Origin of the sequence: Bacteroides xylanisolvens (assembly GCF_018289135.1) — a bacterium.
In the GTDB taxonomy this organism is placed as follows: domain Bacteria; phylum Bacteroidota; class Bacteroidia; order Bacteroidales; family Bacteroidaceae; genus Bacteroides; species Bacteroides xylanisolvens.
The window spans coordinates 865,070-922,740 of the sequence record NZ_CP072216.1 but is presented as its reverse complement, the minus strand read 5'-3'; the positions used below and the strand labels follow the sequence as shown (position 1 = coordinate 922,740).

The window sequence follows — 57,671 nt, the reverse complement described above, 5'->3', positions numbered from 1 at the left end:
CCAAACCCTACTTACAGCAAACGGTAACAATTGAGGATGCTTCGCTATATTGAAGCAGTATCCCGATAGCATGAAAAAAAGAGGCATGTGAAATGCATATATCCATGGACGGATATATAGTTGATTCCCAATCATGTGACCAACTACCACAAGGATAATACCTATCCCTTTTAAAATATCAAGTGAATCTATACGCATAATAAAAATACAAATTATTTCAAAGTTCCTCTAGTTTTGCCGCCTCTCAAATGTAATCTGAAAAGTATGTTTTTGATTATTTCTTTCATATACTGCACAGCATACGCCATTGATGAGGAAGGCATCCAACGCCAACTACCGGCACAGCAATGTATTGCAACGGCTTTCTCTGTTATAAGCTCCATATTACTTGCAAACAAACTTGACGAATAAATTTTTAATCCACTCTTCAAATCCTGTTCTTCATCCTTAAATTTGAAACCATAATCAATCGCAATATTTGCAAAAATAAAAGGAGAAATAATTTTATTATTCAATGAACCATCCGGCAATATAAAATGCTTATCATGATAATAGTTCATACAATCCCTCATAAAAGGATGTCCTTTTTCCGCACCAAGAATAGCCGCCTGAATCTGAATTCCGTCTATATATTGAATATCTTTTCTTTTGTTACCTTCCGCATCAACCGACCCTTCAGCATAAATTTTCTCCACTAAGTCCGGATAACACTCTACCGCACTAAATGCCCTGTTAGCAAGACAAAAGTCTAAACTATTCCTGACAAAAACATCTGAATCCATATATATTCCCCCTTCCGTATAAAGTACATATACACGAATATAATCACAAGCAAATGCCCATTTTCGCATCTTACATGCTTCTGCTACAAAAGGGATGGAATAAATATCAAAATTGTGTGTATCCCATTTCTTTATTTTATAATCAGGAAGCTTTCTCTTCCAACTTTTAATGCAACGTTTGAGCTCTGCAGGCATCGGGTCGTTACTCAACCAACAATAATGTATTATTTTAGGTATCATATTAGAATGTTAAAAAATGGCTAGTCCTCTCAAACAGTCAATGTGTTCAATTCTCGAGTTCATCATTTTCTTTTTAATAACTTTATCTTAATATTGTTTTGTATTCTCTTACGTATGCCATCATCCAAACCCAAAAACCAAACAGCCAAAGCTACGCAAACTACGCCGCTTATTGAGAGGATAAAAAAATCCAAATATGGCGTGTGAAACAATGTATTTCTAAATATATATAACAGTAATGGTATAGGCACAGAAACAACAGTTACTATGATACAAGATTTAAATAAAACAAAAATATCTGTCCACGTATATCCCATAATTTTCACCAGTAGGAAAGGCTTTATAAAAATAGCGAGTATCAGAGATGAAAATAACATGACCCAGGACAATGAAACTGGAGAATAACCTAACTTGAACAAAACATAGATGACAGGAAAGGATAAATAGCCGACACAAATGGAACATATAGTAGTTTCCTTTATCTGACCTTTTGCTGTAAACGCACTGTAAAACGATTGGTCAAACACTCCAAAAAGCGTAGTAACAATTGCGAATTGCAGAAATACAACAGAATAATCAGGTATTTGTCCCAGCCAAAGATATAATAATTGCTTTGCAACTAAAAAGACTGGAAATGCTAATATCAACATTAAAAAATATGAATATTTTGTTGATATTAGCAATAAATGCTTACTGCCATCAAAATCATTTGCCGAAAACCTCTTAACGATCTGCGGATTTGCTGCTGTTCGGAAATTGTTAACAAATGAATTAGCTGTCATAGAAACAATATTGGCCACTGAACGTCCTGTCACTATGCCCGAATTAAAAAACATATTAAGAAGAATAGTAGTACCTTGAGCATTTAATGAAATAGAAGTGTTTTCTACCAAATTCCACGATGAAAAGCCGAGTACTTTCTTTATAATAGACTTGTCAAAAGAGAAATGGTAATGAGATTCCTCATAATGACGAATACAGTAATAACGATAAAAAAAAGTAATACCACATTGAACCATAAAAAGCAATGAAGCGCAAAGCATTAATTTATCCCAATCGGAAACCATGAGTATATATACAAGCAGTAATTTCAATATAGCTTCAATAATGCTCGTATAAGCATATATATTCATTTTCTCATGTCCAATAATCACAGCGGTATATGGCACCTGCGTAATACCGACAATAGACATTAATATAGATAAATGATATGTAAATACAGCAGCGGAAAATCGTTCCGGGGGAATGACTAATTTATTATATAAAAACCATAATCCGATAGTTTCTGCCAATAAAGCAACGACCACGCCGAATAATAGATGTACAGTCAATAAAGAGGAAAAAGTATCACTTAGCTTTCCCTTATCTCTCCTCCCCATTTCAAATGTAATAAATCGCGATGAACCGGATGCCAATGAACCATTAATAATATAACTTAATAAACCTGCTACTCCACCCACAGTTTGATAAATACCATAATCATTGACACCCAATGTTTGGAGAATAATTCGTGATGTATATAATGATACGACTATTGTACACAACATTCTAAAATATAAGAATATTGTATTCTTTGCGATTCTATCGTTTCCTGACATTAAGGTAAAATTTTGTTTTTATCTATAAACGGACAGACAGACAACAATTTTTGAGCATCAAAAGTAATAGGAGAATAACTATCTTTATATTGAAGCAAATCCGATAAATCCAAACGTGATCGTATGATTAGTGGTCTATCGATCGGCCTTTTCACAGAAGCGAAATAATCCAAATATTTAAAACTTCCATCAAAGGTTTCATCAGAGAATTTAATCCAAATATTGGGAATATGATACGCATCAGACAGAATCAGACCATGCAATGAGCTAGATATAATCATTTCACATTCTACGATCTCTTTTATCACTTGCCTCCAATCCTTATAATGTTTAATATCAATCTGTCTCGCCTTGTTTCTTTCTCTTTCAATAAATTCCTTTATAATAGAATTACCTAGATCATTTTTATGTAAAATCACCCCTATTAGATATTTTTTATTTACAAATGGAAGAGGGTAAATCTTAGGTAACAATAAAGCGGGATCTCCATATATCTCCGGGCACTCCACCCCTTGTGAGATCAAGTATTTGCGTGTAAGCGGCCCCCTAACAGCCAATACCTTACGAGGAATAGCTGGCAAAGGATTATCCGGTTCCCGCACTCCGCTCCCCCAAATGATACTATCTTTATTTGTCATCCAACCTATTATCGAACCTATAACCATAAAATTAGGCTGCTCCCGTAGATTGAAAAAATCCCAATAATTCAATATACGTTTATGACTCAATTCTTTTATAAGATAATAGTTTATGTCATCACCTATATTACTATGAAACACTTTATTACACAACAAATTCATAGACACATTAAGTACAATCTCATCTGCTCTGGTTCTTCGTCAAATTTGGTGGTACTTCTTCTATTGTGAATAAAGAATCTTGGCTCTCAGTAGTTTGCTTCCTGCCCTATTGTACATCTGCCTTTTTACCGCTTTAATTTTATTCACTGTCCCCTCCAGTAATCCGTTACTGAAGGGGATATCAATAGCTGCCTGTACTGCCTCCCAGTCTTTTTCAATACCATATGCAAAGTTCGTCAGTGCCATATTCCGTGTTGCCTTCGCTTTTTCAATCCACTTTCTAATATCCTTATCATAAGTGTTCCCATTAATCATATCTCTGAAATTCTGACACACGCTTAAGAGTTCTTTAATCTGTGGTGAGGACTTATATAGTTCCGCTAGTTTAGGATTATCCGATTCTCCCTTTAGAATGTATTTGCGTATCTGATTCTGTGAAACTCTCTGTGTTTTACTTCCGTTTTCAATGCTCTCATTATGCTCCTTGACTTCCTTCCTCTTTTGTTGATACATTTTTCGCAAGCTGGATGTTATCCTTCCAATAAGTGCGCCACTGATTTTACTCCCCATTTTTTGTGCCAATATTTTTCGGGTAATACAGCCCGCACTAATGATTGTAGCCAGTTCGGATACATATTTAAGAGCTGTCTTCTGTTGCTCATTCAAGTATGCCCCTATTCTCCTGTTGTGAATGAGCTTATAAATGTAGCGACTTTTCTTGCCCAAATGCGCGGCTGTCTGCTCAATGGTCATCCCCTGCATTTTTAAGTTCAGGCTTTCCCTGTATATCTTCAATTTTTCTCTGTGTCGGACATCTCCCATGTTAAATATGTCCTGAAGAATTAACGAAGAAGCCGTGTCTCTGTCAGGATATTCGTATTTGAGCTTTTGCTTGGTCTGACGAATCATTTTCTCTATTTCCGGTATCATCGTGTCCGTCATATTCTTGGTTAGATGGAACCGGTCGCAGATTTGTGTAACACCAGGGGTTATTCTGTTTATAGCCTCTGTGAAACATCTTCCACGGTCTCTCGTTATATATTGTATTTGAGGATTCCGGGTGAGCCAGTTATCAAGCGCTTCTCCGTTTCTATCCTCTAACAAAGCAATAGGCATGTGTGTCATCTGGTCTACGACCACACTCATATAATCCTTACCTTTTTTATAGGCAAAATCATCAATACCTACATAAATACTTTTATTATGCATAGGATTATGTTGCCCGCACTGTTGTAGGATGCGTAAGCAGGAAGAGCTACTGGCCGTTATATGGAACAGCTGCAAAAGAGAAGAGGCCTTTCGGGAAGTAAGTTCCAAGCTTATCGATCTGATGCGTTCCTCAACAAGATAGCTCCGTCTACCATACCGACGAGCCAGAAAAGACAACGGTTCGCAGAATATTTTTCGCGGACAAGAAACATTTTCGCAATAATATTTGCCAACCTTTATGACTAACTCCAAAGTATGACCGTAAACTTCAAGATCCTGAATATGACGGGAGTAATAACTGTGTAATCGGTGACTGAAATGTCCGCAATAAGGACAGGAAGCCCCCTTGCCAGCCGTATGTAAAAAGACCGTCAATGAACCAACAGCTTCAGAGATACCATCTTGTTGCAGATTATCGTAGCCAGGACTGAATCTGAAATCATGGAATAATCCCCTATTTGTAGGAGGATTTTCTTTTTTTGATGTATATTTGTACGTTGTAGATATGGCTTGTTGCATTGTAACTCTTAATGATGTGGTGTCTTTAAAGTTACTAAAAAGCAAACATATCTACAACTTTTTATAGGATTAAGAAAGAAGAAGAGGAAAACCATCGAAATAAAAAAGAGATTACCACCAAATTTGACGAAGAACCTCTGCTCTTTTATGCAAAAGCATATAACCTGTATTTACAATAAGCCTAAATAATCTTATGATTCTACCTTTTATGCGTAATTGTTTAATTCTCATATTATATAATTCATTTGTCTTCTCCAAAATCACATTCGTCTATTCTTCTGTCCTTTCTCCCTTACCACCATGGTGTGTCTCCCCATAGCCATAACCATAGCCATAACGCTTACCATAGCCATAATATTTGCCATACTTACCGTAACCGTAATAATAGCCGTACTTTTTCTTCTGAAGATCCAAACCATTGATTACAGTACAAAGATTAGGCAACTTATTACTATCAGCCAATTCATTAATCAAGGTAAACTCTGCTTTCCGAGTATAGTCTGCCCGACATACGTAAACTGACAAATCAGCCACACGACCTACGAGCAAAGTATCAGTTACCATACCAACCGGGGCAGTATCCAAAATTATATAATCAAAGTTCTTTTTCAATACCTCAATCGCTTTATCCAAACTATCACGAGCTAATAACTCTGTTGGATTAGGTGGTACAGTTCCTCCTGGAAGAATAAACAAATTCTTACTAACATCCGAAGGCTGAACGAAATCCATCAGATTCTTGTCCGGATTCGACAGATATTGAGTAATTCCCTGCTCTTTCCTCGGAATATTAAAAATTTTATTCAAACCGGGCTTGCGAATGTCAAGCCCCACAATCACTACTTTCTTTCCTAATAAAGAAAGACTTATTGCTAGATTGGAAGAAATAAAAGATTTACCTTCACCACTAACTGTCGAAGTCACTAAAATCACTTTCTGATCATTCTCAAGCATAAACTGAAGATTAGTACGGAGATTACGGAAAGTTTCACTCATTAAAGTATTCTGATTCTCAAACACAGCAATAGAACCATTTGCTTCTTCTGTCAACGGTACATCACCTACAATAGGCAGACTTGTTAACTTCTCTACATCACCACGCCCTTCTATTTTAAATTTAGTCAAACCAATTAAAAAAATAATACTAACAGGCAATCCCACTCCTACCACTAAAGCAATTAAGTAGATTATCCTAGGCTTAGGAGAAACTGGAGCACCTTCAGCTGCTGGCTCATCAATAATCTTCGCATTATTCGCAGTAGCGGCTAAAGTAATAGCATTCTCTTCACGTTTCTGCAAAAGCATCAGATAAAGCCCAGCCTTGATTTCCTGCTGACGTGCAATACTTACATACTGGCGCTCCTGTCCCGGAGCATCACTGATACGACGGGAAAAACGACTGGACTCACGATCCAGATCAGCCTTCACGATAAGCAAGCCTTGTAAAGTCCCATCAATAGCAGCTTTTACATTTGCTTTCATGGCACGAATACTTGTATCCAGATTTACAATCATCGGGTTGCTTTCCGTAGAAGTACGAAGTAAACGCTTACGTTCAATAATCAATTCATTATAACGATCTATTTGAGTAGTTAAACCATTATCGGATAAACCAATATTACTAGGTAATACTTCATACTCATTCGACGGATTATTGATATATTTATTAAGATCACGAACTAAATTAATTTGAGTTCCATTTTCTACACGTTTTCTTTCATATTCAGCATTTCCCGATACTGCTAATTGGGCATCACTACTGATATCCGTCAATCCTGCATTTCTTTTAAAAGCTTCCAGCTTATCCTCTGTAGTGCCAAGTTCCTCATCAATAATCTTAATACGTTCATTGATAAACTCTCTCGTCTTTTCGGCAACCTCATTTTTATCATTATTCGTATTCCGATTATACATTTCCATTAACTTATTAATAAAGTCCTGTCCCCGCTGTATATTCGTATTCATCAATGAAACAACTGCTACAGAAGTCGTTTTTGAGGTAGGTGCTATTTCCAATGCCCACTGATATCCTTTTGCCACCCCAAAAGGCTGACTAACTACAGCGCTGATATTTCGTACTACACTTTGCCCTACTATCTTCCCATTTGATAAAGAATCTTTCAATGTAAACCCAAATGTACCTGCATCCGTAGGTAACACTGCTGGAAGTTTATCAAAATGCTTATTATATTCATTCAAGCCTATCTTTAGATTCACATCCAGACCACCCTCTGGAGATAACTTCATATCAACCAAAGCTACATTTGGCAATTTATCCGCCTCTTGTGCCGTCAAATTCACAATTACGGGAGAGGTTTTATACAGTTCCTTTTTAGGAAACTCATCCTCATCATAGTAAGTAATATAAAGTTCCAGATTATTAACGACCTCTTTCAGTATTGTTTTTGAGCGTAGCACTTCTATCTCATTATCAATACTCTGCGTAGAAGTAATCACCCCACCTAATCCCAAGCTTTCCAAATCTGCAGTATTTCCACCACCATTCTTTTTATCATTCTTTATCATGATAGATGCAGAGACCTGATACACAGGAGTTTGAAAATGCAAATACACCCAAGCGCCAATCAAACAAGCTAAAACCGAAGCAATAAACCAAGGCCAGTGAATGATATACTTAAAGAGAATTTCCTGATAATTTACTTTCTCTTCGTCTAATTCACTCATATTATTGTTATACGAATTCTCATTCTCTTTCATTACTAATTACTTATTTAATAAAATTACCAATATATTTGCAAGTGAAACCAAGATAGAAGTAGCAGAAAACCATAATCCCGTATTGGTTCCTATATCCGAATTCTTAGCCTTAGTCTTATTAGGTGTCACATAAATTATATCATTCTGCTGTAACTGATAATAAGGAGACAGTACCATTTCAGCCTTATTCAAGTCCATAGTAATAATTTCCTGCTTGTTATCTTGCCCTGTCCTGATCAATTTCACATTATCACGCATACCATAAATAGTCAAATCACCTGCCATAGCGAGTGCTTCCAGCAAATTAATCTTCTCATTAGAGATCACAAAACTACCAGGCTTGGCAACCTCCCCCAATACCGAAATTCGGTAATTAACAATACGCACAGTTACAAGCGGTGCTTCTTTCAAATAAACCTTCAACTTATCTATAATCAGATTTTCTATCTCCAGTTTAGTCAATCCACCTACATGAATCTCACCCAATACTGGAAAGTTGATATTCCCCTGATTATCTACCAAATACTGCTGTAGAGCAGGTGATGCGTTTCCTTGTCCTACCATCTTTCCCTCCGTTCCACTAGCAGTACCCGAATTTACCAGATTGAAAGGTGCAGCCAGTTCCGGAGTAGAACAAGATACGGCAATCGTCAACAAATCCTTGGGCATAACCTTCACACCTGTCTGACGAACACTCTGTTCTGTATCATTCACAAAAGCCGTATCCTGCAAATAAGGCACTTTCTTATATGATTGGCAGGATACCAGCAAAAAAGCAAGTAACACACCCAAAGTCAATCGTTTCAGTTTTCTCATAACCACCTACTCATGTAATTTTACAACTATTGATTTAATTTTTACTCAATTTCCAATTCCTCACCTAATAAGCCTCTTTATCCCCACGGATTACATTATATACAGTCTTATACATGATATATAAGTCCAGAATGAACGTCCAATGCTCGATATACCAGATGTCACGTTGCACACGTCCTTCCATCTGCCAAAGTTCCTTCGTTTCTCCACGAAAACCTGTCACCTGTGCCCAACCTGTAATACCCGGTTTAACAAAATGACGAACCATATATTTATTTATCAAATGGGAATATTCTTCTGTGTGCTTCAACATGTGCGGACGGGGACCCACTAAAGACATATCCCCTTTCAGTACATTAATAAATTGGGGAAGTTCATCCACATTCGTCTTGCGAATCAGATTACCGATACGGGTTTTACGAGGATCACATTCCGTAGCCTGAAGCGTATCACATTGAGCATTCACCCGCATCGAACGGAACTTATAGCACCAAAATTCACGACCATCTTCACCACTTCGTTTCTGTTTGAAAAAGACAGGTCCAGGAGAACTTATCTTTATAGCCAGTCCCACAATGATGTATATAATCGGGAAAAGAGTACAAAGGAATAGTAGCGAGCAAACAATATCAAAGCTACGTTTCACAATACGATTTTCCAATAACTCAAGTGGCTCACGACGGATAGAAAGTACCGGGACATTACCTAACATTTCAAAATACATTCTCCGTTTCAGATAGTTCCGGACATTGGGAACGCTGAAAAAACGAATTAGATGATTCTCGCAATAGTTGATAATCGGCACAATTTCAGCACTACGGGCGGAAGGAAGACTGCAATAAAGTTGGTCTACCTTTCCCGCATTACGGGTCAAATAATCAACAGCTTCGCACGGCTGCCCCAAATATGCAATATTCATAGGATAGCGGTCTGATGGGAAATCTTCAAAATACCCCTGTACACGATATCCTGATGTCGGATCATCCGTCATGGAATGATAAAGTTCCTGCATATTTTCATGGCTACCCACCAGTACTACCTTTCGGACATTTTCCCCACTTTTGCGATAAAGCTCCAGAATATAGCGAAACGTCAGGCGATAAGAAATAATAACGATAATGAGAACTACATAAAATGCCCCCAGCTGACGCAGGTTAACACATTCAAAATGGAATATGTACGAAAGTCCCAGTACTATCAATACAAAAGGAATCATGTTCCGTGCCACCCGAAGCATTATTTGCTCCGGACGAACCACCGGACGATGAAGAATCACTCCAGAACGAATGTTGCAAACCAGATAACATAAAGTCATCAAAGCCATGTTCTGGAAAAGAGGCATGGAAAACTCAAAAGGAGAACGGTTTCCCCAAAGAGAACCAAACACCCACAACAGTAAGTTCAGTAAGATGATGTCCCCTGAAAGGACAAAAGATTTTAAGACTTTATTAAAACGTTGGACTTCCTGCATTACTTTATTCTTGATTTAGATTTTCATCCATATCCTCATTTTTCTCCCTATACTCAATATAAAGTTCTCCCCATTCTACCATTTTGGCTCGAAACTCTTCTTTTGTGAGATTGTCATAGTAATAGGAAAAAAGACGGGTAAAATCACTTAGACGTAAATCTCCCCAGATATCATCTTGTAATAAGTGGGTTTTCCCATGTGGATTTCTTTACGCATAGCCTCTATTGACAAGTGAGCACGTTCAAACTGCTCTGCGATGAAATGGCCCAGTACGGGATGATTAAATTTTTTCATGTTTATAATTTTATTAGTTGTTAAATACATTGTATTATATGTTAATTTTATGCATATCCGTTCAGACATGTCTGAACGATATATTTAAAAGCTATTTCTACCTTCGCCTCGCGTTTTGAAAATTCAAGACGATAATCAAAAAATATAAATGTTATGACAAACGATTTCAGAATGTCTTATTTCATGCCTCCCATTGCTCCCATCAAAAATGAACTGGGGCGGATTGTTACTCCTGCAACACTTATTCCCTCCTGCGAAGTCTCCGTAGAACAAGTTTTTCAAATGATAACCTGCAACGAGAATCTCAAAATTCTGACCGAGCAAGTACGCAATTCCGGAGATATACGGACAGCAAAAGCATCACTATTGCCTTATGTGACTCCCTGTGGTACGTTCTCGCGTCGCAACAGCAAATGTTTCGTAGCTTCTTCACATCTGGTGGTGGTAGATATCGACCATCTCGATTCCTATCAGGAGGCAGTGGAAATGCGCAGTACATTGTTTAATGACCACCTTCTGCATCCTGTACTCACGTTTATCAGTCCCAGCGGACGGGGTGTGAAAGCATTCGTACCCTACGATCATTTACCCATTGCTAACGACACAAACAGTATCATCGAAAATATGAAACTGGCAATGATGTTCACTGTGTTGCTCTATGGTACTGAAACACCTCCTCCATTCGGAGAAAAACGCAAAGGGGTAGACTTTTCCGGTAAGGACATTGTTAGGTCTTGTTTTCTTAGTCATGATCCGGGAGCGTTGTTTAGAAACAACAAATAATTAGATATTAAAAACTATAAATTAAAATTATGGACGAAATTGAATCGTTATGCCGCCTCTGTGAGGCGGTTGAAACTGCAGGAGCGGATATTGCCCCTACGTATGCTGAATATGTACAACTGGCGTTCGCCATCGCAACGGATTGCGGAGAAGCGGGACGCGAGTTTTTCCATCGGTTGTGCCGGGTGTCTGCCAAGTACGAATGGGAACATGCCGAACGGATATTCTCTAACGCACTTACTACCCGGCATGGAGATGTCCATCTGGGCACTGCATTCCATCTTGCTGAAAGGGCGGGTGTGACTCTCTGCAAAGAGGAAATGATGAACCACCGGAAAAATGCAAAAAATGCAGGAAATGCACCGTCCAAAAATCTCACACACACGCACGTGTATAATAAGGTGGACAATGAAGAACCGGACGAATCCGAAGAGCTGCAGGACGGGAGTGACCCGAACCAACCATTGCCCTCTTTCACCGAAGCGGACTGGCCGAAAATCCTGTTGCTCATCATGAGTTATGCCACCAGCCCCACACAACGCGATGTCATGCTGCTCGGAGCATTGACCGCCATAGGTGCCAGCATGGAGCGATATGTGAGATGTCCATACGCCGGCAAACTCCAGTCTCCTTGCCTGCAAAGTTTTATTGTGGCTCCTTCCGCCTCGGGTAAGGGAATTCTTTCGTTCATCCGGCTGCTTGTAGAGCCTATTCATGACGAGATCCGCCAAAAAGTAGCGGAAGAGGTCAAGGCCTACAAAAAAGAGAAAGCCGCCTATGATACCATGGGAAAGGAGCGCTGCAAAGTGGAAGCTCCTCAAATGCCCAAGAATAAAATGTTTCTCATCTCGGGCAATAACACCGGAACAGGTATTCTGCAAAATATCATGGATGCCAACGGCACAGGACTTATCTGCGAAACCGAAGCGGATACCATCTCCGCTGCTATCGGTTCTGAATACGGACACTGGAGCGATACACTCCGCAAAGCATTCGACCACGATCGTCTGTCGTACAACCGGCGCACCGACCAGGAATACCGGGAGGTAAAGAAAAGCTATCTCTCCCTCCTGCTTTCCGGCACACCCGCACAAGTAAAACCACTCATTCCCTCGACAGAGAACGGTCTTTTCTCGCGCCAGCTGTTTTATTATATGCACGGCATATGGACATGGATCAACCAGTTTGAAAGTGGCGAAACCGATCTGGAAGCCATCTTCACAGGCATAGGCCTGGAATGGAAAAAGCAACTGGACCTGATGAAAGCACACGGGCTTCATACGCTCCGGCTCACTGATGAGCAAAAGCAAGAGTTCAATGCCCTCTTTGCCGATCTGTTTTTCCGCTCGGGACTTGCCAACGATAACGAAATGAGCAGTTCCATAGCCCGACTGGCTGTCAATACATGCCGTATCATGGCAGAAATAGCTATGATTCGTGCATTGGAATGCGACCAGCCTTATCAGTTCAAGGATTCTTCCTCCCCTCTGCTGACCCCTGACAAGGAGATTGCCGCCGATAATATCAAAGACGGCATTATCACCCGTTGGGATGTGACAATCACCGCTGAAGATTTCCATGCGGTGCTGGAGCTTGTAACTCCGCTCTATCGTCATGCCACACATATCTTGTCTTTTCTTCCTTCCACAGAGGTCAAACATAGAGCCAATGCCGACCGGGATGCACTTTTTGAAATGATGGGCAACCAGTTCACCCGCGCACAGTTGTTGGAGCAGGCTGAAAAGATGAAAATCAAACCTAACACTGCTCTTAGCTGGCTGAACCGTCTGATAAAAAAAGGATTGCTTATCAATACAGACGATAAAGGCGTTTATACGCGCACGCATGTGTGCGTGTGTTAGGGAACCCTCGGAAAAAGTGCATTTTTTGCATTTATATAACAACAGGACGTTTCATGAATCCTAAAGCGGCGCTTTAGAGGTGGTAAAGCATAGCTTTACGATTGCTAAAGCGGTGCTTTACTTTTCCGCTCTTCTAAGGTTCTCCCAAGGCATCTACAATCACTCTCACCTCCAACGGGGTGAATGAGCGGCGCTTTGATTCGTAACCTAAGTCGTACAGGCGTTGCAGAAGTCCGGGACATAAAGAGATCCATTTCTTCATCTTTCGATATGCAGCAATGTCAGTTAGTTCCGGAGAATAAAGTTGAGCCAGTTCCATGCGACCGTAGGCGCGTATTTTGAATTCGTTCATGATGAATAAGTTTCTGATTTACAATTACAAAAATAACAAAACATATTCACATATCCTACGTTTTTCCATTGAATAACCGACCGTTACTGCGCATAATTGACAACAATCGCGTGCAACTGTAGACTATTGATTTCTGCGGGTTTCAGGGTTGTATCTTTGTATCGTCGAAAGGGAAAAGAATCCCCCGGACACAATGTTTAACCCTTTAATTTATTGTTTTATGATTCGTTACAAAATTTATCAAAACCAACAGCAAAAAGGCCTGAATGCAGGCAAGTGGTTCGCCCGTGCGGTAAGCGACGAGACGTTTGATTTGGCTAAGCTTGCCGAACACATGTCAAAACACAATTCACCGTATTCCGGTGGTGTCATCAAAGGTGTGCTTTCCGACATGGTAGACTGCATCAAGGAACTGCTGCTCGACGGCAAATGTGTGAAAATCGACGACCTTGCCATCTTTGGTGTGGGCATCCGCAGTAAGGCAGCTGATACGCTGGAAGATTTCTCATTGGAGAAAAACATCACTGGTATGCGTCTGAAAGCCCGTGCTACCGGTAATTTGTCAACCACCAACCTGAAACTCGACAGCCAGTTGAAACAGCAGGCCGAATATCAGAAACCAACAACTGCCGGAGGAGGTTCTGATTCGGGTGATACCCCTGATCCGAAACCGGATGGTGGCGGTGAAGCGCCTGATCCGGCTGCTTAATCCTAAATCCTTTATTTTTAATCTTTAAAAAAGTAACATCATGAGTAATTCATCTTCTCCCCGCTCCGTATGGAGCTTCATCATCAAAGTGATTATCACCGTTGCCACCGCTATCGGAGGTCTGATCGGAGTACAGAGCTGTATGTAGCCTTATGCGTACCATCACTCTGATTATCATTCATTGCAGTGCCACGCCGGAAGGAAAGTCCCTTTCGGCGGAGGCTTGCCGTCAAGATCATATCCTTCACCGGAGATTCCGTGACATCGGCTATCATTTCTACATCACCCGGGATGGAGAAATCTACCAAGGCCGTCCTCTGGAAAAGGTCGGGGCACACTGCCGTGACCATAACACCCATTCGATAGGTATTTGTTACGAAGGAGGGCTGGATATGGCGGGACGTCCCAAAGACACGCGTACATTGGCACAACGGGCTTCTTTGCTCGGTCTGCTCCGCGAATTGAGGAAAATATTTCCTAAGACGTTGATTGTAGGCCATCATGATTTGAATCCGATAAAGGAGTGTCCGTGTTTTAATTGTACGGAGGAGTACCGGGAATTAGATGGTATTATCTAAGTATATTGACCAGCAAACTGGCAATAGATACCAGAATGGAAAATCCCGAAACCCACATCGTCGTACTTGTTCCGATGTCTGCGCTCTGCGCTTTGGTTTTATTAGGAGTGACATACAGGATGTCATTCTGTTGCAACTGATAGTAAGGAGATAATAACAAATCCGCGTCGTTCAGATTGAGTGTAACAAACTGTTTATGCCCATTCCTGTCTTCGCGGATTAGTTTTACATTATCACGAACACCATAAATAGTCAAATCTCCTGCCATGGCAAGGGCCTCGAGCACATTGATCTGCTCATTCACTACCGGATAAACACCGGGAGAGGCCACTTCGCCCAAAACGGAAATTTTAAAACCGGACATACGGACTACTACCGTAGGTCTTTCTTTCACGTAAGATTTCAGTCTATCCGTTATCAGGTTTTCAGCTTCACGACTTGTTAAACCGTTCAAAGGAAGTTTACCTAAAACCGGATAATTGATATTTCCCTGATCGTCCAATAGAAACGTACTGCCTTGCGCATTGAAAGGCTGCGAAACAACCGGATCGGAAGTGGAAACAAGAATGGAAACTTCATCACCCGGTATCAGTCTTGCGTCCTGAACAGGCGCAACTTGCGTATTCGCCTGTTTCAAAATCTCCGCATCCTGCAAGTAAGGTACTTTGGCTCAGTCTGAAACCTTGGGGGATTGCGTTAAAATTCTTATTTTTGCATCATGAAAACATCCTCTTCCCAAACGATTGATCCTGTTGCTTCTTTAAGCTTGTTCTTGCCTTCAGGAATCCTTGATTACTTTACCCTAGTCAATCATGTTTCTCAGGATACTTGCTTTATTCTTTATCTAGAGGAGAAAGCCACTATTCCTGCTGAGTACTCTGATCTCCATCTTCACTCAAAAGGTTTCCTCCCTGAGATTGAAGTTCAGGACTTCCCTATCCGTGGTAAAGCCGTTTATTTACGTATCAAGCGTCGTCGCTGGGAAGATCCATCCACTGGGCAGACATATAGTCGTGACTGGAGTTTGGTAGCCACCGGTACTCGCATAACCGCTGAGTTCGGTGCTTTTTTAAAAGAATTACTTAGATAATCACGCCGTTAGCTGCCAAAGTGTAGCTGAGCATTACTGTATGGATGGCAAACAGCTTCAAAGCCAATATAAAGACCACCTGAGTGACTTCCAGAATTGGGATCAGAGAGCACATGCCCAAGAGTATATCCTTTATCCAAAGAATATGGGTTATCACCTATGTATTGACGAAACGGCTTTAAGTAAGGGAGATCTTTATACCATCTTAATAAATAGAGATAAGCGAGGTAGGAAAGGTTCTATTATAGCTGTAATTCAGGGCACTAAAACCGATGATATCATTGCGGTACTTACAAAGATGCCACAGGAGCTGCGTAATCAGGTCAAAGAAATTACACTGGATATGGCCGGGAGCATGCAAAAGATTGCCAAAACGTGCTTTCCACGTGCCATGCAGGTGATTGATAGGTTTCATGTACAAAAACTTGTATACGAAGCTGTACAAGAGTTGCGCATTACATATAGATGGCAAGTGATAAAAGAGGAGAATAAAGCTATGAAAGCGGCAAAAGAGAAGGGGGAAGTATATAAAGCAGAAGAACTCGAAAACGGAGATACACTCAGGCAATTATTGGCCAGAAGCAGATATTTATTATTTAAATCACCTGATAAATGGACCAAGAGTCAGAAAATCAGGGCAGAATTACTTTTCAAGCAGTTTGAAGATATTAAGCACGTATATTACTACTCATTGGAGTTGGGAAAGATCTTTTCCACAAACTATGACAAGGATGTAGCAAGAGCAAAGCTGGCACTATGGTATAATAAGATTGAAGAATATGGATACGATACATTCACAACAGTAGCAAACTCTATTGAGAATCATTATGAAAGGATTCTGAACTTCTTTGTGAACAGGAGTACAAATGCAGCAGCGGAAGCATTTAATGCTAAAATCAAAGCATTTAGGGCATCATTTAGAGGAGTAGTGGATATGAGCTTCTTCCTTTTTAGGCTAGCAAAGGTATATGCATGAAGGGAATTGACTAAACTTAATCCCCCAAGAATTACAACTGAGCCGGTACTTTCTTATAGGACTGGCAAGCCGAGAGAAAGAAGAAAAAGAATATCAGTGCAAAAGCACCGGATAATTTCGTATTCATGTAAATGGTGGATAAATGATGACGGGATTAGTTTTTCTCGCAGACAGCCTCGACATAGCCAATAGGCATATTAACGCAAGCGCATCCCAGCATATTCAGCCGGACGGCAATCTTGCTTTTGCCATCGACATTGACCAGTTCACCAACCAGCCCGGTCAGAGGTCCTTTCACAACACGGACCTTCTCACCACGTGCCAAAGGAGAGCTGTTCATACAAATAGCTTCCTCGGAATAGTCGAGCATGAAACGGAAACGAGCCATCTGCTCATCTGGAATCACCGCCGGAGAGCTCTCACCACGCATCACCATATAACGGCTCACTGTAGAAAAACCCAGAACTTCTTTGCGTTCTTTCGGATTTACGTGCACAAACACCATCATTGGAAGAAGGACAGACTCAACTACCTTGCGCCGGTCACTCCACTGATGAATTTCTTGTTGGACAGGGACGAAATTCTCGATCCCCATTTTGTCTAAACGTTCGGCTACCTTCTTCTCGTGGTGCATACGAACCAGAGCAACATACCAGCGTTTAGAGTGTGCTACGCCTTCCCCTGTCCCATCGCTAGGCCCAGCACTAAGTGATTTTGGTTTTGTTAAAATCATGTTTTTTTACCCCATGTTATTCCGTTACTTCTTAGGTAACGGACAATACACACACAAGGCGCGCGTCTCTATAAAAATGGAAATCACATATAGGAATAGGGCACAAGAAAGGAACTGCCTAATACTCAACAGGAAAAATCCAGAGATTAGGCAATAAAAAGTTTAGAACATGAAAATAAAGTTATTTCATGTTCGGATAGTTTTTTTCCTATATTTCAGATAAAACGAAAAAAAGTGGAAGAATATTTGCTTACTATTTATGTTTTTGTCTATCTTTGCGTCAAATTTAAGTTCCGTTACCTAAGAAGTAACACACATACTTTAGTTCTGAATACTAATACTTTGCACTTTTCACCCTGCCTACACAACAGTTTTTAATGTAAGATAAATTCCCTTTATTTACCTCTGTACGTTCTTTAAGTCCAAAGCCTTTCAAATAGATTTGTGTGGTTTTTATAGATTTATGGCCCAATGATTCACTAATCATTTCAATAGGTACTCCCCGATACTTCGCTGTCGTTGCCCAAGAATGGCGAAGTGTATAGGAAGTGACGGGAGATTGCAAATGCAAAGCTCTTGCCAAGTCCTTCAAACAATTATTGAATTGGCGAAGAGCGGACTGATATTCCCGGTACCCTCTTTCATCCAGACGTTTTTGATCGCCGCTAAGGATGTCAAACAGATAATCCGGACAATCGGGTTGTGCATCTTCCCTATTGCGAAGCTGGTTAATCATTTCCCTGGCTGTATCAAGTACTTCCACACTCATCGGGGTTTTAGTTTTGATACGGTTGTATCGCAACACATTCTGATCGAGTGCCGATTTCTCCAGGTGGGCTAAATCTGCGAACGACATTCCGCAAAACTGGAACATCAGGGCAGCAATAGCCTGTGTACGACGCAAACGCTCCGACTTGGGGTCCTCATACAGAAGCTTATACAATTCGACAGCAGGCAGGGCCTTCTTCTGGCGAACATCGACACCGGTATAAACATCATGAAACAATCGCGGCACGTATGGCGCAATGCCCGCTTCTACTCCCCGGTTATAAATACTACGAAGCATACGCATATACGTAGAGATCGTATTGGGCTTCAAGCCACACTTGTAAAGATACTGCCCGTAGCGTCGTAAACTTTCCCGGGTGACTTGTCTGAACGACACATTGAGCGTGCCGCAAAACTTGCTGAAAGAGAAGAGAGCATTCTTGTAGACATGCGCCGTAGAATAGCGTCCCTCCTTTCGCAAACGGCCGATGTAGAACTCTGCACATCGGCTAAATCCATTTTTGTTCCTCATTACATCATTAGTTATTTTGTATATTATACCATTTGGCAAGCGGCAAAAGAACGAAAAACTTTCTAATTCTTTCCTATTTCAAACGAAAATCTTATCTTTGCACACAAGGAAGGTATACTATTACATAAATTGAATTTAGCAAGCTGGTTAAGAAATTAACAGATCGGCTTGATGTCTTCTTCGGAAGACTATAGGTTTTATCATTTGCCGTAGTCGCAGACCGCTCTGCGTGCTCGTTTATACATAAAGAATTTTTTTAGTATACTTTCCTTATTTTAATGACAGAGCAAGAGATTAAGATACGTCAGCAAGTAACCCGGTCTTTTCAAGAAATAAAGACTGTTGCGGATTTGACTAAACTAATGAATGAGGTTTGGTCATTCTTATGTAAAGGTACACATAAAAGAATTCCACTAAAAGACGTGACTTACTTTAGTAACTATAAATTAGCTAAAGATGCATATTACAAGTTTTTAATTCCTAAAAAGAACGGAAAAACGCGTGAGATACAAGCACCTGTAAAAGACTTAAAACGTCTGCAAATATGTCTGAACTTTATCCTGTCCAGTCTTTATCACCCTCATCCTGCCGCTAAGGGGTTTATTTTGGGACAAAACATAAGTGACGCAGCAAAACCACACGTAAGAATGCCTTATGTTTTTCATTTAGATTTAAAAGACTTTTTTACTTCTATTTCTCTTTATCGGGTAAAGGCTTGTCTATCATTACCTCCATTCAATCTGAATGGAGATAAAGAAAGGATAGCTTATTGTATAGCCAATATATGTTGTACTAATGACGGCAGCAGAACCTTCTTACCTCAAGGCGCACCGACTTCTCCCATTTTGTCCAACATTGTAAGCCTGCGTCTGGATCGAAAGCTTACCGGACTTGCCAAAAGATTCAGTGCTAGATATACACGCTATGCAGATGATATAACTTTCTCATCCTATCAGGACATCGCAAACAACACAGAGTTCCAGCAAGAACTAGTCAGGATCATTTCGGGACAGAACTTTCAAATTCAGCCTTCCAAAACCAGAGCAGAAGGCAGAGGATACAGGCAAACTGTTTGCGGCTTAACAATCAATGAGAAGGTCAATGTCTCAAAATCGTATGTCAAAGAGATTCGGTTATATTTATATCTATGGGAACGGTATGGATATGAACGCGCGCAGATGTATCTCGCTTCAGATATAAAGAAAACGAAAGGCAACCATTCCGACATACCTCAATTATCCCATTATTTAAATGGAAAAATCCAATATATGCAGATGATAAAAGGAAACAGTGATGCTACTTATAAAACATTGCGAAACAAATTTATCTACTTATATATTCCTCAATGGAAAGAATGGAAAAAGAATATACTCGACTTCTGTGATGCGGTACAAAACTCTAAATTAAGTATAGAAGAGCTAAATAAATGGTATAAAACAATTAGTACAAATATCAATATACATCTATTAAAAGACACCCCCCTCTATACTTCACTTACCAAAGCTCTGTCTTGTTTAACTTTAAAAGCATCTGACATTCCCACACAGACTGTCTTTAAGGAACCAATACACAATGCCACACTACTACCATCCTTTTTATATGAGAATTTCAGCAAAAACGATCCGCTCAAATTTATCACTCATATCTGGGACGGAAATGCGGACAATTGCAAATTTGAAGGGTATGAGGATTTTATCCGAAAGGAACAAATTGCATTTAAAGAGATAACCGGACGTTTTAAAACAATAGATAAAAATCTTTTTTATTGTTTTTACGGTTTTCTACATAATCCCCTCAACAACAGAGGATGGGGGCAATATAAAATAAAATCCGGATGGAGTTCTTCATGGCTAAAAGCATGGTGTTCTGAACATCCGGAGCGTTCTCCTTTCGATTGTCCGATTCCGGAAAATAAACGCGAAATAGCAAATAATGTAAAATTGAACTATTTCAGCGATATCGTAGAGCTATTTAAATCTGAATTTCAGCTCAGACCGGAAACACGCCAACTAAAGAAACTTCTACGAGAACTAGTCAGGCAATATTTAAATTTCGATTTTCATGTTACGTTTGAACTAACAGATGTCAAATTATATACAAACGTATATATGATACGTAATATTCTATCTGACATACTACATGATATGGCACAAAGGAAGCAGTTTCCCGACATTCTCGTTAGAGTTGAAGACCTTGGTTCTGATTATGTAGATATCCTACTTTGTCAAAAGGATTCGGATTATTATGCCACTCACCTACAACTGATCCAGGAAACTGAATCTGGAGATTTTTGTGAATTGAAAAGAAAAATGGCAAACTTATGCGACTGGTATGTGGAAACACAATGTAAAGATGGAGCATTCCGCATCAATTATTTAAATAGTATTCAGCCTGATCGGACAATAGCGGAACCTTTGCTTTCAGATGGAGTAAAGGGATTCACTCACCGAATCCGTATATATAAACATTATGCTTATGAAAATCCTAATTATAGATGAAAAGAAAACACGGCGGGAAGAGCTTGCTTCAATAAATGAGGAAGTAAACAACACACTGAAGAACTGCGACCAGCTTCACATCCTGACAGGGAATGAATGTAATACTTTTATTGAAGGAGTTCGTTCCAACAACAAAACATTTAATATGGCAGAATATGCAATTATTTGTTGCCATCACACATTTGTAGAAAAAATAGAGGAGCAGTTAAAAGAGATATGCCGGAAAAACAGTATTCCACTCATTTTCTTTTCCGGACGTTATTCCTACTCCTACATGAGTGATAATGTATTGCAACTGAGCGTCGACAAATTTTACACACAGGCATTGCCATGCATAGTGCAAGATATAAAAGCAGAAAATCCGCTGATACTTGAAAAAATAGAATTCGGAGAAGATTATGAAGTTGCCATATTAATGAATACAAGAAATAAATTGATAGAATGGCTTGAATCCGAAGACGACACGCGGACATATTCCGAACTTGATTTAGACAGCTATGTATTAGAATTAGCCGACAATGCTTCGCTAACCGAATGTGTGCATGAAGATAAAGAGTACAATCCGACTCTATTGCGCGAACAGATTAATAGTATATCCTCACTTATAAAACAAAAAATATGAAACCGGCCTTGATTTACTATGAAGAAAATGTATTTTCGCAACTTGATTATTTTCAAAACATCCGTTTAGCCACTTCCGGACGCACTGTTGATGAAAGATTTTACCTGACATTCAATGACTTATCAGAAAGCTACAAAAAGGAAGGAGTCACAGCCATTTTTATTATGAACACATTATCTGATAATGCTATAGAATTGCAAGGACTTCAGATGGCACACTATATACGTATTATAACCAGAGGTGAAGGAGTAGGAAAGCTACCCATTTTCTTAATTGGTTCAGAAAATATCACTGAATTATTACGTCTTTCAGATTATTCCTCCATTCTACAGACTCCGGCGGTGGAACTTTTATCTTACTCTAAAGAAAAAGTGAAAAATGTCATTGACAATATTCAGAGCTATAAACATCTGGAAAATTATGAAGCATATCTAGAAAAAACTCATATACCTCAACCTAACAACTATCTTTCCCATCATTCTATAACGAGCGAATGGTCTTTATACCAATGGTCTACATGTCTGAATATCAAACCAGCGATAGCAAATCATATTGAAAGGAATTTATATTACAGGTATGTTATATCGCAACACCCCGAATCTGACGTTAAAGTTACGATTGATTATCCTCCGTATTCATCAGAGTCAGGGTCGGAAAAAAAGCGCATTCTCATTATTGATGATGAAGCAGATAAAGGATGGGGTGAACTTTACAAGGCATTATTTTCTCACTACTCCAACATTGAAGTAAACACCCTGAAAGGCTTTGATTATGCATCCGACACCAAAGCGACCTTACTCCAGAAAGTAAAGGAAGCGATTGAAGAAAGGCCGTTTGAACCGTATCATTTAGTATTACTTGACATCCGGCTACTGCAAGATGACTTTAAAAAGAAAACAGACTTCTCCAGCTTTGATGTTATCAATGTGCTACAAACACTTGATAAGGGAATCCAAATTATCATCGTGACAGCCTCCAATAAGGCGTGGAACCTGCAATATGCTTTAAACAGAAATGTATTTGCTTACATCACTAAAGAATCTATTTTTGATAAAAGTTGTTCTAAAGAAAAACTGGAAGAGTTATTAAAACAGTCTGTTGACGCAATCTCTAAAAGTCGTTTTCTCAAGCAAGTGGCAAAAAATGAAAAACAGATTTTGGACAGATTAAACGATAAAACAAGCACAATAAGTGTTCCTATTAGAGAAAGGATGCTTTATAATATAAAGGAACAAATAGAAATAGCTTGGGTAATGTTGACGAATTATCGTTTCGATGAAAGGTATTTACGGTATGCTTACTTGTCATATTATCAGATACTAGAACTTTTCGCAGAAACAAGTACTGGAATGTATATCAAAATCAAGAATAAAAAGGATATTTATTGCGAAGACACAAAAGGAAAGGATATTAATTGTTCTGAACAGCTAAAAATGATATATGACAATATATGGAATGGCAACTTGATCCAACAAACACAAGGTAGTCGTACAGAAAAAGAGTTAGAATTGGGATCATATGCACGAATTGGATCATGGATGTTCGCCCGTACCACAAACCGGCATTTCATGACATTATTGGAATTAAACTCTACAAGAAACAACAATACCCATGGAGGAAGTAGCACTCCCAATATTGATTTAGAAAAAAGACTTCTAAAAATGATGGCTCTCATCATCGATTTCATGGACAATGCATAGTATTCTGCACATTTTCTTGCCTATATTTTACCACTTTACCGAATAATAAGGGACATCCTTCAGAAGAATGCCCCTTCATTTTTTATGTTTTTCTCGTTTTATACGTATGTTTCCAGCAATTTCACATTTCCTCCTTCGGGAGTGATAGTGACATCTTGCGTGGTAGCAGGCAACAGGATAGATTCTCCTGCACTAACAGTCAGTTCATTACCTTCATTGTCTCTCATCTTGCATGATCCTTCCATACAGATAAAAATCACGAATGAATCGAGTTCGGAATAGTCGCAACTGATTTCTTCAGTCATGTCATACAGAGAAGTCGTGAAGTAAGTGCAGGCAACCAGTTCTACCGGTTCGTCCTTCAACGGTTCGTATTTAGTACGATAGTCATCCAATACTTCGTAGTTGATGGCTTCACGGGCTAAATCGGTGTGAAGTTCGCGGGTTTTACCATTCGCATCTTTACGGTTGAAATCGTAGATACGATAAGTTATATCAGAAGTTTGCTGAATCTCGGCGATGAAAGAACCTGCCCCGATGCTGTGCACACGTCCGGCAGGAAGGAAGAATACATCACCCGGATGAATTTCATATTCCTGCAATACGTCGGTAATCGTATTGTTCAACACGCGTTCTTTATATTCTTTCGGGGTAATCTGTTCAGAGAATCCTGAACGCAATTTAGCTCCTTTGTCGGCATCTACCACATACCACATCTCGGTTTTTCCCATCGAATTGTGGCGTTTCTTCGCCAACTCATCTGTTGGGTGTACCTGGATTGACAAATCCTGTTTGGCGTCGATGAACTTAATGAGCAGTGGGAATTTATTGCCGAAACGGGCATAATTCGCTTCACCAACCAGTTCCTCACGATACTTTCTTACCATATCGGCCAAGGTTAAACCTTTATCCGGGCCATTAGCCACTACGGATTCATTGTTCTCAACACCGGAAATCTCCCAGCTTTCTCCTACTCCTTTCAAGTCTGAATTCAAATGCTTGAACGGAATAATTTTGTCGCCCCCCCAAAGCGTCTGCTTCAGAATAGGTTCGAATTTTAATGGATACATTTTTGTTTTTCTTGTTATAAACTTAGATTAAATTCGCTCGGATTGTTACAATCCGGGAACAAACATACAAAAAATAGTTCAGTTTTTAAGAAAAGGAGGATGAAAATTCATTTAAGAAATCATCTTTTGTCCTTGCATCCAAAGAAGATGAAGTAATAAAGCTAAACTTTCCTAAAGCACCTGTCATATTTAGTCGGAATAATTTGTGAGTAAGAAAGAATTTCCCTTTATTTGCAGGAAATTTTTAATAATACCAGACATGAATAACACATTCCCAACAGAAGGGAATCTATCAGGGCTCAGCCGGAAAGATTTCCAAAAGGATATAAATGATAAGAAAACTGATTTATTTATCCTCAAAAACACAAAGGGAATGGAAGTAGCTGTAACCAATTACGGATGCGCCATTCTTTCTATCATGGTACCGGACAAAAACGGTAAGTATGCTAATGTAATCCTCGGACACGACAGCATCGACCACGTCATCAACAGCCCGGAACCTTTCCTAAGCACTACTATCGGACGCTACGGCAACCGTATCGCGAAAGGAAAATTCACCTTGTTCGGCGAAGAACATGAACTCACGATTAACAACGGACCTAACTCTCTACATGGTGGACCTACCGGTTTCCACGCCCGTGTTTGGGATGCTGTCCAGATTGATGAGAGCACAGTGCAATTCAACTATGTTTCTGCTGACGGCGAAGAGGGATTCCCCGGCAATCTGGAAGTGGAAATGACTTACCGCCTGGAAAATGAAGTAAATGCACTGACTATCGAATACCGCGCTACCACCGACAAAGCTACAGTCGTTAACTTGACTAACCACGGTTTCTTCAACCTCGCCGGTATTTCCAACCCTACTCCTACCGTTAACAACCACATCGTTACGATCAACGCTGATTTCTATACGCCTATCGACGAAGTTTCTATCCCTACCGGTGAAATTGCCAAAGTAGAAGGTACTCCGATGGATTTCCGTGCTCCGCACACTGTAGGCGAACGTATCGACGACAAATTCCAGCAACTGATTTTCGGTGCAGGATATGACCACTGTTATGTACTGAACAAGATGGAAAGCGGTTCGCTCGACCTGGCTGCCACTTGCAAGGACCCGGAAAGCGGACGTATCATGGAAGTATATACCACCGAAGCGGGGGTACAACTCTATACGGGCAACTGGCTCAACGGATTTGAAGGTGCACACGGAGCTACATTCCCTGCCAGAAGCGCTATCTGCTTTGAAGCACAGTGTTTCCCGGATACTCCGAACAAACCTCATTTCCCATCGGCTACCTTGCTGCCGGGTGATGAATACCAACAGATCACTGTCTACAAATTTACGGTAGAAGAATAAGATTTGAAAAATAACTAACCTAATTTTATAAACTAACATTTTTTTTGAACCATGACACAAGAAAAAAAGAACGGTAATCTCGTCGCAATTATCACGATGTTCTTCATCTTTGCGATGATCTCTTTCGTAACAAACCTCGCTGCTCCATTCGGAACAATCTGGAGAAATGAATATGCGGGTTCGAACACTTTAGGTATGATGGGAAATATGATGAACTTCCTGGCTTACCTGTTTATGGGAATTCCTGCCGGTAACATGCTCGTTAAGATCGGTTACAAGAAGACTGCTTTGATTGCAATGGCAGTAGGTTTCCTCGGTTTGTTCACACAGTATCTTTCCAGCTTATTCGGAGCAGGTGCTGAAGTATTCGCATTCGGTGAGTATGTTATCAAATTAAACTTTGTAATCTATCTGCTTGGTGCATTCATCTGCGGTTTCTGCGTTTGTATGCTTAACACAGTGGTAAACCCGATGTTGAACCTTCTCGGTGGCGGTGGTAACAAAGGTAACCAGTTGATTCAGACTGGTGGAGCTCTTAATTCTTTGTCTGGTACATTGACTCCGCTTTTCGTAGGTGCTTTGATCGGTACTGTTACTTCAAGTACTGCTATGTCTGACGTTGCTCCTCTGCTCTTCGTTGCTATGGGTGTATTCGTTGCTGCATTTATCGTTATCTCATTTGTTGCTATTCCTGAACCACACCTTCAGAAAGGTGGAGTGAAGAAAGAAAAATTCTCTCACAGTCCATGGAGCTTCCGTCACACTTTACTGGGTGTAATCGGTATCTTTATTTATGTAGGTATTGAAATTGGTATCCCGGGTACACTGAACTTCTATCTTGCCGATTCAAGCGATAAAGGTGCCGGTATCATGATGAACGGTGCTGCTATCGGTGGTGCTATCGCTGCTATCTATTGGTTGCTGATGCTTGTGGGACGTACTGCAAGTAGTGCTATCAGTGGTAAGGTTTCCAGCCGTGCACAGTTGATCGCTGTTTCTGCTACTGCTATCATTTTCGTATTGATCGCTATCTTCACTCCGAAAGATGTAACGGTTTCAATGCCGGGTTATACTGTAGGTGAAGGCTTTATGATGGCACAGGTTCCTGTAAGTGCCTTGTTCCTTGTACTTTGCGGTCTTTGTACTTCTGTAATGTGGGGTGGTATCTTCAACCTTGCAGTAGAAGGCTTAGGAAAATATACAGCACAGGCTTCCGGTATCTTTATGATGATGGTTGTTGGTGGTGGTGTATTGCCGTTGATCCAACAAAGTATCTCTGACTCTGTAGGTTATATGGCTAGCTACTGGTTGATTATCGCTGCTCTGGCTTACCTGTTGTTCTACGGCTTGGTAGGTTGCAAGAATGTAAATAAGGATATTCCTGTGGAATAATCACATAGAATAGAATTCAATTTATTCACCTTTAAAATATAAATATCATGGATACAGAATACGTAAGAAGTCGATTCATTAAACACTTTGACGGAACTACTGGATTTTTATATGCTTCTCCGGGCCGTATCAACCTGATCGGTGAACACACTGACTACAACGGTGGATTCGTTTTTCCGGGAGCGGTAGACAAAGGGATGATTGCTGAAATCAAACCTAACGGTACTGACAAAGTAAAGGCTTACTCTATCGACTTGAAGGATTATGTAGAATTTGGTTTGAATGAAGAAGATGCTCCACGCGCCAGCTGGGCAAGATATATTTTCGGTGTATGCCGTGAAATGATTAAACGTGGCGTTGATGTGAAGGGATTCAATACTGCTTTCGCAGGTGATGTGCCTCTGGGTGCAGGTATGTCTTCTTCTGCCGCTTTGGAAAGTACGTATGCTTTCGCACTGAACGAACTGTTCGGTGAAAACAAAATAGATAAATTTGAATTGGCTAAAGTTGGCCAGGCTACAGAACATAATTACTGTGGTGTGAACTGCGGTATTATGGACCAGTTTGCTTCCGTATTCGGTAAAGCTGGTAGCTTGATCCGTCTGGATTGCCGTTCACTGGAGTATCAGTATTTCCCATTCCATCCGGAAGGTTATCGTCTGGTTCTGATGGATTCAGTTGTGAAACACGAATTGGCTTCTTCTGCTTATAACAAGCGTCGCCAAAGCTGTGAAGCTGCTGTTGCCGCTATCCAGAAAAAACATCCGCACGTAGAATTCCTGCGCGACTGTACAATGGCTATGCTAGAAGAAGCGAAAGCTGATATCAGCGCTGAAGACTATATGCGTGCAGAATATGTAATCGAAGAAATCCAACGTGTACTCGATGTTTGCGAGGCATTGGAAAAGGATGATTACGAAACTGTAGGTAAGAAGATGTACGAAACTCATCACGGCATGAGCAAGTTGTACGAAGTAAGCTGCGAAGAACTCGACTTCCTGAATGACTGCGCTAAAGAGTACGGTGTAACCGGTTCACGCGTTATGGGTGGCGGCTTCGGTGGTTGTACTATCAACCTTGTTAAGGATGAGTTGTACGATAACTTCGTTGAAAAAACAAAAGCTGCTTTCAAAGCTAAATTCGGCAGAAGCCCGAAAGTGTATGACGTAGTAATCGGTGACGGTTCTCGTAGACTGGAATAAGAATTTATTCGTTATTAAATAATTAAGAAGGGCGGCTTCCGTGATGGGAGCCGCCCTTACTTTTTACAATTAACAAAAATCTAAAATCTATTAATCTAATAACATCTAATTAGTTCTACTTATTTCTTCGTAAATTTATATACTGCAAACGTAGTGGGTTCCAATTCGGTAGTAAACACATTGCCTTCAATAGATACCGGAGTTTCCTGCGGAACGATGGCAAAAGGTTGTTCAAGTGTATTATCCTTATCCAAATCAAGCGAACGAAGTTTGATACAACGACCATTAGACAGTACATCTTGTTTCTTCAATCCTTCAAAATTCAAGGAAATCGGTTGAGCTGTGGCGGAGGTATTGGCAACCTTTACAATCAGTTCATTCTTATCCTTATCGTAAACAGCACTGGCAAAGAGTCCGTTCTGCCCTTCGGCTCCCGTTACATTTTTCTTATTCATGGTAAGGGGAAGCACATTTGTTCCTTTATTCTGCGCATACAGTTGTTGTACATAATAGCTAGTGGTACGCACAGAGTTCAGGTTATCGAACCAAATCATATCAGGACGCCATTGCCATCCTTCCACATGAGCGAAAAGCGGAGCATAGGTAGCCATGTGAACGATGTCAGCATTACGTTCCAATCCGGTCATAAAAGCAGCCTCTAGCAAAGCAGCATGGTAATGATTCCATTTCTTTCCTTTTCCATGGCAGGCATATTCACCGGCAAATACTTTCGGACCTTTACGGTCGTAGTTGTCATAGCGGGCGCCTTGAGCCAGAAACCAGCTTTCAGGACGATAGAAATGTTCGTCCACCAAATCAACTTTCAGACGTTTCATTTCAGGCCACAGATAATCAAAATCTTTTCCTTCGGAATTCGGACCGGAGCTACCTACTATTTTGATTTCCGGGTGAGCTTTACGAATGGCTTTGATAAACGGTTCGAGACGTTCGGGATATTCTTTCCCCCATTGTTCGTTACCGATACCGATAAACTTCAGGTTAAACGGAGCAGGATGTCCCATATCGGCACGTACTTTTCCCCACGTAGTATTCACGTCTCCATTAGCAAACTCAATCAGGTCGAGTGCATCCTGAATATAGTTATCCAAATCACAAACTGCTACGTGAGCTTTCGGATCATTATTCTGATATTGGCAGGAAAGTCCGCAATTCAGAATCGGCAGAGGTGCCGCACCCATTTCTTCAGACAGCAGGAAATATTCGTAGAATCCCAATCCATAGCTTTGATAATAATCAGGGAAGAATCGGTGAGTAAAAGTATACTGCCAACGATTTTCATTTAAGGGACGGTTCTCTACCGGGCCAACTGATTTTTTCCAGTCGTAACGAGTCTCCAGGTCGGTACCTTCTACGATACAACCACCGGGAAAGCGGAAGACTCCGGGATGAATATCCGCCAATGCTTGTGCCAAATCTTTACGAAGCCCATTTTCATGTCCTTTCCAGGTATCAACCGGAAAAAGGGAGACGTGCTCCAAATCTACTGTTCCTTTGGAGGTAAGGAAAATACGGAGTACGGATTTCGGATGAGTACTGCCGGGCTTCAAGATCATCTGGTATTTTTTCCAGTCCTTAGAATCAATCGTAAGATTCCCTGCAACAAGTGCCTGACGTTCGCCCATTGATTGGGTATCTACAAGTTCGATTCTCAATGTTTCTTTCGTACTTCCTTGCGGCAAACGCGCCCAAACAGAGAAACGATACTCCTCTCCCTTCTTGACACCGATGCCGAAGAAACCTTCGTTATCCAATCCGGTATGCTTATGTGCGTGTCCGGGGTCGGAAAGGCGCACATAATGCGGATTACGCTCAAAAGGACCATCGTTCATTAATGACACTTTTCCATACGTTTTCCATCCCATCAGGTGTTGTGGAAACTCAAAGGAACGATTCTTCACCAGTTCGGCATAAAGTCCGCCGTCGGCAGCGTAGTTGATGTCCTCAAAAAAGAGTCCATACATAGTAGGTTGGATTTCTGCACCCAGCTTCTTCGTCTGTATCACCAACTCATTGGTTTGCGCATGAAGGGCAAGGTTAGTAGACAAGGCTAATACTGCCAATAAATTTGCGTATCTTCTCATGGTTCTCAATAAAAAAATTATATATAGTTAAAATGCAAAGATAATCAGATTCTCTATTTTCTCCGTACCCAAATTTATCATTAATAGGTGTTTATCGGTCAAAAAGGATCAAATTCCATTCATTTGCACAATTTTCCATCCGCATCTGATATTTATAATACGAAACCAGATTAAAAAGCACCTATTTGCACGCTCTATTATATGAAAAACAAACGGATGGAAAGCGTACATTTATATATAATAAGGTGTATGGAAAATCATAAAATACACCATTTATGCTGCACAACATATAAGAGTGTATTTGATACACCAAACAAAAGTGTTACTTTTACACCCAAAATAAGATAAATATCTCATTTACATTAAAAATAAAACCATGAAAAAACATTTTCTACTTGCAGGATTTGCCGCGCTGATGCTGGTTGCGTGCAATAACAAGCCGGCTTCCGAACTGACCTTGTCCGGTCTTGACCCGGTAAAATTTCAAACAGAAGTGAACAATGCCAAAACAGCTCTTTATACCTTAAAGAACAAGGCAGGCATGGAAGTATGCATCACTAACTTCGGAGGACGTATCGTGTCTGTCATGGTACCCGACAAGAACGGTAAGATGCAAGATGTAGTTTTAGGTTTTGACAGCATTGCTGACTATATTAATGTACCCAGCGACTTCGGTGCTTCTATCGGACGCTATGCAAACCGTATCAACCAAGGACGTTTCGCATTGGACGGTGACACGATCCAACTGCCGCAAAACAATTTCGGCCACTGCCTGCACGGAGGCCCGAAAGGTTGGCAATACAAAGTTTATGAAGCTAATCTGATTGATCCGACAACGCTGGAACTGACACTTGTCTCACCGGACGGAGACGAAAGATTCCCGGGTAATGTGACAGCTAAAGTGACTTACAAACTGACTGAAGACAACGCTATCGACATCAAATATAGCGCAACTACCGATAAAAAGACGATCATCAATATGACCAACCACTCTTACTTCAACCTGGCTGGTGATCCGTCAAAAGCTTCAACCGACAATATATTGTATGTAAACGCAGACTATTATACTCCGGTAGACAGTACCTTTATGACTACAGGCGAAATCGCTCCTGTGAAAGACACTCCGATGGACTTCACCACTCCGAAAGCTATAGGCAAAGAAATCGACAACTACGATTTCGTTCAACTGAAGAACGGAAAAGGATATGACCACAACTGGGTACTCAACACAAAGGGAGATCTTTCGCAAGTTGCCGCAAAACTCACTTCACCTGAAAGCGGTATCACTCTGGAAGTATATACCAACGAACCGGGTGTACAGGTTTACACAGGAAACTTCCTCGACGGAACTGTAACCGGAAAGAAAGGCATCGTTTACAACCAACGTGCTTCTGTGTGTCTGGAGACACAACATTATCCTGACAGTCCTAACAAGGCAGACTGGCCTTCTGTTGTACTGGAACCGGGACAAACTTATAATAGTGAATGTATTTTCAAATTCTCTGTAGAGAAATAATATTAACTCATAAATCATATTTATTGTGGAAGCATTAGATTGGCTAGTAATCGGAGTCTTTTTTCTGGCTCTGATCGGTATTATTGTTTGGGTAGTCAGACAAAAACAAAATGACTCGGCAGATTATTTCTTGGGCGGACGCGACGCAACATGGCTTGCGATCGGTGCCTCTATTTTCGCATCCAACATCGGTTCGGAACACTTGATCGGACTGGCAGGAGCCGGTGCATCCAGTGGTATGGCTATGGCGCACTGGGAAATTCAGGGATGGATGATCTTGATTCTGGGATGGGTGTTTGTACCCTTCTACACACGAAGCATGGTATATACAATGCCGGAATTTCTGGAACGCCGCTATAATCCTCAATCACGTACCATCCTGTCGGTCATCTCTTTGGTGAGTTATGTGTTAACCAAAGTAGCTGTGACTGTATATGCCGGTGGTCTTGTATTCCAACAAGTATTCGGTATCAAAGAGCTTTGGGGAATTGATTTCTTCTGGATTGCAGCTATCGGTCTGGTAGTGTTAACTGCACTTTATACGATCTTCGGTGGTATGAAATCAGTTCTTTACACTTCTGTTCTTCAAACCCCTATCCTACTGCTAGGATCATTAATAATTCTGGTACTCGGCTTCAAAGAATTAGGTGGATGGGACGAAATGATGAGAGTCTGTGGAGCTGTTACCGTAAATGATTATGGTGATACGATGACTAACCTGATCCGTAGCAATGATGATGCAAACTTCCCTTGGTTGGGCGCTTTGATCGGTTCGGCTATTATCGGTTTCTGGTACTGGTGTACCGACCAGTTCATCGTACAACGTGTACTTTCAGGTAAAAATGAAATGGAAGCTCGTCGTGGTACTATTTTCGGTGCTTATCTGAAATTGTTGCCTGTATTCCTTTTCTTGATTCCTGGTATGATCGCATTTGCATTACATCAAAAATATATCGGTGCCGGTGGCGAAGGTTTCTTGCCGACGCTGGCCAACGGAACAGCAAATGCCGATGCCGCTTTCCCGACATTAGTAGCCAAATTACTTCCTGCCGGTGTGAAAGGTCTGGTAGTATGTGGTATTCTTGCCGCCTTGATGAGTTCTCTTGCATCTCTGTTTAACTCGTCAGCCATGTTGTTTACTATCGACTTCTACAAACGTTTCAGACCGGAAACTCCGGAGAAGAAACTGGTAGGTATCGGTCAGGTTGCAACGGTTGTAATCGTTATTTTAGGTATTCTCTGGATTCCTATCATGCGTAGTGTAGGCGATGTACTTTATACTTATTTGCAGGACGTTCAATCCGTACTGGCGCCAGGTATCGCTGCTGCTTTCTTACTGGGTATCTGTTGGAAACGTACTTCCGCCCAGGGTGGTATGTGGGGATTGATTGCTGGTATGGTAATCGGTTTAACTCGCCTCGGTGCAAAAGTATATTACAGCAATGCGGGCGAAGTAGCAGATTCTACATTCAAATATTTGTTCTATGATATGAACTGGTTATTCTTCTGTGGATGGATGTTCTTGTTCTGCATTATTGTAGTAATCGTAGTCAGCCTGGCAACCAAAGCGCCGACTGCAGAAAAGATTCAGGGACTGGTATTCGGTACGGCTACCAAAGAACAAAAAGCTGCTACACGTGCAAGCTGGAATCACTGGGATATTATTCATACTGTAATTATCCTGGCTATTACAGGTGCTTTCTACTGGTATTTCTGGTAAAAAATAAGCCCTTCCTTCAACCTTCTCTTTGGGAAAGGTTGAAGGAATCTAAAAATAGTCTTGCCAACGGAAAGACTGGTTTATTATAACTAAAATCACAATCTAAATGGATAAAGATAATTCACAAGAGTCAATGATAAGCTCAAACTCCCTCTCTTTTGGAAAGAACCGGGGGGAGGCTTATTATAGCTCGAATCCCACCTTTTATGTCGGCATCGACTGTATCATCTTTGGTTTCAACGAAGGGGAAATCAGCTTGCTATTGTTAAAGAGAAACTTCGAGCCGGCAATGGGTGAATGGTCACTGATGGGAGGATTTGTGCAAAACGATGAAAGTGTGGATGATGCCGCCAAACGTGTATTGCATGAGCTTACCGGACTGGAAAACGTTTACATGGAACAGGTAGGAACTTTCGGAGCAATCGACCGCGATCCGGGTGAACGGGTTATCTCCGTGGCTTACTATGCATTGATTAACATCAATGAGTATGACCGAAAACTGGTTCAGAAGCACAATGCTTACTGGGTGAATATGAACGAACTTCCCCCGCTTATCTTCGACCATCCTGAAATGGTAGAAAAAGCACGGGAACTGATGAAACAGAAAGCATCCGTAGAACCTATCGGATTCAATCTGCTTCCGAAACTCTTTACATTATCCCAATTACAAAGTTTATATGAGGCCATTTACGGTGAAACAATGGATAAACGGAATTTCCGTAAAAGAGTGGCTGAAATGGATTATATAGAAAAGACTGATAAAATTGATAAACTGGGTTCCAAACGGGGGGCTGCCTTGTATAAGTTCAACGGCAAGGCTTACCGCAAAGACCCGAAATTTAAAATATAATCATTATGCTGGAAGAACTAAAAGAAAAAGTATTTCATGCCAATCTTGAATTGGTAAAGCATGGATTAGTCATCTTTACCTGGGGCAATGTCTCTGCCATCGACCGTAAAAGCGGATTGGTAGTAATCAAACCCAGTGGCGTAAGTTATGATGATATGAAAGCCGAAGATATGGTAGTAGTGGATTTGGATGGCAAGGTCGTTGAAGGACGACTGAAGCCATCCTCGGATACTCCTACTCACGTAGTACTTTACAAAGCATTTCCGGAGATTGGCGGAGTGGTACACACCCACTCTACTTATGCGACTGCCTGGGCACAGGCGGGATGCGACATTCCGAACATCGGAACGACTCACGCGGATTATTTCCATGACGCCATTCCCTGCACGGCAGATATGACGGAAGCGGAAGTGAAAGGCGCTTACGAACTGGAAACCGGTAATGTGATAGTGAAACGTTTTGAAGGATTGAATCCTGTACATACACCGGGAGTATTGGTGAAGAATCACGGTCCTTTCTCTTGGGGAAAAGATGCGCACGATGCTGTACACAACGCCGTGGTAATGGAACAGGTAGCCAAAATGGCAAGTATCGCTTATGCGGTAAACCCGAATTTAACAATGAACCCGCTGCTGGTAGAAAAACATTTCAGCCGCAAGCATGGTCCGAATGCTTATTATGGACAGTAACAATAAAAAAAACAGATATTAAAAATTAAAGCAATAACATTATGAATAACGTATTTGATCAATATGAAGTATGGTTCGTAACAGGAGCACAGCTTCTGTACGGAGGTGACGCAGTAATCGCAGTAGACGCACACTCTAATGAAATGGTAAACGGACTGAATGAATCCGGTAAACTCCCTGTCAAGGTGGTATACAAAGGTACTGCCAACTCTTCTAAAGAAGTGGAAACTGTATTCAAAGCAGCCAATAACGATGAAAAATGTATCGGTGTAATCACTTGGATGCATACTTTCTCTCCTGCTAAGATGTGGATTCATGGTCTGCAACAGTTGAAGAAACCATTGTTGCACCTGCACACACAGTTCAACAAGGAAATTCCTTGGGATACAATGGACATGGACTTCATGAACCTGAACCAGTCAGCTCACGGTGACCGCGAATTCGGACATATCTGTACCCGTATGCGCATCCGTCGTAAAGTAGTGGTAGGTTACTGGAAAGAGGAAGACACTTTGCACAAGATCGCTGTCTGGATGCGTGTTTGTGCCGGTTGGGCAGACTCACAGGATATGCTGATTATCCGTTTCGGCGACCAGATGAACAATGTAGCTGTAACTGACGGTGATAAAGTGGAAGCTGAACAACGTATGGGTTACCATGTAGATTATTGCCCGGTAAGCGAATTGATGGAATACCACAAAGAAATCAAAAATGAAGATGTAGATGCATTGGTAGCTACCTACTTCAAAGAATACGACCACGATGCTTCTTTGGAAGACAAATCGACTGAAGCTTATCAGAAAGTATGGAATGCCGCTAAAGCAGAACTTGCCATGCGTGCTATCCTGAAAGCTAAAGGCGCTAAAGGATTTACGACCAACTTCGACGATTTGGGCGACATCGAATACAATGGTTTCGATCAGATCCCGGGTCTTGCTTCACAACGTCTGATGGCGGAAGGTTACGGATTCGGCGCTGAAGGAGACTGGAAATCGGCTGCTCTTTACCGTACGGTATGGGTAATGAATCAGGGACTTCCCAAAGGTTGTTCATTCTTGGAAGACTATACACTGAACTTCGACGGTGCCAACAGCTCTATCCTGCAGTCACACATGTTGGAAATCTGCCCGCTTATCGCAGCCAACAAACCTCGCCTGGAAGTACACTTCCTCGGTATAGGTATCCGCAAGAGCCAGACAGCAAGATTGGTATTTACTTCAAAGACAGGCGCAGGATGCACTGCTACAGTAGTAGATATGGGTAACCGCTTCCGTCTGATTGTGAACGATGTGGAATGTATCGAACCGAAACCGCTGCCTAAGTTGCCGGTTGCTTCTGCTCTCTGGATTCCGATGCCTAACCTCGAAGTGGGTGCAGGTGCATGGATCCTGGCTGGTGGAACTCACCACTCTTGCTTCTCTTACGACCTGACAGCAGAATATTGGGAAGATTACGCTGAAATCGCAGGTATCGAAATGGTACATATCAACAAGGATACTACAATCAGCTGCTTCAAAAAAGAACTGCGCATGAACGAAGTGTATTACATGTTGAATAAAGCGCTTTGCTAAAAAACCGATCTCTCAAGTTTCGTAAGAGCTTAATCCTATTATTAAGCACCTGCGAAACTTGATTTTTTCTATCATTATCGTTATACCTTAAAATATTGATTTCAACATGAAATTAGATGCAAAATCAACCATCGAAGCAGGAAAAGCCATTCTTGGTATAGAACTGGGGTCAACACGAATTAAAGCAGTTTTGATTGACCAGGAAAACAAGCCTATTGCTCAAGGTAGCCACACTTGGGAAAACCAGTTAGTTGACGGACTTTGGACTTATAATATTGAAGCTATCTGGTCGGGACTGCAAGATTGCTATGCTGACCTTCGCGCTAACGTAAAGAACTTATACGGCATAGAGATTGAGACGCTGGCTGCTATCGGTGTCAGCGCCATGATGCATGGTTATATGCCGTTCAACAAAAAAGAAGAAATCCTCGTGCCTTTCCGCACCTGGAGAAATACGAATACAGGTCGGGCAGCAGCAGCCTTATCAGAACTGTTTGTCTACAACATTCCGCTGCGATGGAGCATTTCTCATTTGTACCAGGCTATCCTGGACAATGAAGCGCATGTGAATGACATTGATTTCCTGACTACTCTGGCAGGTTATGTGCATTGGCAGATAACTGGCGAAAAGGTATTGGGTATCGGTGACGCATCGGGTATGCTCCCTATCGATCCGACAACCCACAACTATTCGGCTGAAATGGTGGCTAAGTTCGATAAACTGATTGCTCCGAAAGAATATAGCTGGAAACTGGAAGATATTCTGCCTAAAGTATTGTCGGCAGGTGAAAATGCTGGCGTCCTCACTCCGGAAGGAAGTAAAAAGCTCGATGCATCGGGTCATTTGAAGGCAGGAATACCGGTTTGTCCGCCGGAAGGAGACGCAGGTACCGGAATGGTGGCAACCAATGCAGTCAAACAACGCACCGGAAATGTATCGGCAGGTACTTCTTCATTCTCTATGATCGTATTGGAGAAAGATTTGTCGAAGCCATACGAAATGATTGACATGGTGACCACTCCTGACGGAAGTCTGGTAGCCATGGTGCATTGCAACAACTGTACTTCTGATCTCAACGCATGGGTCAACCTGTTCAAGGAATATCAGGAGCTTCTGGGCATACCTGTAAATATGGATGAAATCTATAGCAAACTTTACAATATTGCGCTCACCGGTGATACCGATTGCGGAGGTTTGCTTTCATACAATTATATTTCAGGCGAACCTGTAACTGGATTTGCTGACGGAAGACCATTGTTTGTACGTTCGGCAAATGACAAGTTCAACCTGGCAAACTTTATGCGTACTCACCTGTATGCTTCAGTAGGAGTACTCAAGATTGGCAACGATATCCTGTTCAACGAAGAAAAAATCAAAGTGGACAGAATTACTGGTCACGGAGGATTATTCAGAACCAAAGGAGTAGGTCAAAGAATACTTGCTGCAGCTATCAACTCGCCTATTTCTGTGATGGAAACAGCCGGCGAAGGTGGTGCCTGGGGTATTGCCCTGTTAGGTTCTTACCTCGTGAACAATGAAAAGAAACAATCTCTTGCCGATTTTCTGGATGAAAGCGTATTTGTCGGTGACGCGGGTATCGAAGTATCACCTACACCCGAAGATGTAGCCGGCTTCAATGCATACATCGAAAATTATAAGGCAGGATTGCCTATCGAAGAGGCAGCAGTCAAATTTAAATAATTGACAGTCGGCAATCCATTGTTGTTCATCAGAGATTGCCGATAAATCGCTGTTTATCAAGAGCCAATTCTAACTAAATATTAACATTAATTATCTCCACCCCTCTCCTCTTTTGGAGAGGGAGATGGGGAGACTATTATCATGAAAACCACCTCGTTCATACTTGCACTTGTCCTGTCCACCTCACTGGCCAAAGCTCAAAACGCTCCACAGGTGTCTTACTTCCCTTTACAAAATGTGAAACTATTGGATAGTCCGTTTCTGCAAGCTCAACAGACTGATCTACATTACATACTTGCATTAGACCCCGACCGTCTGCTCGCTCCTTTTCTCCGCGAAGCAGGGTTACAGCCTAAAGCCCCCAGCTACACCAATTGGGAAAATACCGGATTGGACGGACATATCGGCGGACATTATTTATCCGCACTTTCCATGATGTATGCCGCCACCGGAGATACCGCAGTCTATAATCGCCTCAACTACATGCTGAATGAGTTGAATCGGGCACAGCAAACTGTCGGCACAGGATTTATCGGAGGAACTCCGGGAAGCCTTCAACTTTGGAAAGATATAAAAGCAGGGAAGATCCGTGCCGGAGGTTTCGACCTTAACGGCAAATGGGTACCTCTATACAATATACATAAGACTTACGCCGGATTGCGGGATGCTTATCTCTATGCAGGAAGCGACCTTGCACGCCAAATGCTTATCGCTTTTACAGACTGGATGATTGACATTACTTCCGGCTTGAGTGACGAACAAATGCAGGACATGCTTCGCAGTGAGCATGGCGGATTAAACGAGACTTTCGCTGATGTGGCCGAAATCACAGGCGACAAGAAGTATTTGGAACTGGCTCGCCGTTTCTCTCACAAGCTGATTCTCGACCCGCTTATCAAAGATGAAGATAAGTTGACGGGAATGCACGCCAACACACAGATTCCGAAAGTGATCGGCTACAAGCGAATAGCCGAACTGTCACAAGACGACAAGAATTGGAATCATGCTGCAGAATGGGATCACGCCGCCCGTTTTTTCTGGAACACGGTAGTCAATCACCGTTCCGTCTGCATCGGAGGAAATAGCGTTCGCGAACATTTCCATCCGTCGGATAACTTCACGTCCATGCTGAACGACGTTCAAGGACCGGAGACCTGTAATACTTACAACATGCTCCGTCTTACCAAAATGCTTTATCAGAATTCTCATAATCCGAATCAAACAAACGAACCTGATCCCAACTACGTAAACTATTACGAACGTGCGCTTTACAATCATATTCTAGCGTCACAAGAGCCGGATAAAGGTGGATTTGTCTACTTCACTCCTATGCGTCCGGGACATTATCGCGTGTACTCACAACCGGAAACATCAATGTGGTGCTGTGTAGGTTCAGGCTTGGAGAATCATACCAAATACGGTGAATTTATCTATGCGTATCGGAAAGACACTCTTTATGTCAATCTCTTCATTCCTTCACAACTGACCTGGAAAGAGCAAGGCATTATTTTGACACAGGAAACCCGTTTCCCCGATGACGACAAGGTTACTTTGCGAATAGATGAAGCGCCTAAGAAAAAACGTACTTTAATGATACGTATTCCGGAATGGGCGAACCACTCCAAAGGATATAGCGTCAGCATCAATGGAAAAAGAAAAATGTTCGTTATGGCAAAAGGTAACCAGTATCTTCCTCTCTCCCGTAAATGGAAAAAAGGAGATGTCGTTACTTTCCACTTGCCTATGAAAGTCAGCGTGGAACAAATTCCCGACAAGAAAGATTATTATGCTTTCTTATATGGTCCGATCGTTCTTGCAGCTTCCACAGGCACAGAACATCTTGACGGTTTATATGCCGATGACAGCCGTGGCGGACATATCGCTCATGGCAAACAAATTCCTTTGCAAGAAGTCCCGATGCTGATAGGAAATCCAGATTCAATCTGCAAGTCTCTTCAGAAAGAACAGAATAGCCGAATTACTTTCAGCTATAACGGAGAGGTTCATCCTGCACAAGGCAAAGCATTGGAACTCGTTCCATTCTTCCGCCTGCACAATTCCCGTTATGCCGTTTATTTCCGACAGGCAAGCGAAGAGCAGTTTAAAGCGATTCAGGAAGAGATGGCAACGGCTGAACGAAAAGCAACGGAATTGGCTAATCAAACCATTGACCTGATCTTCCCTGGCGAACAGCAGCCGGAGTCTGACCATGGCATCCAGTATGAGCAGGCAGAAACAGGAACGAATAAAGACCGGCATTTCCGTCGCGCCAAAGGTTGGTTCGGCTATCAATTGAAGGTAAAAGAGGAAGCAAGCCGCCTCCTGATTACGGTACGGAAAGATGACAGCAATAAAGTGGCTATTCTTCTGAATAACGAAAAGTTGGCTGTTCATCCGACTGTCAGTGAAGCGGATAAAGACGGTTTCATAACCCTTTCATACGTTCTGCCTCAAAAACTGAATACGGGTAGTTGTCCGATACGTTTTATCCCTGACGGGACGGAATGGACCTCTGCCGTTTATGAAGTTCGTTTACTAAAATAGAAGTCACCACAGATTACACGGATTAACACAGATTATTTATGGATTATAACATGATAGTAGTCAGAATAAAATCAATCTGTGATAATCTGCGTAATCTGTGGTAAAAAATAATCATTAAACAAATACCATTTATGAAAGCAAAACTATTAGTCAGCACGGCTTTTCTGGCAGCATCTGTATCTCTTTCTGCACAAAAGAGTGCTACCATAACCGTACATGCCGACCAAGGCAAAGAAATCATACCGAAGGAAATTTACGGCCAGTTTGCCGAACACCTGGGTTCATGTATCTACGGCGGTCTTTGGGTAGGCGAAAACTCGAATATTCCTAATATCAAGGGATATCGCACAGACGTATTCAATGCACTGAAAGACTTGTCCGTTCCCGTTCTTCGCTGGCCGGGCGGATGCTTTGCCGATGAATACCACTGGATGGACGGCATTGGTCCGAAAGAGAACCGTCCGAAGATGGTGAACAACAACTGGGGCGGTACCATTGAAGACAACAGTTTCGGAACACACGAGTTTTTGAATCTTTGCGAAATGCTGGGTTGCGAACCATACGTGAGTGGAAATGTAGGTAGCGGCACAGTGGAAGAGCTTGCCAAATGGGTGGAATATATGACTTCTGACGGAGACTCGCCTATGGCCAACCTTCGCCGTAAGAATGGTCGCGACAAAGCATGGAAATTGAAATATCTCGGCGTAGGAAATGAAAGCTGGGGGTGCGGTGGCAGCATGCGTCCGGAATATTACGCAGACTTATATCGTCGTTATTCTACTTATTGCCGTAATTATGACGGCAACCGTCTGTTCAAGATTGCCAGTGGCGCAAGTGACTATGATTACAAATGGACAGATGTATTGATGAATCGTGTAGGACACCGGATGGACGGTCTTTCTCTGCACTATTATACCGTAACCGGATGGAGTGGCAGCAAAGGATCAGCCACTCAATTCAACAAGGATGATTATTACTGGACGATGGGCAAATGTCTGGAAGTGGAAGATGTACTCAAGAAACATTGTACCATCATGGACAAATATGACAAGGACAAGAAAATCGCCCTCTTACTGGACGAATGGGGAACCTGGTGGGATGAAGAACCGGGAACCATCAAAGGACATCTGTATCAGCAGAACACACTTCGTGATGCTTTCGTGGCTTCTTTAAGTCTTGATGTATTCCACAAATATACAGACCGCCTGAAGATGGCAAATATCGCACAGATTGTCAATGTACTTCAATCGATGATTCTGACAAAAGACAAAGAAATGGTGTTGACGCCTACTTATTATGTCTTCAAGATGTATAAAGTACACCAGAATGCCACTTATCTTCCTATCGACCTGACTTGCGAAAAGATAAATGTACGTGATAACCGCACTGTACCGATGGTGAGCGCCACAGCTTCCAAAAATAAAGATGGGGTGATCCATATTTCTCTTTCCAATGTAGATGCTGATGAAGCGCAGGAAATCACCATCAATCTGGGTGATACGAAAGCCAAGAAAGCTATCGGAGAGATTCTGACCGCTTCCAAACTGACCGATTACAATTCTTTTGAAAAACCTAATATTGTAAAACCGGCACCTTTCAAAGAGGTAAAAATCAATAAAGGTACAATGAAGGTAAAACTTCCTGCTAAGTCCATTGTTACTTTAGAGTTACAGTAATTTTAGAGTAATTACTTATTGTATCACAAACAAGAAGACCGTAAAATTGTCGATAAAAAAGATAGCTCTTTTGGATTGTTAAATCCACATAAAGAGTTATCTTTGCGAACAATCTGACAGAAATCAATTAAATTTTAATGATATGAACGATAACAAACTTATGAATCGTGCAGCGGATAACATCCGTATTCTTGCTGCTTCAATGGTTGAGAAAGCCAATTCCGGTCACCCGGGTGGCGCCATGGGTGGTGCTGATTTTGTAAATGTACTCTTCTCTGAGTTTCTAGTATACGATCCTGAAAATCCCCGTTGGGAAGGACGTGACCGCTTCTTCCTCGACCCGGGCCACATGTCTCCGATGCTTTATTCTACGTTGGCATTGACAGGAAAATTCACACTGGACGAGCTGAAAGAATTCCGTCAATGGGGAAGCCCTACTCCAGGACATCCTGAAGTGGACATCATGCGTGGCATCGAAAATACTTCCGGTCCGCTGGGACAGGGACACACTTTTGCAGTAGGTGCTGCTATCGCTGCCAAATTCTTGAAAGCCCGTTTCGACGAGGTGATGAATCAGACCATTTACGCTTACATCTCTGACGGTGGTATTCAGGAAGAAATCTCTCAAGGTTCCGGACGTATTGCCGGTGCACTGGGATTGGACAACCTGATTATGTTCTATGACTCCAACGATATTCAGCTTTCTACAGAAACGAAAGACGTAACCGTTGAAGACACTGCCATGAAATATGAAGCATGGGGATGGAACGTACTTAGTATCAACGGTAATGATCCTGACGAAATCCGTGCGGCAATCAAAGAAGCACAAGCTGAAAAAGAACGTCCGACACTGATTATCGGTAAAACCGTAATGGGTAAAGGTGCACGCAAGGCAGACGGCAGCAGCTATGAAGCTAACTGCGCTACACACGGTGCTCCTCTCGGTGGCGACGCTTATGTAAATACAATCAAGAATCTGGGTGGTGATCCTACTAACCCGTTTGTTATATTCCCGGAAGTAGCCGAACTGTATGCAAAACGTGCAGAAGAACTGAAGAAGATCGTTGCTGAAAAGTATGCAAAGAAAGCTGCATGGGCGAAAGCAAACCCGGAACTGGCTGCAAAACTGGAACTCTTCTTCTCGGGCAAAGCTCCGAAAGTGGACTGGGCTGCTATCGAACAGAAAGCAGGTAGCGCTACTCGTGCTGCATCTGCAACCGTATTGGGCGCACTTGCTACACAGGTAGAAAACATGATCGTTGCTTCGGCCGACCTTTCTAACTCTGACAAGACTGACGGTTTCCTGAAAAAGACTCATTCTTTCAAGAAAGGTGATTTCAGCGGAGCATTCTTCCAAGCAGGTGTATCTGAATTGTCAATGGCTTGTATCTGTATCGGTATGTCTCTCCACGGTGGTGTGATCGCTGCTTGCGGTACATTCTTCGTATTCTCCGATTACATGAAACCTGCCGTACGTATGGCTGCTTTGATGGAACAACCGGTGAAATTCATCTGGACACACGACGCATTCCGCGTAGGTGAAGACGGTCCTACTCACGAACCGGTAGAACAGGAAGCTCAAATCCGCCTGATGGAAAAACTGAAAAACCATAAGGGACACAACTCTATGTTGGTACTTCGTCCGGCTGATGCAGAAGAGACAACCATTGCTTGGAAACTTGCTATGGAAAATATGTCTACTCCGACAGGATTGATCTTCTCTCGCCAAAATATTGCCAACTTACCGGCAGGAACAGATTACGAACAAGCAGCTAAGGGTGCTTATATCGTAGCAGGTTCCGACGAAAATCCGGATGTTATCCTGGTAGCTTCAGGTTCTGAAGTGTCTACATTGGTAGCCGGCACAGAGTTGCTTCGCAAAGATGGCGTGAAGGTACGCATTGTATCTGCTCCGTCTGAAGGTCTGTTCCGCAACCAACCGAAAGAATATCAGGAAGCTATCCTTCCGGCAGATGCGAAGATTTTCGGTATGACTGCCGGCCTGCCTGTCACTCTTCAAGGTCTGGTAGGTTGCCACGGTAAAGTTTGGGGATTGGAATCTTTCGGTTTCTCTGCTCCTTATAAAGTATTGGATGAGAAACTTGGATTTACTGCCGAGAACGTATATAACCAAGTAAAAGCAATGCTCTAATGAAAACAATCGGATTAGCATGCGACCATGCCGGTTTTGAACTGAAAGAATATGTTCGCGGCTGGCTGGAAGCAAAAGGCTGGGCTTACAAGGATTTCGGAACTAACTCTACCGCAAGCGTAGACTATCCGGATTATGCTCATCCGCTGGCTCTTGCAGTGGAATCGGGAGAATGTTATCCCGGTATCGCTATCTGCGGCAGTGGAAACGGAATCAATATGACGCTGAACAAGCACCAAGGGGTTCGTGCTGCTCTCTGCTGGAATGCAGAAATCGCACACCTAGCTCGTCAGCACAATGACGCTAATGTACTGGTTATGCCGGGACGCTTCATCAGCACTGAAGAAGCGGACATGATTTTGACAGAGTTCTTCTCTACCAAATTTGACGGTGGCCGTCATCAGAACCGTATTGATAAGATTCCGGTAAAATAAAGCTCGAAGATAAATCAAATAGGTGTAAAGCTGCCCTTCAGAAAGAAGAGCAGCTTTATTTTTATACCGGTATCAGATTTTATCATATACGAGATTACAAAAGAAGGGCAACTTCGTCTTTATTACAAGACGATATTAAAAACTGAAATTATGGGTAAACTGAATATGAAAGAATGGATCAGCCAAACGATCCAACGTAAGGAAACGATTGCAATTCCGATCATGACACATCCGGGTATCGAATTTATCGGGAAAACGGTGCATGATGCGGTAACAAACGGACAGGTTCATTATGAGGCTATCAAGGCTCTTTGTGACAAGTATCCGGCTGCGGCAGCAACCGTTATCATGGATCTGACGGTAGAAGCGGAAGCTTTCGGGGCAGAGATTCTCTTTCCGGAAAATGAGGTGCCCAGTGTGTCCGGCCGTTTACTGGCGGATGAAGCTGCTATTGAAAAGCTGGAAGTTCCGGCGTTGAATAAAGGAAGAATCCCGGAATATCTTAAAGCAAATATGCTGACAGCCAGAAATGTAACAGATCGTCCGGTTTTTGCCGGTTGCATCGGTCCTTATTCGCTGGCCGGACGTTTGTATGATATGTCGGAAATCATGATGCTGATTTATATTAATCCCGATGCAGCCAATACGTTATTAAGAAAATGCAGTGACTTCATCACCCGCTATTGCATGGCATTGAAAGCAACTGGTGTGAACGGTGTAGTCATGGCTGAACCTGCTGCAGGACTGTTATCCAACGAAGATTGCCTGCAATATTCTTCTTTATTTGTGAAAGAAATAATAGAGAAGGTACAGGATGATCACTTTGCCGTAGTGCTTCATAATTGCGGAAACACAGGGAATTGCACGCAAGCGATGGTTTATACCAGTGCAGCCGCTTATCATTTCGGGAATAAAATCAAAATGGAGGAAGCGTTGAAAGAGGTTCCGACCGATGCACTGGCAATGGGAAATCTGGACCCGGTGAGCCTTTTCAAAATGGCAGGTCCGGAGACTATGAAGGAAGCGACTTTGCAACTATTGGAGGCTACCCGTGCATATCCGAATTTCGTATTGTCAAGTGGTTGTGATATTCCGCCACATACGTCTTCTGTTAATATAGATGCATTTTATACTGCATTGGAAGAATTCAATAAGACACAAGTTTAATTCTGTGTCCGCAGGATTACAACAACCTATATATTTCAATGCATCCACCAATGGTTGAACAGGAGCTTACTTATCAAAAACTGCAAATCCCATCATCTGATATTTACGAGGCGATGGGATATAAAGATTCTATGCCGGATGGAATGGTCATAGAAGAAATAAATACGTTACTTGACTGTATCACTCCCCTTCTTCGTCCCCGTTTTTTATTTTTCCTCACTGACGGACTGCTTGACACTGAAAAAGCAACACTGACTGTAAAAGATACGGTTCTCTCAATCGGTAAAACCATTGCCCGCCAATTACGGGGTTCGGAAGCTTTTGCCTTTTTTACCGCAACTGCCGGAGTTGAATTTGAGGAGTTCCAACATCTCCTCCAGCAAAAGGATGACATGGTGAAAATATATATAGCAGATTCATTGGGGAGCATCATTGCAGAAAAGGCTGCTGATTGCATGGAAGAGGAGTTGGCTGTATTTATCGAAAAAAGAGGTTGGAAACACACTAATAGGTATAGCCCCGGTTATTGCGGATGGCACGTATCGGAACAACAAAAACTATTCTCCTTATTTCCGGTTGCTTCGCCTTGTGGTATTCAGTTGACAGATTCCAGCCTGATGATTCCCATCAAATCTGTAAGTGGTATTATTGGAGTGGGTTCTCATGTCCGTAAGCTGGAATATACCTGCGGGCTGTGTACGTATGAGAATTGTTTTCGCAGAAAATAGTTTCACCACAGAGAACGCAGAGGACACAGAGTCTTTTATTATTAGATAATAATCTCTGTGTCCTCTGCGTTCTCTGTGGTGAATAAAAATTAGTGGCCATTGAAGAAGATGTAAAGCCCAATCATGGTCACAATAAGTAATCCCCATAGGATAAGAACAATTCGTGCAGGTTTGTCCTCTATCTTTTCCATATTCAAGATGCCCAATTGCGGAGACTTATCCCACAGGCTGACTACTATCATGCCTATTCCGATGATAACGAATAAGTAGAAGGAAAGCAGCATAAAATGGGGCCATACATCATATTGTTCTGCCGGAAACACCCATAAATACAAGATTCCCACTCCGATGCTGAACACTGTTCCCAATGTCAGAGCCATATTAGCAGCCAGAGTAGTGGTGCGTTTCCAGAACACGCCAAAGAGAAATACAGCTGCCATCGGAGGAGCTATAAATCCCAGTACAGACTGGAAAACATTAAACAGATTCAGTCCCTTGATGCTGTCGATCGCTATGGTTATTATCACAGAGATCAGTGCACCGACTACCGTAACCACTTGTCCCACTCTGATAATCTCTCTCTGTTTGGCCTGCGGTCGGATTTTCTTCACATAGATATCCATCGTGAATACCGTACTTAATGCATTCAAAGCAGAGCCGACAGTACTTACCAATGCTGCCGTCAATACAGCCAATACCAAGCCGACCATTCCTGTCGGGAACAAATGAGTCACCATTGTCATGTAAGCCTCATCGGGATTCTCCAATTGTGGGAATAAAGCGAGGCAGATAATGCCGGGAAGAATGTAAAGAGGTACATCTAATATTTTCAACCATCCGGTAAAGTTGGTTCCCATCTGTCCTTCTTTGAGATTCCTGGCAGCAAGAACCGGTTGCACCATCGACTGATCCGTACACCAAAACCAAACTCCCATAATAGGATAACCCAGGATAATAGGTAGCCAGGGAAAAGCCGGGTCGTCATTCGAACGGAAAAGATTCCAGTAATCCGCCGGAACGACGTCCACCAGTGCGCCTACACCGCCCACTTTATAGATTCCCATGATAGCCAGTGTGGCTGATACTACAATCAACAGTATCATTTGATATACATTCGTGTAGGCCACAGCTTTCAGTCCGCCGAGCATTGTAAAGAAAGCGGAGATGACAAGTAACAGCAATGCTGATTGCCACATAGGAATATCGAAGACTTGACGGATCAGGACTCCACCGGCAAATAAAGTCAATGCAAGCCATGAAATAAGAATGGTAATAATGGTATACCAAGCAAGGATGTTACGGGTAGATTGTCCGAAACGTTTTCCCATAAATTCGGGCAATGTCGTAATGCGACTACCCAAATATCGGGGAGCAAAGACAAAAGCAAGCAGACATATAAAGACAAATGCATACCAGGCATAATTCCCCGAAACAATACCGGTAGTAAATCCAGCACTTGCGGAAGCTATCAACATGGAAGGTCCCACATTCGTCCCCCACATGGAAAAGCCGATATGATACCACTTCAGCGAATTCTCCGCAAGGAAAAGACTACTCCCCTTTTTTCGTTTTGAACTTGCCCATATACCAATAGCTATCAAAATAAGGAAGTAGGCAATCAGAATACTCCAATCTAATGTCTCTAAGAATTTCACATGCATAATTCAAGTATTAAATAAGTAACGTAAGTTTAAATCTAATTTTCTTTAGGCAAGGATTACATGGATTTCACGGTTTTGATAGGCTATGTAATTAAGAGCCGTGTTGATCCGTGTAATCCGTGCCTTTTTATTCTATTTTTTATTTCCAATCAGTTCTTTGGCAACTGCTACGGCTGTATTCGCATTATCACTATATCCGTCCGCACCGATTTCGTCAGCAAACCCCTGACTGACGGGTGCTCCGCCAATCATCACTTTCACTTGATTACGAATACCGGCCTCTTCTAATGCCTGGATAACCTCTTTCATATACGTCATGGTAGTAGTCAGCAATGCGCTCATGCACAAGATGTCAGCATGGTTTTCCTTCACGGCTTCCACAAACTTGTCACAAGTCACATCAATACCAATATTTATGACTTCAAAGCCGCAACCCTCCAGCATGGAAGCCACCAGGTTTTTACCAATATCATGGAGATCTCCTTTCACTGTACCGATGACAATCTTACCGATTGTAGTGGAAGCACTTCCTGTCAATAAAGGTTTCAGTAGCTCCAAAGCCCCTTTCATGGCACGTCCTGCCATCAACAGTTGAGGAACAAAAGCTTTTCCATCCTGGAAACGTTGTCCCACTTCGCCCATTGCTTTAATCATATAATTATTGATAATCATTTGGGGAGCTACTCCTTCCGCAATGGCTTGCCGGGTGATTTCAACCGCAGGTTCCAGTTTCCCGGCAACAATGGCTTCATACAGAGGTTTCAGTTTATCCTCTTCCAGGTGTTGTTCTTCCCGTATACAAATACGTTCCTGTCCAGTAGCTGCCATGTCGGCATCCTGTTGATGTTCATTGGTATTTACAGAGGTAGAAGAACCGGTATATTCTTCAACAATCCGCATGGCCTGTTCCACTTCCTTTTCGTTATGAAAATCCATTTCCAAATGTACACCGTCCGCGCCGATATGATCCAATAGAGGTTTTAGTTCGTCTAATGTCACCCAGCAAGCCATCACGCTCTTTCCGCCTGCCAGAATCTTCTTATACAAATCGTACCATTTGGGAGATCCTCCTTGTGGTTCGCCCACTCCGGGAGTCCATTGAATCGCATTCAATTCTTCAATTTCAAGCAAGGCAGGCAGGTGATGCATGGCTCCCACTCCATCCAGATGATAAAGGGTATAATCAATCTTCTGACATTGTTCACGAATAAAAGGTTGCACAAACCGGCGATAATCATCCTGACTAATCATGGTCGAAATATCACTTTGCAGTTTACTCATCTTTCCGGGAGCCCAGGACGAGAAATAACAGAAAGCCATCTCGTCGCCTTCACGGATGATGTCGTATAGTTCATCAAATACTTTGAAGTAGATGTCGTTAATTTGCTGCATCTGTTGTTCCAGGATTTCAGGCTGCATCACTGTGTCCAATAATACCCTATCCGTTCCTTTCAGTGCGGCCAGAACATCCAGTCCTTCCATCAGGTCGGGCATACCGACAAAGTAGTGTCCGTTGGCTTTCGCTTTACAGGCTTTCAGGAGTTCTTTATGAAGAATCCAGTTCGGGTGTTCGGGGTTAAAGACTATTTCATCGGTGAAATCCGGGTTGGGATGAATCCAAATGGTGTCTTCCCCGCCTTCAAACACTCCGCCTAAAATGGCGGCTAGAGAACCGGGACCCAGTTGGGTATTCGCAACCGGAAGAATATCCGCTTTCAGGCTGCTGTGCGCTACGTACCAGTCCAGATATTCAGCTCTCCATTGAGGGTCGAACCACTTTTGCGACAAATCTTTTGCCGGTGCGGGAGGTGTTATCTCTGCATGTGGTTGTACTCCTTCCTGGAAGTGTTCCCACATATTGAGAATGATTCCTTTATGGTTCCACCAATTTATATAACGTTGTTTTGTTTCTTCTAAATTACTCTTCCATGTTTTCATACTCTGCCATTTTTTATTTATTCTACTCAAGTTTCGGAAGTAATTTATTAGGTTGAAAGCCTCTTGCTATATAGCGTAAGGTATCACTCTACGCAATATTATGTAAGCCTTTCAGGCTACTTACAAAACTTGAGTTATTTCTATTTATCTATTCCAAAATCCTTTATAATCATTATCTATGCGTAAAGCCATGCTCTTGCTTAAATCCATTTCATCCGTACAGTCCACGTCTTCCGGATAGATGGGGATCACGGCATTTGCACGCACATATACGGGCATTTCTTCCAATGGAACGTATACGTCTTTCAGCCAGCATGCTCCTTCCAGACGTTCTCCCGTAAAGAAGTTCACCCATTTTCCTTCGGGAAGATAGATATCCCGACGGTTCTCGCTGTTCATCACCGGAGCTACCAGGAAATCATTGCCGAAATAGTATTCATCATCTATATGCCAACAAAGTTTATCTTCCGGATGATGCAGAATGAGTGCCTGCAAGAGCGGATAGCCGCTTTCTATGGCTAGTTTACTTTGTACTACGATGTATGGAATGAGCGAATAACGCAATTTCCACCACTTTTTCACCAACGGAGCTATGGTGGGATAGTGCCAGGGTTCACGCTTATTGGTTCCGTGATAACGGATATGCGATGTGAATACGCCGAATTGGGTCCAACGCATGTACACATCATCTGCTACTACCGAGTTCATAAAATTGGGCAATGTATGGAAGCCGGGAACATCATGGCTCCAAAAAGCAAATCCCGACAGGCCGAAATGTAGACCGCCTTTCAGAGAACCTGCCATTCCATCCCAGGAACTACAGGAATCGCCTCCCCAATGCAAAGGATAACGCTGGCATCCCGCCCATGCGGAACGTGCCCAGACTATGCCGTCACCTGTCACTTCTTTCGTAATTTCGTAAGCGGCCTTTTGATAAAGCAGGGCATACAGGTTGTTCAACAATTCCGGCTTCATACCTTTATAGAGGGCGTCCATGTGAATGTTTTCACCGAAATCGGTTTTGATACAGGTTACTCCCATATCCAGGAGTTGTTTCAATAGTCCTTTGTACCATTCGGTTGCTTTCGGATAAGTAAAGTCGATTGTTCCGGCATAATCCAGGGCGGAGAAGTTGGAACCATCGGTTGCTTGTTGTTTGGTCAATGGGGCTATATAATCATTGGCTCTGGCTTCATCAATCTGCTCTGCATTTTCCGCAACGTATGGAAGTTGCCATAAAGAGACACGATAGCCGTTCTTTTTCAACCGCCCGATGAATCCTTTTGGATCGGGGAACCGTTCTTCATTGAATTTCCATTCGCAGAGCCAATCGGTACGGAACCAGCCCGTATCCAGATGAATTACGTCACAGGGATAGTGTTCAGCACGCATGCGGTCGCATATTTCGTCTACTTCATCGGCACTGAAATAAGTCATACGGCTCATCCAAACGCCAAAACTCCAAAGAGGAGGCATAGACGGATAGCCGGTCAGGTCACGATAACCGCGAAGAATATCTTCCATCGTATCACCGCCTATCACAAATACATCCAGCAATGCCTGGTCGCTTAGAAACTGGACGGAACGGGTGGAATGTCCGGCCAGTGAGAGCTTGCTATGGGCACATGTGTGGTAGAATGTTCCGTACATTCGGCTGGATAGATAGAAGGGGATATTCTTATAAGTACGCCGGTTATTGACTCCTTGCCCATCTTGGTTTTTCAGGAAGAAAGTATGTCCGCTTAAGTCCATTTTAAAGAAACGTTCTCCGGTTCCGGCAAAACATTCATCGGGCTTACATTCAAAAGAAAGCGTTGCACGTTCTTTCCGACCGTCGCGTTTGCAAAAGGCAACAGGTAACGCATCGTAGCGGGGAGGCGAAAAATGATCGTAGGCTGACAAGCGGATTTCACGTTTTCCGTCAGGGTATAAAGTGATGTCAAGCGTTTCTTGAGGGTCGGGAAGCAATTCGCTCCATCGGTCTAATAGAGGCTCTTCCACATTGATAACGGCACGCTTCGTTCCGTCTTCCGTCGAAAGAATCCATTTTCCTTTTTGTTCTTTTATAAACAGGGGTACTTTCTGAATCCGGTCACTGAATTGTAGCATTTCCGACTCATCTGTCAGTACATAATCGCCGAAGCCAAGAAACAGGCGGGTGATGCCGATGTTATACTGACGGATGATTAACGTATATTCCTCCTGGAGAACATCGGTATCCGCCATCATATCGTTAGCCAGCTTTTGCTTCTGAAAGGGAACTGTTACGTAAATATCTCCTTCCTTTTCATAAACAGCCGTTGGCTTGTATGCTTTCCAAAGCGACTCATTCCTTGATAACTCGGTATCGAAATCAAGGAAATCAAATAAGTGATAGTTCGTTGGTTTCATCTATTTTATTGATTAAATATCGTTTATTGATTACTATAATTATCATATTAGTTTGAATGGTTACCATACTAGTCTAGTTCTAATGATTATTACACTAGTTTATTGATTGCTATATTAGTACATTGATGACTATGTTAATCCATTGAGTTTCAATCTTGCTTTATTCTTCCGGCTTTGTACTTAATACTATCCGCCACTTGAGGCCCGTTATTCTTCCACACGTTCTTTTTCCCGGGGCGGTTCGAATCAAAACGTTCAGTGGGACACCAGTTGTTTTCCATTGTATATCCGTCCGTAGCTTCATCCAGATAGATATAAAAAGCACGGTCATTCGTAGCGTAGGGGGCTTCGATTAAATGTTCGATCCGATTATTTCGCATGACGGAACCCGGCTGGTTGGAAAGAGTATACAGACCGCCTGCATCGTATAGCCGACGGGCAAAGTGATGTACATAGTTTGCTTCTATCCGGTTGTTACACATTCCGCTCTCCAGCGATGTCCATCCCCAGCCTACACAAATCCCTGAATAGTTCAGATGGCAGACTTCATTATGAGAAATATCCATGTTTCTGACATATCCGGCGCCGATACCTACACATCCCCAGTCTTCATTAGTCACATTACTGATGAAATTGTTTCTGATAGTAATATGGGAACATAATTCCCGTACGTCAGCAGGAATAAAAGGGACGTGCGTCTCAAATCCTCCGTCCGGAAATGCACCGACCAGTAAAGCCGTTCCTCCAATATCCGTAAATTGACAATCTTCGACGCTCGATGCTGTGACTGCCCATTCATAATCCAGTCCGGTGGATGATAAATGACGAAACGTGCAATGCTTGAAATCAATATGTTCGGCACCTCTTACACGTATCGCTGTTTCGGGACGGATGATCCAGGCTTGGTTCTCCAGTTCCGCTTTTTCCGGAAGCCCCGGTTCTTGTAGTTTATAGGCATCCAATAAAGGAAATCCCCCTTGCAAGGTGACGTGCCCCTGAAAAGAAGGACGCATCCAGGAGGTATGCGCAAAAGTAATTCCGTTAAATTGTATATGCTTTACCGGACGAGACAATGTACCGTCTATGGTCACTAAAGTTTCCAAAGCAGGGATAATCACTTCAGCAGTTTCCATATTTTCGCCCGCCTGCGGATAATAGTAAATCGTGCCGGAAGGATATTCCTGAAACCATTCACCGGGTTGGTCCAGCAATTCCAGTGCATTGGTCAGGCAAAAGGAAGAATTTCCTTTCTCTCCTCCGATGACGGGTTGCGGCCAGGGATGCGCAAACTCCAGGTGACTTTCGGGTTCATGGAAGCGAACTACAGCTTGTCCGTCTTTCGCGTCTATACTTTTCACGCGCAAAATAGCAATTGCCCAGCGTTGATGGACAATCATTTCCAGTTGACCGGCATTTTGAAGTCTTTTCGGATTTACATTTTGAGAAACGGGGATCGTTATTGTTTGTTCTTCCGGATTGAAGTCAATCATTTGTTCCAATCCTCCGTCAGGAAATTGCGCAGCTCTTTGAACTTTATGACCGTTCACCCACATCTGCCGGGTTTCTACTCTTCTGTTTCCTATTAGGGGAGCCTCTGCCGACCATATCTTCTGCTTTAGCTTTTCAGGAATTGCCGGATGATTATATCCACGCTTCCACCCCGTAACAGCAACTCCACCACTAATTACAGGGTGAGCACCATCTACTGCACAAATCACCGTTGGAGAATCGGGTGTCCCACTATCTTCCGGACGAAGAAATAGAGAATTGCGCTGGGCATAAACACCCTCTTCCAAACTAATATAAATTCCTCCGGCTACTTCCAACCGATTCAGTCTACGCCATTCACGAGCCTGCTTGATCGCCCGGTTTAATGTATAAAACGGAGCTTCCTTTGTCCCGGGATTCTTATCATTCCCCTGCAGGGATACATAAATTTCTCCCGCAAAAAGCGAGGGAAACCACCCCAAGAAAATGATAAAAGAAAGATAAATAAAAGTCTTTTTCATGGTACTACCTCAATGTGCTACTTCAATAAAGACGAACACACATCGATTTAGTACTCTATGTAAAGGCAATAGATAGGTTATTCTTACGAATGTTTTACAACATCAAATAGGTTACCGAATAAGACCTATGATAAATTGATAGCAAAAATAACCGCAGACAACGAACTTCAGTAAAGTTCCGAATATAAATCCGAGTAAAGAGCCCACACCTGATTTGAGTGCCTGCGAGAACTCTTTATTTCCTAATAGTTCACCAATCACCGCTCCTAGAAACGGACCAAGAATAATACCCCAAGGCAAGAAAAGAAGACCGACAAGAGTTCCTACAATACATCCCCAATTCCCCCATTTACTACCGCCACTATATTTACTTCCCAGCATCGGAGTGAAATAATCCAATACCTGCAAAACAGCTACAATCAATAGCCATACAATTAATTGTGTCGTAGAATATTGTACCTTATCCGTGAAGTGCAGAATGACCAACCCCACATAAGCAATAGGCGGACCGGGAAGAAACGGCAGAATACAACCTGCTAACCCGGCTATCATACAAAGGGCACTAATTACGATCAAAATAATGTCCAACATAGTCTCTTCTTTTTTTAGTTCTGCACAAAAATACAGTATCTTTCAATATATACAAGCTAACCTCGAGAATTATTTCCGCCACTTCACTGCTGTTTCAGAATAGCTTTGTCAGGGCTGCAGTTCTTTGTGTGAATGAGTTTTTCCAATACTTTTTTGAGGATGCCTCGTACCCAACAAGAACTTTTACTATCTTTGTGTCGTTAACGCTATTAATAAGCAAGTTATAAAAAAGAAATCAGCAGGAGGACAGAAGATGGATCCAATGGAATATATAGTACCCAACAGAAAGCGTTTACCTTACGGTATGATGAACTTCGCAGTCATCCGCCGCGAAGACTATTATTATGTAGACAAAACCCGCTTCATTCCTATGATAGAGCAGGCAGACCGGTTCTTTTTCTTCATCCGTCCCCGCCGCTTCGGCAAAAGCCTCACGCTGAACGTACTGCAACACTACTACGATGTGCGTACCCGCGATAAGTTCAACGACTTATTCGGCGACCTCTACATCGGGAAGCATCCCACAGTAAACCGCAACAGCTATCTGGTGCTTTACCTTAACTTTTCAGGTATCACCGGCGAACTGAACGATTATCGAAAAGGACTGGATGCACATTGCCAAATCCGCTTCGACTTCTTCTGTGAAGTCTATTCCGACCTCCTGCCACAAGGTATCAGAGAACGATTGGACGAAAAGGACGGGGCTGTCAACCAACTGGACTATTTGGTTTCGGAGTGCGAACGTGCCGGACAGAAAATGTATCTCTTCATCGACGAATACGACCACTTCACCAACGCCATCCTTTCCGATGCGGAAAGCTTGCACCGTTACACTGACGAAACGCATGGCGAAGGTTATCTACGTGCTTTCTTCAATAAGGTGAAGGCAGGAACTTATTCCAGCATAGAGCGTTGTTTCATCACTGGCGTAAGCCCCGTAACGATGGATGACCTGACGAGTGGCTTCAACATCGGCACGAACTACTCACTTACCCCCCAATTTAACCAAATGATGGGATTCACCGAAGAAGAAGTGCGCGAAATGCTGACTTACTATTCAACCAACAGCCCTTTCCGCCATACTGTTGACGAACTGATGGAAATAATGAAACCGTGGTACGACAATTATTGCTTCGCGCAGGATTGTTACGGTGAAACTACCATGTACAACTCCAACATGGTGCTCTACTTCGTGAAGAATTACATAGATAACGGCAAAGCACCACGAGAAATGATAGAAGATAATATACGTATCGACTATGAAAAGCTGCGTATGCTCATTCGAAAGGATAAGGAGTTTGCACACGATGCTTCCGTCATTCAAACTTTAGTGAGTCAAGGTTATATCACTGGTGAACTGAAGAAAGGTTTCCCTGCCGTCAACATCACCAGTCCGGACAATTTTATAAGCCTGCTCTACTATTTCGGAATGTTGACCATTAGCGGAATGCATGAAGGAAAAACCAAGCTGACCATTCCCAACCTGGTGGTTCAGGAGCAACTATACACTTATTTACTTAATACATACAACGACGCAGACTTGAGTTTCAGCAGCTATG

The 57,671-nt window shown here is 42.2% G+C and carries 45 protein-coding genes and 1 pseudogene (2 of these 46 running past the window's edge); 26 read left to right on the top strand and 20 right to left on the bottom strand.

Annotated features, from left to right (window positions below; translation table 11 throughout):
• From INE92_RS03985 to INE92_RS03945, 9 genes are all read right to left on the bottom strand, one after another.
• Positions 1 to 135, bottom strand: partial view of an acyltransferase family protein gene (locus tag INE92_RS03985; protein ID WP_232286469.1) — the start only. It extends 180 nt beyond the left edge of the window; the window shows 135 of its 315 coding nt (coding positions 1-135); the start codon lies at positions 133 to 135; its stop codon lies off the left edge, out of view.
• A gap of 77 nt (positions 136 to 212) precedes the next feature.
• Positions 213 to 1,022: a glycosyltransferase family 32 protein gene (locus tag INE92_RS03980; protein ID WP_032849305.1), complete on the bottom strand. Its 810-nt coding sequence runs from the start codon at positions 1,020 to 1,022 to the stop codon at positions 213 to 215.
• Between the two features lie 62 nt (positions 1,023 to 1,084).
• Complete coding sequence (locus tag INE92_RS03975) at positions 1,085 to 2,620, bottom strand: MATE family efflux transporter (RefSeq protein WP_120080415.1); 1,536 nt, start codon at positions 2,618 to 2,620, stop codon at positions 1,085 to 1,087.
• Positions 2,620 to 3,258: a polysaccharide pyruvyl transferase family protein gene (locus INE92_RS03970; protein ID WP_229097425.1), complete on the bottom strand. Its 639-nt coding sequence runs from the start codon at positions 3,256 to 3,258 to the stop codon at positions 2,620 to 2,622. The genes INE92_RS03975 and INE92_RS03970 overlap by 1 nt, the downstream gene beginning before the upstream one ends.
• Before the next feature lie 222 nt (positions 3,259 to 3,480).
• Positions 3,481 to 5,148, bottom strand: coding sequence for an ISL3 family transposase (locus INE92_RS03965; RefSeq protein ID WP_203462761.1), 1,668 nt, complete (start codon positions 5,146 to 5,148; stop codon positions 3,481 to 3,483).
• A 270-nt stretch (positions 5,149 to 5,418) separates the two neighbouring features.
• Entirely contained in the window at positions 5,419 to 7,866 is a 2,448-nt protein-coding gene (locus tag INE92_RS03960; RefSeq protein ID WP_117515091.1) for a GumC family protein, read from the bottom strand.
• Between the two features lie 6 nt (positions 7,867 to 7,872).
• On the bottom strand, positions 7,873 to 8,688 hold the full coding sequence (locus INE92_RS03955) for a polysaccharide biosynthesis/export family protein (RefSeq protein ID WP_120080413.1): 816 nt from the start codon (positions 8,686 to 8,688) through the stop codon (positions 7,873 to 7,875).
• Positions 8,689 to 8,746: 58 nt separating this feature from the next.
• Positions 8,747 to 10,153, bottom strand: coding sequence for an undecaprenyl-phosphate glucose phosphotransferase (locus INE92_RS03950; RefSeq protein ID WP_004307284.1), 1,407 nt, complete (start codon positions 10,151 to 10,153; stop codon positions 8,747 to 8,749).
• A gap of 147 nt (positions 10,154 to 10,300) precedes the next feature.
• Positions 10,301 to 10,447 (bottom strand): hypothetical protein, encoded by a 147-nt coding sequence (locus INE92_RS03945; RefSeq protein ID WP_165863272.1) that lies wholly within the window; start codon positions 10,445 to 10,447, stop codon positions 10,301 to 10,303.
• A 153-nt stretch (positions 10,448 to 10,600) separates the two neighbouring features.
• On the opposite strand from INE92_RS03945, the gene INE92_RS03940 reads away from it, so the two are divergent.
• Together INE92_RS03940 and INE92_RS03935 are read left to right on the top strand one after the other, a co-directional pair.
• Complete coding sequence (locus INE92_RS03940) at positions 10,601 to 11,230, top strand: BT4734/BF3469 family protein (RefSeq protein WP_120080411.1); 630 nt, start codon at positions 10,601 to 10,603, stop codon at positions 11,228 to 11,230.
• 29 nt (positions 11,231 to 11,259) lie between these two features.
• Positions 11,260 to 13,092 (top strand): DUF3987 domain-containing protein, encoded by a 1,833-nt coding sequence (locus tag INE92_RS03935; RefSeq protein WP_120080409.1) that lies wholly within the window; start codon positions 11,260 to 11,262, stop codon positions 13,090 to 13,092.
• Between the two features lie 133 nt (positions 13,093 to 13,225).
• Here INE92_RS03935 and INE92_RS03930 read toward each other — a convergent pair whose 3' ends face one another.
• A complete protein-coding gene (locus INE92_RS03930) occupies positions 13,226 to 13,444 on the bottom strand; it encodes a DUF4248 domain-containing protein (RefSeq protein WP_004297475.1) in 219 nt (72 codons plus the stop codon).
• Between the two features lie 220 nt (positions 13,445 to 13,664).
• On the opposite strand from INE92_RS03930, the gene INE92_RS03925 reads away from it, so the two are divergent.
• From INE92_RS03925 to INE92_RS03915, 3 genes are read left to right on the top strand one after another with little or no spacing between them, the layout of a single operon-like run.
• Positions 13,665 to 14,153, top strand: coding sequence for an HU family DNA-binding protein (locus INE92_RS03925; RefSeq protein ID WP_004307288.1), 489 nt, complete (start codon positions 13,665 to 13,667; stop codon positions 14,151 to 14,153).
• 40 nt (positions 14,154 to 14,193) lie between these two features.
• Positions 14,194 to 14,301 (top strand): smalltalk protein, encoded by a 108-nt coding sequence (locus tag INE92_RS03920; protein ID WP_004297473.1) that lies wholly within the window; start codon positions 14,194 to 14,196, stop codon positions 14,299 to 14,301.
• Positions 14,302 to 14,305: 4 nt separating this feature from the next.
• On the top strand, positions 14,306 to 14,731 hold the full coding sequence (locus tag INE92_RS03915) for an N-acetylmuramoyl-L-alanine amidase (RefSeq protein ID WP_004307289.1): 426 nt from the start codon (positions 14,306 to 14,308) through the stop codon (positions 14,729 to 14,731).
• On the opposite strand, the pseudogene INE92_RS03910 reads toward INE92_RS03915, so the two are convergent.
• Positions 14,724 to 15,398: pseudogene (locus INE92_RS03910) on the bottom strand (polysaccharide biosynthesis/export family protein); the annotation flags it as partial. The gene INE92_RS03915 and the pseudogene INE92_RS03910 overlap by 8 nt on opposite strands.
• A gap of 51 nt (positions 15,399 to 15,449) precedes the next feature.
• Here INE92_RS03910 and INE92_RS03905 point away from each other — a divergent pair.
• Complete coding sequence (locus tag INE92_RS03905; protein WP_008640050.1) at positions 15,450 to 15,821, top strand: ISAon1 family transposase N-terminal region protein; 372 nt, start codon at positions 15,450 to 15,452, stop codon at positions 15,819 to 15,821.
• A gap of 40 nt (positions 15,822 to 15,861) precedes the next feature.
• Positions 15,862 to 16,797, top strand: coding sequence for an ISAon1 family transposase (locus INE92_RS03900; protein ID WP_008025715.1), 936 nt, complete (start codon positions 15,862 to 15,864; stop codon positions 16,795 to 16,797).
• Between the two features lie 154 nt (positions 16,798 to 16,951).
• On the opposite strand, the gene INE92_RS03895 is transcribed toward INE92_RS03900, so the two are convergent.
• Both INE92_RS03895 and INE92_RS03890 read right to left on the bottom strand, forming a co-directional pair.
• The gene (locus INE92_RS03895; RefSeq protein WP_004307291.1) at positions 16,952 to 17,530 is read right to left on the bottom strand and encodes a UpxY family transcription antiterminator; all 579 of its coding nucleotides are present in this window, start codon (positions 17,528 to 17,530) and stop codon (positions 16,952 to 16,954) included.
• A 334-nt stretch (positions 17,531 to 17,864) separates the two neighbouring features.
• The gene (locus INE92_RS03890; RefSeq protein ID WP_195436405.1) at positions 17,865 to 18,830 is read right to left on the bottom strand and encodes a tyrosine-type DNA invertase cluster 3b; all 966 of its coding nucleotides are present in this window, start codon (positions 18,828 to 18,830) and stop codon (positions 17,865 to 17,867) included.
• A 278-nt stretch (positions 18,831 to 19,108) separates the two neighbouring features.
• Between INE92_RS03890 and INE92_RS03885 the strand changes: the two genes are divergently transcribed.
• The 3 genes from INE92_RS03885 to INE92_RS03875 are packed head-to-tail and all read left to right on the top strand — an operon-like array spanning position 19,109 to position 23,650.
• Positions 19,109 to 21,328, top strand: a complete 2,220-nt coding sequence (locus INE92_RS03885; RefSeq protein ID WP_118024020.1) for a reverse transcriptase family protein — start codon at positions 19,109 to 19,111, stop codon at positions 21,326 to 21,328.
• The gene (locus INE92_RS03880) at positions 21,306 to 21,950 is read left to right on the top strand and encodes a hypothetical protein (protein WP_117515079.1); all 645 of its coding nucleotides are present in this window, start codon (positions 21,306 to 21,308) and stop codon (positions 21,948 to 21,950) included. The genes INE92_RS03885 and INE92_RS03880 overlap by 23 nt, the downstream gene beginning before the upstream one ends.
• A complete protein-coding gene (locus INE92_RS03875; RefSeq protein WP_195436406.1) occupies positions 21,947 to 23,650 on the top strand; it encodes a response regulator in 1,704 nt (567 codons plus the stop codon). The genes INE92_RS03880 and INE92_RS03875 overlap by 4 nt, the downstream gene beginning before the upstream one ends.
• Positions 23,651 to 23,748: 98 nt before the next feature.
• Here the strand turns inward: INE92_RS03875 and INE92_RS03870 are convergent, their stop codons facing one another.
• Positions 23,749 to 24,720 carry a type I phosphomannose isomerase catalytic subunit gene (locus INE92_RS03870; protein ID WP_117515077.1) on the bottom strand — a complete coding sequence of 324 codons (972 nt, stop codon included), beginning with the start codon at positions 24,718 to 24,720 and terminating at the stop codon, positions 23,749 to 23,751.
• A gap of 259 nt (positions 24,721 to 24,979) precedes the next feature.
• Here INE92_RS03870 and INE92_RS03865 point away from each other — a divergent pair, with 259 nt between their 5' ends.
• Genes INE92_RS03865 through galK form a run of 3 tightly spaced genes read left to right on the top strand, consistent with a single transcriptional unit; the run spans position 24,980 to position 28,671 of the window.
• Entirely contained in the window at positions 24,980 to 26,077 is a 1,098-nt protein-coding gene (locus INE92_RS03865) for an aldose epimerase family protein (RefSeq protein WP_004307294.1), read from the top strand.
• Between the two features lie 51 nt (positions 26,078 to 26,128).
• Positions 26,129 to 27,469 carry an MFS transporter gene (locus tag INE92_RS03860; protein ID WP_004309167.1) on the top strand — a complete coding sequence of 447 codons (1,341 nt, stop codon included), beginning with the start codon at positions 26,129 to 26,131 and terminating at the stop codon, positions 27,467 to 27,469.
• A 47-nt stretch (positions 27,470 to 27,516) separates the two neighbouring features.
• A complete protein-coding gene (gene galK, locus INE92_RS03855) occupies positions 27,517 to 28,671 on the top strand; it encodes a galactokinase (RefSeq protein WP_004297463.1) in 1,155 nt (384 codons plus the stop codon).
• A 119-nt stretch (positions 28,672 to 28,790) separates the two neighbouring features.
• Here galK and INE92_RS03850 read toward each other — a convergent pair whose 3' ends face one another.
• The gene (locus INE92_RS03850) at positions 28,791 to 30,773 is read right to left on the bottom strand and encodes an alpha-L-arabinofuranosidase C-terminal domain-containing protein (protein WP_008648244.1); all 1,983 of its coding nucleotides are present in this window, start codon (positions 30,771 to 30,773) and stop codon (positions 28,791 to 28,793) included.
• Between the two features lie 376 nt (positions 30,774 to 31,149).
• On the opposite strand from INE92_RS03850, the gene INE92_RS03845 reads away from it, so the two are divergent.
• The 12 genes from INE92_RS03845 to INE92_RS03790 all read left to right on the top strand — a co-directional run bounded on the left by INE92_RS03845 (position 31,150) and on the right by INE92_RS03790 (position 47,522).
• Positions 31,150 to 32,289: an aldose epimerase family protein gene (locus INE92_RS03845; RefSeq protein ID WP_149944754.1), complete on the top strand. Its 1,140-nt coding sequence runs from the start codon at positions 31,150 to 31,152 to the stop codon at positions 32,287 to 32,289.
• A 25-nt stretch (positions 32,290 to 32,314) separates the two neighbouring features.
• Positions 32,315 to 34,009: a sodium:solute symporter gene (locus tag INE92_RS03840; protein WP_149944755.1), complete on the top strand. Its 1,695-nt coding sequence runs from the start codon at positions 32,315 to 32,317 to the stop codon at positions 34,007 to 34,009.
• A gap of 133 nt (positions 34,010 to 34,142) precedes the next feature.
• Positions 34,143 to 34,859, top strand: coding sequence for an NUDIX hydrolase (locus INE92_RS03835; protein WP_195436412.1), 717 nt, complete (start codon positions 34,143 to 34,145; stop codon positions 34,857 to 34,859).
• Between the two features lie 5 nt (positions 34,860 to 34,864).
• Positions 34,865 to 35,548, top strand: coding sequence for an L-ribulose-5-phosphate 4-epimerase (locus INE92_RS03830; RefSeq protein WP_149944756.1), 684 nt, complete (start codon positions 34,865 to 34,867; stop codon positions 35,546 to 35,548).
• 41 nt (positions 35,549 to 35,589) lie between these two features.
• The gene (araA, locus tag INE92_RS03825) at positions 35,590 to 37,119 is read left to right on the top strand and encodes an L-arabinose isomerase (RefSeq protein ID WP_149944757.1); all 1,530 of its coding nucleotides are present in this window, start codon (positions 35,590 to 35,592) and stop codon (positions 37,117 to 37,119) included.
• 106 nt (positions 37,120 to 37,225) lie between these two features.
• Positions 37,226 to 38,821, top strand: a complete 1,596-nt coding sequence (locus tag INE92_RS03820; RefSeq protein WP_195436407.1) for a xylulokinase — start codon at positions 37,226 to 37,228, stop codon at positions 38,819 to 38,821.
• A 141-nt stretch (positions 38,822 to 38,962) separates the two neighbouring features.
• Positions 38,963 to 41,365 carry a beta-L-arabinofuranosidase gene (locus INE92_RS03815; RefSeq protein ID WP_195436408.1) on the top strand — a complete coding sequence of 801 codons (2,403 nt, stop codon included), beginning with the start codon at positions 38,963 to 38,965 and terminating at the stop codon, positions 41,363 to 41,365.
• A gap of 131 nt (positions 41,366 to 41,496) precedes the next feature.
• Positions 41,497 to 43,041, top strand: coding sequence for an alpha-N-arabinofuranosidase (locus INE92_RS03810; RefSeq protein WP_195436409.1), 1,545 nt, complete (start codon positions 41,497 to 41,499; stop codon positions 43,039 to 43,041).
• Positions 43,042 to 43,183: 142 nt separating this feature from the next.
• Entirely contained in the window at positions 43,184 to 45,193 is a 2,010-nt protein-coding gene (locus INE92_RS03805) for a transketolase family protein (protein WP_008774882.1), read from the top strand.
• Complete coding sequence (rpiB, locus tag INE92_RS03800) at positions 45,193 to 45,627, top strand: ribose 5-phosphate isomerase B (protein WP_004297448.1); 435 nt, start codon at positions 45,193 to 45,195, stop codon at positions 45,625 to 45,627. Before INE92_RS03805 ends, rpiB begins: the two co-directional genes overlap by 1 nt.
• A 150-nt stretch (positions 45,628 to 45,777) precedes the next feature.
• Positions 45,778 to 46,794 carry a uroporphyrinogen decarboxylase family protein gene (locus INE92_RS03795; protein WP_151923058.1) on the top strand — a complete coding sequence of 339 codons (1,017 nt, stop codon included), beginning with the start codon at positions 45,778 to 45,780 and terminating at the stop codon, positions 46,792 to 46,794.
• 50 nt (positions 46,795 to 46,844) lie between these two features.
• Entirely contained in the window at positions 46,845 to 47,522 is a 678-nt protein-coding gene (locus INE92_RS03790) for a vitamin B12 dependent-methionine synthase activation domain-containing protein (protein WP_151923059.1), read from the top strand.
• An 89-nt stretch (positions 47,523 to 47,611) separates the two neighbouring features.
• Here INE92_RS03790 and INE92_RS03785 read toward each other — a convergent pair whose 3' ends face one another.
• From INE92_RS03785 to INE92_RS03765, 5 genes are all read right to left on the bottom strand, one after another.
• Entirely contained in the window at positions 47,612 to 49,183 is a 1,572-nt protein-coding gene (locus INE92_RS03785; RefSeq protein ID WP_151923060.1) for a sodium:solute symporter, read from the bottom strand.
• A 132-nt stretch (positions 49,184 to 49,315) separates the two neighbouring features.
• Positions 49,316 to 51,121, bottom strand: coding sequence for a corrinoid protein (locus INE92_RS03780; protein WP_151923061.1), 1,806 nt, complete (start codon positions 51,119 to 51,121; stop codon positions 49,316 to 49,318).
• A gap of 144 nt (positions 51,122 to 51,265) precedes the next feature.
• The gene (locus tag INE92_RS03775; RefSeq protein ID WP_117514917.1) at positions 51,266 to 53,512 is read right to left on the bottom strand and encodes a glycoside hydrolase family 31 protein; all 2,247 of its coding nucleotides are present in this window, start codon (positions 53,510 to 53,512) and stop codon (positions 51,266 to 51,268) included.
• A 149-nt stretch (positions 53,513 to 53,661) separates the two neighbouring features.
• Positions 53,662 to 55,521, bottom strand: coding sequence for a right-handed parallel beta-helix repeat-containing protein (locus INE92_RS03770; RefSeq protein WP_195436410.1), 1,860 nt, complete (start codon positions 55,519 to 55,521; stop codon positions 53,662 to 53,664).
• A gap of 111 nt (positions 55,522 to 55,632) precedes the next feature.
• Positions 55,633 to 56,112, bottom strand: a complete 480-nt coding sequence (locus INE92_RS03765) for a DUF456 domain-containing protein (protein WP_009041096.1) — start codon at positions 56,110 to 56,112, stop codon at positions 55,633 to 55,635.
• Positions 56,113 to 56,365: 253 nt separating this feature from the next.
• On the opposite strand from INE92_RS03765, the gene INE92_RS03760 reads away from it, so the two are divergent.
• Positions 56,366 to 57,671, top strand: the 5' portion of a protein-coding gene (locus INE92_RS03760; protein WP_055235473.1) for an AAA family ATPase. The gene runs 452 nt beyond the window's last position; only the first 1,306 of its 1,758 coding nucleotides appear in the window; it begins with the start codon at positions 56,366 to 56,368; the stop codon falls past the right edge of the window.

Excerpts from the sequence above, each read along its gene's own strand:
- INE92_RS03980 (WP_032849305.1), bottom strand. The coding sequence starts at position 1,022 with ATGATACCTAAAATAATACATTATTGTTGGTTGAGTAACGACCCGATG.
- INE92_RS03975 (WP_120080415.1), bottom strand. The coding sequence starts at position 2,620 with ATGTCAGGAAACGATAGAATCGCAAAGAATACAATATTCTTATATTTT.
- INE92_RS03970 (WP_229097425.1), bottom strand. The coding sequence starts at position 3,258 with ATGACAAATAAAGATAGTATCATTTGGGGGAGCGGAGTGCGGGAACCG.
- INE92_RS03965 (WP_203462761.1), bottom strand. The coding sequence starts at position 5,148 with ATGCAACAAGCCATATCTACAACGTACAAATATACATCAAAAAAAGAA.
- INE92_RS03960 (WP_117515091.1), bottom strand. The coding sequence starts at position 7,866 with ATGAAAGAGAATGAGAATTCGTATAACAATAATATGAGTGAATTAGAC.
- INE92_RS03950 (WP_004307284.1), bottom strand. The coding sequence starts at position 10,153 with ATGCAGGAAGTCCAACGTTTTAATAAAGTCTTAAAATCTTTTGTCCTT.
- INE92_RS03945 (WP_165863272.1), bottom strand. The coding sequence starts at position 10,447 with ATGAAAAAATTTAATCATCCCGTACTGGGCCATTTCATCGCAGAGCAG.
- INE92_RS03940 (WP_120080411.1), top strand. The coding sequence starts at position 10,601 with ATGACAAACGATTTCAGAATGTCTTATTTCATGCCTCCCATTGCTCCC.
- INE92_RS03935 (WP_120080409.1), top strand. The coding sequence starts at position 11,260 with ATGGACGAAATTGAATCGTTATGCCGCCTCTGTGAGGCGGTTGAAACT.
- INE92_RS03930 (WP_004297475.1), bottom strand. The coding sequence starts at position 13,444 with ATGAACGAATTCAAAATACGCGCCTACGGTCGCATGGAACTGGCTCAA.
- INE92_RS03925 (WP_004307288.1), top strand. The coding sequence starts at position 13,665 with ATGATTCGTTACAAAATTTATCAAAACCAACAGCAAAAAGGCCTGAAT.
- INE92_RS03920 (WP_004297473.1), top strand. The coding sequence starts at position 14,194 with ATGAGTAATTCATCTTCTCCCCGCTCCGTATGGAGCTTCATCATCAAA.
- INE92_RS03915 (WP_004307289.1), top strand. The coding sequence starts at position 14,306 with ATGCGTACCATCACTCTGATTATCATTCATTGCAGTGCCACGCCGGAA.
- INE92_RS03905 (WP_008640050.1), top strand. The coding sequence starts at position 15,450 with ATGAAAACATCCTCTTCCCAAACGATTGATCCTGTTGCTTCTTTAAGC.
- INE92_RS03900 (WP_008025715.1), top strand. The coding sequence starts at position 15,862 with ATGGATGGCAAACAGCTTCAAAGCCAATATAAAGACCACCTGAGTGAC.
- INE92_RS03895 (WP_004307291.1), bottom strand. The coding sequence starts at position 17,530 with ATGATTTTAACAAAACCAAAATCACTTAGTGCTGGGCCTAGCGATGGG.
- INE92_RS03890 (WP_195436405.1), bottom strand. The coding sequence starts at position 18,830 with ATGAGGAACAAAAATGGATTTAGCCGATGTGCAGAGTTCTACATCGGC.
- INE92_RS03885 (WP_118024020.1), top strand. The coding sequence starts at position 19,109 with ATGACAGAGCAAGAGATTAAGATACGTCAGCAAGTAACCCGGTCTTTT.
- INE92_RS03880 (WP_117515079.1), top strand. The coding sequence starts at position 21,306 with ATGAAAATCCTAATTATAGATGAAAAGAAAACACGGCGGGAAGAGCTT.
- INE92_RS03875 (WP_195436406.1), top strand. The coding sequence starts at position 21,947 with ATGAAACCGGCCTTGATTTACTATGAAGAAAATGTATTTTCGCAACTT.
- INE92_RS03870 (WP_117515077.1), bottom strand. The coding sequence starts at position 24,720 with ATGTATCCATTAAAATTCGAACCTATTCTGAAGCAGACGCTTTGGGGG.
- INE92_RS03865 (WP_004307294.1), top strand. The coding sequence starts at position 24,980 with ATGAATAACACATTCCCAACAGAAGGGAATCTATCAGGGCTCAGCCGG.
- INE92_RS03860 (WP_004309167.1), top strand. The coding sequence starts at position 26,129 with ATGACACAAGAAAAAAAGAACGGTAATCTCGTCGCAATTATCACGATG.
- galK (WP_004297463.1), top strand. The coding sequence starts at position 27,517 with ATGGATACAGAATACGTAAGAAGTCGATTCATTAAACACTTTGACGGA.
- INE92_RS03850 (WP_008648244.1), bottom strand. The coding sequence starts at position 30,773 with ATGAGAAGATACGCAAATTTATTGGCAGTATTAGCCTTGTCTACTAAC.
- INE92_RS03845 (WP_149944754.1), top strand. The coding sequence starts at position 31,150 with ATGAAAAAACATTTTCTACTTGCAGGATTTGCCGCGCTGATGCTGGTT.
- INE92_RS03835 (WP_195436412.1), top strand. The coding sequence starts at position 34,143 with ATGATAAGCTCAAACTCCCTCTCTTTTGGAAAGAACCGGGGGGAGGCT.
- INE92_RS03830 (WP_149944756.1), top strand. The coding sequence starts at position 34,865 with ATGCTGGAAGAACTAAAAGAAAAAGTATTTCATGCCAATCTTGAATTG.
- araA (WP_149944757.1), top strand. The coding sequence starts at position 35,590 with ATGAATAACGTATTTGATCAATATGAAGTATGGTTCGTAACAGGAGCA.
- INE92_RS03820 (WP_195436407.1), top strand. The coding sequence starts at position 37,226 with ATGAAATTAGATGCAAAATCAACCATCGAAGCAGGAAAAGCCATTCTT.
- INE92_RS03815 (WP_195436408.1), top strand. The coding sequence starts at position 38,963 with ATGAAAACCACCTCGTTCATACTTGCACTTGTCCTGTCCACCTCACTG.
- INE92_RS03810 (WP_195436409.1), top strand. The coding sequence starts at position 41,497 with ATGAAAGCAAAACTATTAGTCAGCACGGCTTTTCTGGCAGCATCTGTA.
- INE92_RS03805 (WP_008774882.1), top strand. The coding sequence starts at position 43,184 with ATGAACGATAACAAACTTATGAATCGTGCAGCGGATAACATCCGTATT.
- rpiB (WP_004297448.1), top strand. The coding sequence starts at position 45,193 with ATGAAAACAATCGGATTAGCATGCGACCATGCCGGTTTTGAACTGAAA.
- INE92_RS03795 (WP_151923058.1), top strand. The coding sequence starts at position 45,778 with ATGGGTAAACTGAATATGAAAGAATGGATCAGCCAAACGATCCAACGT.
- INE92_RS03790 (WP_151923059.1), top strand. The coding sequence starts at position 46,845 with ATGGTTGAACAGGAGCTTACTTATCAAAAACTGCAAATCCCATCATCT.
- INE92_RS03785 (WP_151923060.1), bottom strand. The coding sequence starts at position 49,183 with ATGCATGTGAAATTCTTAGAGACATTAGATTGGAGTATTCTGATTGCC.
- INE92_RS03780 (WP_151923061.1), bottom strand. The coding sequence starts at position 51,121 with ATGAAAACATGGAAGAGTAATTTAGAAGAAACAAAACAACGTTATATA.
- INE92_RS03775 (WP_117514917.1), bottom strand. The coding sequence starts at position 53,512 with ATGAAACCAACGAACTATCACTTATTTGATTTCCTTGATTTCGATACC.
- INE92_RS03770 (WP_195436410.1), bottom strand. The coding sequence starts at position 55,521 with ATGAAAAAGACTTTTATTTATCTTTCTTTTATCATTTTCTTGGGGTGG.
- INE92_RS03765 (WP_009041096.1), bottom strand. The coding sequence starts at position 56,112 with ATGTTGGACATTATTTTGATCGTAATTAGTGCCCTTTGTATGATAGCC.